General features: G+C 66.6%; 46 protein-coding genes (2 of these 46 cut by a window edge). 21 read left to right on the top strand and 25 right to left on the bottom strand.

Annotation, left to right across the window (positions count from 1 at the left end; genetic code table 11):
• Positions 1 to 857, top strand: partial view of a TerC family protein gene (locus QM841_RS21040; protein WP_280780791.1) — the 3' portion only. 334 nt of this gene lie to the left of the window's left edge; 857 of the gene's 1,191 nt are visible here — the last part of the coding sequence; the start codon falls outside the window, past its left edge; the stop codon is at positions 855 to 857.
• A gap of 80 nt (positions 858 to 937) precedes the next feature.
• Here QM841_RS21040 and QM841_RS21035 read toward each other — a convergent pair whose 3' ends face one another.
• Complete coding sequence (locus tag QM841_RS21035; RefSeq protein WP_011597573.1) at positions 938 to 1,381, bottom strand: SPW repeat protein; 444 nt, start codon at positions 1,379 to 1,381, stop codon at positions 938 to 940.
• Between the two features lie 167 nt (positions 1,382 to 1,548).
• Between QM841_RS21035 and QM841_RS21030 the strand changes: the two genes are divergently transcribed.
• Together QM841_RS21030 and QM841_RS21025 are read left to right on the top strand one after the other, a co-directional pair.
• Complete coding sequence (locus tag QM841_RS21030) at positions 1,549 to 1,707, top strand: hypothetical protein (RefSeq protein ID WP_280780789.1); 159 nt, start codon at positions 1,549 to 1,551, stop codon at positions 1,705 to 1,707.
• Positions 1,708 to 1,755: 48 nt separating this feature from the next.
• Positions 1,756 to 2,070 (top strand): hypothetical protein, encoded by a 315-nt coding sequence (locus QM841_RS21025; RefSeq protein ID WP_283333434.1) that lies wholly within the window; start codon positions 1,756 to 1,758, stop codon positions 2,068 to 2,070.
• A 5-nt stretch (positions 2,071 to 2,075) separates the two neighbouring features.
• On the opposite strand, the gene QM841_RS21020 is transcribed toward QM841_RS21025, so the two are convergent.
• Positions 2,076 to 12,860, bottom strand: a complete 10,785-nt coding sequence (locus tag QM841_RS21020; protein ID WP_283333433.1) for a non-ribosomal peptide synthetase — start codon at positions 12,858 to 12,860, stop codon at positions 2,076 to 2,078.
• A 414-nt stretch (positions 12,861 to 13,274) separates the two neighbouring features.
• Here QM841_RS21020 and QM841_RS21015 point away from each other — a divergent pair, with 414 nt between their 5' ends.
• Positions 13,275 to 15,107: a DUF4012 domain-containing protein gene (locus tag QM841_RS21015; RefSeq protein ID WP_283333432.1), complete on the top strand. Its 1,833-nt coding sequence runs from the start codon at positions 13,275 to 13,277 to the stop codon at positions 15,105 to 15,107.
• A gap of 6 nt (positions 15,108 to 15,113) precedes the next feature.
• Here QM841_RS21015 and QM841_RS21010 read toward each other — a convergent pair whose 3' ends face one another.
• The 8 genes from QM841_RS21010 to QM841_RS20975 all read right to left on the bottom strand — a co-directional run bounded on the left by QM841_RS21010 (position 15,114) and on the right by QM841_RS20975 (position 24,653).
• Positions 15,114 to 16,379 carry a lipopolysaccharide biosynthesis protein gene (locus tag QM841_RS21010; RefSeq protein ID WP_283333431.1) on the bottom strand — a complete coding sequence of 422 codons (1,266 nt, stop codon included), beginning with the start codon at positions 16,377 to 16,379 and terminating at the stop codon, positions 15,114 to 15,116.
• Between the two features lies 1 nt (position 16,380).
• The gene (locus QM841_RS21005; protein ID WP_283333430.1) at positions 16,381 to 17,538 is read right to left on the bottom strand and encodes a polysaccharide pyruvyl transferase family protein; all 1,158 of its coding nucleotides are present in this window, start codon (positions 17,536 to 17,538) and stop codon (positions 16,381 to 16,383) included.
• 72 nt (positions 17,539 to 17,610) lie between these two features.
• Positions 17,611 to 18,705 (bottom strand): DUF1972 domain-containing protein, encoded by a 1,095-nt coding sequence (locus tag QM841_RS21000; RefSeq protein WP_283333429.1) that lies wholly within the window; start codon positions 18,703 to 18,705, stop codon positions 17,611 to 17,613.
• Complete coding sequence (locus QM841_RS20995; RefSeq protein ID WP_283333428.1) at positions 18,702 to 20,105, bottom strand: O-antigen ligase family protein; 1,404 nt, start codon at positions 20,103 to 20,105, stop codon at positions 18,702 to 18,704. The genes QM841_RS21000 and QM841_RS20995 overlap by 4 nt, the downstream gene beginning before the upstream one ends.
• On the bottom strand, positions 20,102 to 21,115 hold the full coding sequence (locus QM841_RS20990) for a glycosyltransferase family 2 protein (RefSeq protein WP_283333427.1): 1,014 nt from the start codon (positions 21,113 to 21,115) through the stop codon (positions 20,102 to 20,104). Before QM841_RS20990 ends, QM841_RS20995 begins: the two co-directional genes overlap by 4 nt.
• On the bottom strand, positions 21,112 to 22,197 hold the full coding sequence (locus tag QM841_RS20985) for a glycosyltransferase family 4 protein (protein ID WP_283333426.1): 1,086 nt from the start codon (positions 22,195 to 22,197) through the stop codon (positions 21,112 to 21,114). Before QM841_RS20985 ends, QM841_RS20990 begins: the two co-directional genes overlap by 4 nt.
• A 37-nt stretch (positions 22,198 to 22,234) precedes the next feature.
• Positions 22,235 to 23,749: a sugar transferase gene (locus QM841_RS20980; protein ID WP_283333425.1), complete on the bottom strand. Its 1,515-nt coding sequence runs from the start codon at positions 23,747 to 23,749 to the stop codon at positions 22,235 to 22,237.
• Between the two features lie 532 nt (positions 23,750 to 24,281).
• The gene (locus QM841_RS20975; protein WP_283333424.1) at positions 24,282 to 24,653 is read right to left on the bottom strand and encodes a hypothetical protein; all 372 of its coding nucleotides are present in this window, start codon (positions 24,651 to 24,653) and stop codon (positions 24,282 to 24,284) included.
• Positions 24,654 to 24,842: 189 nt separating this feature from the next.
• On the opposite strand from QM841_RS20975, the gene QM841_RS20970 reads away from it, so the two are divergent.
• Complete coding sequence (locus tag QM841_RS20970) at positions 24,843 to 25,589, top strand: alpha/beta hydrolase family protein (protein WP_283333423.1); 747 nt, start codon at positions 24,843 to 24,845, stop codon at positions 25,587 to 25,589.
• A 24-nt stretch (positions 25,590 to 25,613) separates the two neighbouring features.
• Here QM841_RS20970 and QM841_RS20965 read toward each other — a convergent pair whose 3' ends face one another.
• Together QM841_RS20965 and QM841_RS20960 are read right to left on the bottom strand one after the other, a co-directional pair.
• Positions 25,614 to 26,093 (bottom strand): chromosome condensation regulator RCC1, encoded by a 480-nt coding sequence (locus tag QM841_RS20965; RefSeq protein ID WP_283333422.1) that lies wholly within the window; start codon positions 26,091 to 26,093, stop codon positions 25,614 to 25,616.
• Positions 26,094 to 26,203: 110 nt separating this feature from the next.
• Complete coding sequence (locus tag QM841_RS20960; protein ID WP_283333519.1) at positions 26,204 to 26,734, bottom strand: ester cyclase; 531 nt, start codon at positions 26,732 to 26,734, stop codon at positions 26,204 to 26,206.
• A 151-nt stretch (positions 26,735 to 26,885) separates the two neighbouring features.
• On the opposite strand from QM841_RS20960, the gene QM841_RS20955 reads away from it, so the two are divergent.
• From QM841_RS20955 to QM841_RS20945, 3 genes are all read left to right on the top strand, one after another.
• Positions 26,886 to 27,611, top strand: coding sequence for an HAD family hydrolase (locus QM841_RS20955; protein ID WP_105414169.1), 726 nt, complete (start codon positions 26,886 to 26,888; stop codon positions 27,609 to 27,611).
• 2 nt (positions 27,612 to 27,613) lie between these two features.
• A complete protein-coding gene (locus QM841_RS20950) occupies positions 27,614 to 29,953 on the top strand; it encodes a glycoside hydrolase family 65 protein (RefSeq protein ID WP_283333421.1) in 2,340 nt (779 codons plus the stop codon).
• 90 nt (positions 29,954 to 30,043) lie between these two features.
• Positions 30,044 to 30,877 (top strand): sulfurtransferase, encoded by an 834-nt coding sequence (locus tag QM841_RS20945; RefSeq protein ID WP_283333518.1) that lies wholly within the window; start codon positions 30,044 to 30,046, stop codon positions 30,875 to 30,877.
• A gap of 7 nt (positions 30,878 to 30,884) precedes the next feature.
• On the opposite strand, the gene QM841_RS20940 is transcribed toward QM841_RS20945, so the two are convergent.
• Together QM841_RS20940 and QM841_RS20935 are read right to left on the bottom strand one after the other, a co-directional pair.
• Positions 30,885 to 31,898 (bottom strand): cation diffusion facilitator family transporter, encoded by a 1,014-nt coding sequence (locus tag QM841_RS20940; RefSeq protein WP_283333420.1) that lies wholly within the window; start codon positions 31,896 to 31,898, stop codon positions 30,885 to 30,887.
• Positions 31,895 to 32,302 carry an ArsR/SmtB family transcription factor gene (locus tag QM841_RS20935; RefSeq protein ID WP_283333419.1) on the bottom strand — a complete coding sequence of 136 codons (408 nt, stop codon included), beginning with the start codon at positions 32,300 to 32,302 and terminating at the stop codon, positions 31,895 to 31,897. The genes QM841_RS20940 and QM841_RS20935 overlap by 4 nt, the downstream gene beginning before the upstream one ends.
• Before the next feature lie 117 nt (positions 32,303 to 32,419).
• Here QM841_RS20935 and QM841_RS20930 point away from each other — a divergent pair, with 117 nt between their 5' ends.
• Genes QM841_RS20930 through QM841_RS20920 form a run of 3 tightly spaced genes read left to right on the top strand, consistent with a single transcriptional unit; the run spans position 32,420 to position 35,330 of the window.
• The gene (locus QM841_RS20930) at positions 32,420 to 32,929 is read left to right on the top strand and encodes a MarR family winged helix-turn-helix transcriptional regulator (protein WP_016883656.1); all 510 of its coding nucleotides are present in this window, start codon (positions 32,420 to 32,422) and stop codon (positions 32,927 to 32,929) included.
• Positions 32,926 to 34,869: an MDR family MFS transporter gene (locus tag QM841_RS20925; protein WP_283333418.1), complete on the top strand. Its 1,944-nt coding sequence runs from the start codon at positions 32,926 to 32,928 to the stop codon at positions 34,867 to 34,869. Before QM841_RS20930 ends, QM841_RS20925 begins: the two co-directional genes overlap by 4 nt.
• A gap of 5 nt (positions 34,870 to 34,874) precedes the next feature.
• Positions 34,875 to 35,330, top strand: coding sequence for a GtrA family protein (locus QM841_RS20920; protein WP_005238131.1), 456 nt, complete (start codon positions 34,875 to 34,877; stop codon positions 35,328 to 35,330).
• 32 nt (positions 35,331 to 35,362) lie between these two features.
• Here the strand turns inward: QM841_RS20920 and QM841_RS20915 are convergent, their stop codons facing one another.
• Positions 35,363 to 36,775 carry an alkaline phosphatase PhoX gene (locus QM841_RS20915; RefSeq protein ID WP_283333417.1) on the bottom strand — a complete coding sequence of 471 codons (1,413 nt, stop codon included), beginning with the start codon at positions 36,773 to 36,775 and terminating at the stop codon, positions 35,363 to 35,365.
• A gap of 192 nt (positions 36,776 to 36,967) precedes the next feature.
• On the opposite strand from QM841_RS20915, the gene QM841_RS20910 reads away from it, so the two are divergent.
• The 3 genes from QM841_RS20910 (at position 36,968) to QM841_RS20900 (ending at position 38,827) form a co-directional block, all read left to right on the top strand.
• Positions 36,968 to 37,285 (top strand): ArsR/SmtB family transcription factor, encoded by a 318-nt coding sequence (locus QM841_RS20910; RefSeq protein ID WP_005573288.1) that lies wholly within the window; start codon positions 36,968 to 36,970, stop codon positions 37,283 to 37,285.
• Positions 37,282 to 37,782 (top strand): SRPBCC family protein, encoded by a 501-nt coding sequence (locus QM841_RS20905; RefSeq protein ID WP_283333416.1) that lies wholly within the window; start codon positions 37,282 to 37,284, stop codon positions 37,780 to 37,782. The genes QM841_RS20910 and QM841_RS20905 overlap by 4 nt, the downstream gene beginning before the upstream one ends.
• A gap of 61 nt (positions 37,783 to 37,843) precedes the next feature.
• On the top strand, positions 37,844 to 38,827 hold the full coding sequence (locus tag QM841_RS20900; protein WP_280780763.1) for a sigma-70 family RNA polymerase sigma factor: 984 nt from the start codon (positions 37,844 to 37,846) through the stop codon (positions 38,825 to 38,827).
• 3 nt (positions 38,828 to 38,830) lie between these two features.
• Here the strand turns inward: QM841_RS20900 and QM841_RS20895 are convergent, their stop codons facing one another.
• Positions 38,831 to 39,235 (bottom strand): VOC family protein, encoded by a 405-nt coding sequence (locus QM841_RS20895; RefSeq protein WP_283333415.1) that lies wholly within the window; start codon positions 39,233 to 39,235, stop codon positions 38,831 to 38,833.
• A gap of 96 nt (positions 39,236 to 39,331) precedes the next feature.
• Positions 39,332 to 40,003 (bottom strand): type 1 glutamine amidotransferase, encoded by a 672-nt coding sequence (locus tag QM841_RS20890; RefSeq protein WP_283333414.1) that lies wholly within the window; start codon positions 40,001 to 40,003, stop codon positions 39,332 to 39,334.
• A 334-nt stretch (positions 40,004 to 40,337) separates the two neighbouring features.
• Here QM841_RS20890 and QM841_RS20885 point away from each other — a divergent pair, with 334 nt between their 5' ends.
• Positions 40,338 to 41,729: a WS/DGAT/MGAT family O-acyltransferase gene (locus QM841_RS20885; protein WP_283333413.1), complete on the top strand. Its 1,392-nt coding sequence runs from the start codon at positions 40,338 to 40,340 to the stop codon at positions 41,727 to 41,729.
• A 2-nt stretch (positions 41,730 to 41,731) separates the two neighbouring features.
• On the opposite strand, the gene QM841_RS20880 is transcribed toward QM841_RS20885, so the two are convergent.
• Entirely contained in the window at positions 41,732 to 42,028 is a 297-nt protein-coding gene (locus QM841_RS20880) for an Rdx family protein (protein WP_283333412.1), read from the bottom strand.
• Positions 42,029 to 42,166: 138 nt separating this feature from the next.
• Here QM841_RS20880 and QM841_RS20875 point away from each other — a divergent pair, with 138 nt between their 5' ends.
• Positions 42,167 to 42,292 (top strand): hypothetical protein, encoded by a 126-nt coding sequence (locus tag QM841_RS20875; protein WP_005257351.1) that lies wholly within the window; start codon positions 42,167 to 42,169, stop codon positions 42,290 to 42,292.
• Between the two features lie 39 nt (positions 42,293 to 42,331).
• On the opposite strand, the gene QM841_RS20870 is transcribed toward QM841_RS20875, so the two are convergent.
• Positions 42,332 to 43,105, bottom strand: coding sequence for a serine aminopeptidase domain-containing protein (locus tag QM841_RS20870; protein ID WP_283333411.1), 774 nt, complete (start codon positions 43,103 to 43,105; stop codon positions 42,332 to 42,334).
• A 137-nt stretch (positions 43,106 to 43,242) separates the two neighbouring features.
• On the opposite strand from QM841_RS20870, the gene QM841_RS20865 reads away from it, so the two are divergent.
• Genes QM841_RS20865 through QM841_RS20845 form a run of 5 tightly spaced genes read left to right on the top strand, consistent with a single transcriptional unit; the run spans position 43,243 to position 49,367 of the window.
• Positions 43,243 to 44,220 carry an ABC transporter permease gene (locus QM841_RS20865; RefSeq protein WP_011597545.1) on the top strand — a complete coding sequence of 326 codons (978 nt, stop codon included), beginning with the start codon at positions 43,243 to 43,245 and terminating at the stop codon, positions 44,218 to 44,220.
• A complete protein-coding gene (locus QM841_RS20860) occupies positions 44,217 to 45,143 on the top strand; it encodes an ABC transporter permease (protein WP_283333410.1) in 927 nt (308 codons plus the stop codon). Before QM841_RS20865 ends, QM841_RS20860 begins: the two co-directional genes overlap by 4 nt.
• Positions 45,140 to 46,996: a dipeptide ABC transporter ATP-binding protein gene (locus tag QM841_RS20855; protein ID WP_283333409.1), complete on the top strand. Its 1,857-nt coding sequence runs from the start codon at positions 45,140 to 45,142 to the stop codon at positions 46,994 to 46,996. The genes QM841_RS20860 and QM841_RS20855 overlap by 4 nt, the downstream gene beginning before the upstream one ends.
• A 30-nt stretch (positions 46,997 to 47,026) precedes the next feature.
• The gene (locus QM841_RS20850) at positions 47,027 to 48,712 is read left to right on the top strand and encodes an ABC transporter family substrate-binding protein (protein WP_283333408.1); all 1,686 of its coding nucleotides are present in this window, start codon (positions 47,027 to 47,029) and stop codon (positions 48,710 to 48,712) included.
• 49 nt (positions 48,713 to 48,761) lie between these two features.
• Positions 48,762 to 49,367 carry a hypothetical protein gene (locus tag QM841_RS20845; RefSeq protein WP_283333517.1) on the top strand — a complete coding sequence of 202 codons (606 nt, stop codon included), beginning with the start codon at positions 48,762 to 48,764 and terminating at the stop codon, positions 49,365 to 49,367.
• A 4-nt stretch (positions 49,368 to 49,371) separates the two neighbouring features.
• Here the strand turns inward: QM841_RS20845 and QM841_RS20840 are convergent, their stop codons facing one another.
• The 6 genes from QM841_RS20840 to QM841_RS20815 form a co-directional block, all read right to left on the bottom strand.
• A complete protein-coding gene (locus QM841_RS20840) occupies positions 49,372 to 49,740 on the bottom strand; it encodes a hypothetical protein (protein WP_283333407.1) in 369 nt (122 codons plus the stop codon).
• 249 nt (positions 49,741 to 49,989) lie between these two features.
• Positions 49,990 to 50,973 carry a TIGR00341 family protein gene (locus tag QM841_RS20835; RefSeq protein ID WP_283333406.1) on the bottom strand — a complete coding sequence of 328 codons (984 nt, stop codon included), beginning with the start codon at positions 50,971 to 50,973 and terminating at the stop codon, positions 49,990 to 49,992.
• Entirely contained in the window at positions 50,967 to 51,422 is a 456-nt protein-coding gene (locus QM841_RS20830) for a DUF6069 family protein (protein WP_283333405.1), read from the bottom strand. Before QM841_RS20830 ends, QM841_RS20835 begins: the two co-directional genes overlap by 7 nt.
• 119 nt (positions 51,423 to 51,541) lie before the next feature.
• Positions 51,542 to 52,816 (bottom strand): zinc metalloprotease, encoded by a 1,275-nt coding sequence (locus QM841_RS20825; RefSeq protein WP_283333404.1) that lies wholly within the window; start codon positions 52,814 to 52,816, stop codon positions 51,542 to 51,544.
• 22 nt (positions 52,817 to 52,838) lie between these two features.
• Entirely contained in the window at positions 52,839 to 54,779 is a 1,941-nt protein-coding gene (locus tag QM841_RS20820; RefSeq protein WP_283333403.1) for a DNA/RNA non-specific endonuclease, read from the bottom strand.
• Positions 54,780 to 54,862: 83 nt separating this feature from the next.
• Positions 54,863 to 57,671, bottom strand: the 3' portion of a protein-coding gene (locus QM841_RS20815) for a CHAT domain-containing protein (RefSeq protein ID WP_283333402.1). Its footprint extends 149 nt past the window's final position; only the last 2,809 of its 2,958 coding nucleotides appear in the window; the start codon falls outside the window, past its right edge — the gene reads right to left on this strand; its stop codon occupies positions 54,863 to 54,865.

Below are 57,671 nucleotides of genomic sequence, written 5' to 3'. Positions count from 1 at the left end.
TTTTCGCCCGGACCGCGTTCATCTTCCTCGGCGCCGCGCTGATCAATTCGTTCGCGTGGGTGTTCTACTTCTTCGGCCTGATCCTGCTGATCACCGCCGGCAACATGCTGCGACCCGAGACCGAGGATTCGCACTCGGCCGACAACTTCATCATCCGGATCGCGAAGAAGTTCATGCACACCACCGAGCACTACGACGGCGACAAACTCTTCACCGTCGAGAACGGCAAGCGGGCGATGACGCCGATGCTGCTGGTGATGGTTGCCATCGGCGGCACCGACATCCTGTTCGCGCTCGACTCCATTCCCGCGATCTTCGGCCTCACCCAGAATGTCTTCGTCGTCTTCACGGCCACCGTGTTCTCGCTGATGGGTCTGCGGCAGCTGTACTTCCTGCTCGACGGTCTCCTCGACCGCCTGATCTACCTGTCGTACGGACTGTCCGCGATCCTCGCGTTCATCGGGGTCAAGCTGATCCTGCACGCGCTGCACGAGAACAACCTGCCGTTCGTCAACGACGGCGAACCGGTGAACGTCTTCGAGATCAGCACCTTCGCGTCGCTGGCCGTCATCATCGGCATCCTCGTCATCACCGTGATCGCGTCGCTCACCAGCAAGAAGGGCAGGGCGCAGTCCGCGATCGCCGGTGCCCGGCGGCACGCGATCAACTACCTCGACCTCGACTACACCGCCGACCTGGCAGAGCGCGAACGCATGTATGACAAGTTGCTCAATGAGGAGGAACAGCTCAAGAAGCTCGACCCGAAGTTCAAGAAGATGGTCCGCGAAGAAACCGCACTCATGGACCTCATCAAACGCTCCCACCAGGAGCACGACGCGTTCCTCAAACAAAGTTAGGTGAACTCACAGAAGCGCCCACCGAGTCGGCGGGCGCTTTTGTGACTCGTGCCCCATCCCCATGAAGGCACGCGCCGCGACTACCTCCTCCTCATCCGCATTCCGCCGTCCGCCATGCCCATGGCAGTGATACCGAGGCCCAGCAGACAGACGACGATGCCGCAGATCACGTTCGACCAGATCATTCCCGCCGTGGTGGTTACTCCGACGACCAGCCACGGGCTGACGATCATCCACAGACCCAGCAGCGGCGCGACGAACGCCATGCCGTGCGTGCGTGAGTAGGCCGACGTGAAACCGACGGCGAGCAGTGCAACCGCAACACCCGACAACAGGTTGCACATCGCCAGGCCCGACTGGCTCGCGAACCCGACAATCCACGGCGACGCCGCCATGTAGAGGCCCGCCATGAACATCAGGCCCTCGGTGACCTGCGTCATCGGCTGTTCCGAGACTCGGTCGTAGCGAGCCCGCAACTCGGCGATATCAGGGTGTCTCTCGATCGACATACCTGGTGTCGTCATCACCCACCTCCTTGAAAAGAGAACCAATCCCTACCGAAGGGGGTGCCCCGAACTTGGCAGGGCAAACCAGCGATAACCAGGTAATTTTTGCGAGTTTGTGCTACCGACCAGTCCCCACGGACCGCGGCGCCCTTGGGCAAGCGTCCAGGGGCGGGCATACTCGAATTGTGTGGTGGATTGCCTGGGTCGCGTTGGTGTGGATAGCGCTGTCGGTGCCGCTCGCGATCCTCATCGGGAAAGCGATACGGCAGAAAGACCTGCACGAACTGCCCGCCAAAGAGGACGCGACGAGTAAGAACGACCCTCCCGACCGAACGGTCGCATGACCGCGCCCCACCGGGTGCGTTCCCGCTGCAGCTTGGAAGAATGACGGGATGGCGCTGCCCTTCTATCCACTCGTGTTCATGAACCTGTTGTTTGCGGCGACCACCCTGTGCCTTGCACGACCCTCCCGCGCGGCCGCCGCAGCCACCGTCGCTGCCGCCGTGCTGTGGATATTCGGCAACGGCCCGCTCGAGGGTCAAGTGCTGTGGGAGTTCGACGCCACGCACGGCCTCACGGTGTCCGATCTGCTGTCCGTTGCGGCCGTCGCCATCGCCGTCTGGACGTTCTCGACCACCGGGGACCGACCACCGTCGGCTCGACGGACCGGGCGACGCCGCCGAACGCCGTTCCGGACCCGGTACTGACCGGCTCAGCCGCTCAGGGCCGACCCGACCACCCTCAACACCCCAGGTGACGTCATGTGCCAATGCGCACTGTCGACGAGGCGGTTCCGGACAGCGCCCGTCACGTAGGGCTCCCAACTCGCTGCCGCCGCGGATCCCGTCGGATCGTCCCGGCCGGCAGTGAAGAACGCGACGTCACCTCGAAAGACGCCCGGGGTGTGGCGCTCGAGCAGCGCGCAGTTGTGCGCGGCGCTCTCGATCAGCCTGTGGAGTTGGTCGCGGCTGAGAACGGCCGTGGGGCCGCCCGTCGCCGCCAGTAGGTCCACCGCCGAGTCGGGTGTCATGTCCGCAACGGCCGCAGGCACGTCCGCCTCGACGCCGATTCCCGCCAGCAGGTCGCCCGCGCTCAACGGCATCTCCGTGTCCCTCGGGTCCGGCTGCTGCGCGTAACTGTCGAGCATCACGACCGTCGCCACCTCGTCACCCGCAGCCTGGAGTTGCACCGCGACTGCATGCGCGAGGACTCCGCCGAGCGACCAACCCAGGAGTTCATAGGGCCCGCGGGGTTGGATCTTGCGGATCTCCTCCACATACCTCGCCGCGAGATCGTCGATCGACGCCGGCAAAGAGTCCTCACCTGTGATCGCCGGCGACTGAAGGCCGTAGATCGGCCGTTCGGGATCGATCCTGGACGTCAGACCCGTGTAGCACCAGGCGAGACCCACAATCGGGTGGATGCAGAACAGCGGCCGCCCCTCCCCTGCCGACCGGATGGGGAAGAGCACATCGAGCGCCCCATCACGGTGCCGATCGGCCGAACTCAACCGTGCCGCTATCGAACTCGGGGTCGGATCCGTCATCACAGTCTGCAGCGGAACCGCAACACCGGTGGACGCCTCGAGCGCACTCACCACGCGGACCGCCAGCAGAGAGTTACCGCCCAGCTCGAAGAAATTGTCGTCCGCGCCGACCGTCTCGATACCCAGCAGCTCCGCGAAGGCGGTGGCCACCGCGACCTCGGTGTCCGTGACCGGGGCGCGGAACGCCCGGGGTTCGAACCGCGGCTTCGGAAGCGCACGCCTGTCGAGCTTCCCTGCCGACGCCAGGGGCAGCTCGTCCAGAACCATGATCTGCGACGGAACCATGTACGCGGGTAGCCGTTCTCGGGCAGACGCCACCAATGCGTCGGTATCGATCCGCCGGCCCTGTTCGGCCACGACGTAACCGACGAGGTGGTCACCGCCGCGCTCGTCCGAGACCAGCGCCACCGCGGCCTGGGACACCCCCGCCGCCGCCTCCAGCACCGACTCGGTCTCCCGGAGTTCGATTCGCAGGCCACGCAACTTGACCTGGAGGTCCGTTCGGCCCAGGTACACCAGCTGACCAGTTCGGATCCACTTCACGAGATCGCCCGTGCGGTAGAGGCGTTCCCCTCCCCGGCCGAAGGGGTCGGCTACGAATCGTTCCGCGGTGAGCTCGCTGCGTCCCACATAGCCGCGGGCCAGTTGGTCGCCGCCGAGATAGAGCTCGCCGGCCACACCCACCGGAACCGGATTCAGCCGTGCGTCCAGCACGTACGCCCGGGTGTTCCACACCGGCGCACCGATCGGCACTCGCGCATCCACGGATTCGCCCAGCCTGAAGGTTGTCGTGGTGATCGCCGCCTCGGTGGGACCATACGTATTGTGGAATGCGCCCGGACGGAGAGCGATCACGTCCTCCGCGAGCTCGGACGACACCTCCTCGCCGCCCACATGGAGGTGCCGTAGCGAGGACAGGACCTCCCCCTCACCGATCGCGAGGAACGCGGCCAGGACCGACGGCACGAAATGCATCATCGTGATCCGGTGCTCGCGGATGACCGCCGCCAGATAACCGAGGTCGCGATGCCCGCCGGGCCGCGTCACCACCAGTTGGGCACCCACGATCAGGGGCAGGAAGATCTCCCACACCGAGACATCGAACGTGTACGGAGCCTTGAGCACTCCGCGGTCGTCGGCGGTGACCGCGTACTCCTCGGCGAGCCAGCGCAACTGATTCACGATTGCCGCGTGGCTGACGGCCACGCCCTTGGGGCGTCCCGTCGATCCCGACGTGAAGAGAACGTAGGCGGTGTTCTGCGGCCGCAGCGGACGCACCCGGTCGGCATCGCAGATCGGGTGCGAACCGAACCCGGACAGATCGACGGTGTCGATGTCGACGCGTGCGATACCGGCAGGCAAGGACACGCGCGTCCACGACGTGGTCAACACCAGATCCGTTGCTGCGGAGCTCAGCACGTCCTCGATACGCTCCGCCGGGTGGTCCGGGTCGAGAGGCACGTAGCCACCGCCGGCCCGGAGGACGGCGCACATTCCGACGATCATGTCCGGCGAGCGCTCGAATGCAAGCGCCACGAGGGAGTCGGGGCCCACTCCACGCTCGACGAGCAGCCTCGCCAGGCGGTTGACGCGTAAGCCCAGCTCGCCGTAGGTCAACGCATCACCCTCGAAAACCACGGCAACAGCACCTGGGACGCGGGCCACCTGGGCATCGAGAAGATCGACCAGCGTCGCTGCACGCAACTCCACGTCCGTCGAATTCCACGTGTCCAGCATCCAGGCCGTCTCGTCGTCCGTCAGCAGGGACAGCTCGCAGACCCGACCTCCCGATTGCGTTGCGAAAGCCTCCGCGACGCGCACCAAACCGCTGGCGAACCGATCCGCCGTCTCAGCGTCGAACAACTCGGTGGAGTACGTGAGCGTCCCGGAGACACCGGCCGGGTCACCGTTCGCGTCGTAGCTGTCCGAGAGCGAGAAGTCGAGATCGAACTTGGTGACCTGCGCATCGATATCGAGCGGCGCGATGGTCAGTCCCGGCAGTTCCAGCGCCGCCGCGGCCTGGTTCTGAAATGCGAGCATGACCTGGAACAGCGACGAATACGATTGCGAACGAGCCGGATTCAGAATCTCGACCAGCCGCTCGAACGGCACCTCCGCGTGGGCCAGCGCCCCGAGATCGGTCTCGCGCGCCTCGTCCAGAACGTCGAGGAGGGAGGCGCCGGGATCCACCTCGGTACGCAGTACCAGCGTGTTGACGAACATGCCGACCACGTCGTCGAGCACCCGTTCACCACGGCCCGCGACCGGAGTGCCGATCACGATGTCCGAGGTTCCCGTCAGGCGCGCCAGCAACACCGCCAGAGCGGCGTGCACCACCATGAACAGGGTCGTATTGTGTTGTTGTGCAATATCACCGAGACGTCGATGCGTGTCGGCACCGATGGTCACGGGGACGACGGCACCCCGGTTGGTGCGCGTCGCGGGCCGGGGGCGGTCGGTCGGTAGCTCGAGGAACTCGGGAATTCCCGCGAGTCTGCGCGTCCAGTAGTCGATCTGCGTCGCCGCCAGCGATTCCGGGTCGCCTTCGTCGCCCAGCACCTCCCGCTGCCACAAAGCGAAATCGACGTACTGAACCTCGAGCGGTGTCCACCCGGGACGTTCGCCCCGCGACCGCGCCAGGTACGCAGCCGCCACATCCCGCGCCAGCGGCGCCATGGAGAAGCCGTCCGCGCTGATGTGGTGCACCACCACGACCAGGATCAGTTCGTTGTCGCTCACCCGCAGCAGTCGCCCACGGATCGGAACCGTTGCCGAGACGTCGAATCCTCGTGCGACGACCGAGAGTACGTGGGCGTCGACAGCGTCATCGGCGACGATTGTCGGGGACAGATCCAACTCCACAGTTTCTGCGGGCATCACGATCTGCACCGGCTCGCCCTCGTGTTCCGGGAACACCGTCCGGAGAGATTCGTGCCGTTCCAGCACGTCGTGCACCGCCTGCTGCAGTGCGGGCACGTTCAGCGCTCCGGTCAACCGCACGGCCAAGGGCATGTTGTAGGCCGGGGATGCCGGGTCGAAGCGGCTCAGGAACCACATCCGCTGCTGCGCCGGCGACAAGGGAATGCGTTCCGGTCGAGGCTGCCTCGACAGGACCGGGCGGTTACCCGTACCCAGCACCGAAGACACCTGCTCGGCAAGCGCTTCCACCGTCGACGCCTCGAACAGCATCCGGACCGGCACGTGCGCATTCAGCGCCTCACCCAATCGGGCGGCCGCCTGCGTCGCGATCAGCGAGTTGCCGCCCAGTGCGAAGAATTCGTCGTCGAGCCCGACCTGTTCCACCGCGAGCACCTCGGCGAAGACGGCGACAACGGCCTCCTGCACCGGCGACACGGGTGCCCGGAAGACCCTCGACTCGAGTACCGGCGCCGGCAACGCCTTCACATCGATCTTGCCCGAGGGGTTGAGAGGAAATGCGTCGAGCACCACGACTGCGGCAGGCACCAGGTACGACGGCAACACGTCTTCGAGCCTCTTGCGCAACAACTCGACGTCGAAGGACCCGCGGGGCACGACATACGACACCAACGCGTCGGCACCGGCCGCGTTGGGCCGGGCCACCGTGATCGCACCGTCGACATCGGCGACCCGGGTGATCACCGCGTCGACCTCCCCCGGTTCGATGCGGACGCCACGAATCTTCACCTGCCGGTCCACTCGCGCGATGAACTGCAGATTGTCGTCGGCGCGGCGATGCACCAGGTCGCCGGTCCGGTACATGCGAGTACCACCCGCGCCCGCAACGAATCGCACCGCGGTCCGCCCAGGATCACCGACGTAGCCGCGCGCCAGTCCGGAACCGGACAGATACAGCTCGCCGATCGCACCGACGGGAACCGGGCGCAAGCGGTCGTCGAGCACCCGACCGGTGGTGCCGGTAATCGGTCCACCGATGGTCACATGGCGCTCGACCGCGGCGAGGGTGGCGACAACGGTCGACTCCGTCGGCCCGTACGCATTGAGCATCCGCCGGCCGTCGCTCCATGCCGCGGCAAGATCGGGATGCAGAGCCTCTCCGCCGACCGCAACGACGTCGATGTGCTCGAGCCCGTCCGTGCTCAGAGACGCCAGCACTGCCGGCGTCGACAGATAATGGCTCACCCGGTGTTCCACGAGCACTCGGTGCAGATCCGGTCCCGCATATACCTCGGCGGGGGCGACCACCAGGCAGGCACCCGAACCGAACGCGAGCAGCGCCTCGAGGAGCGCGGCGTCGAAGGTGGGGTTGTAGGCGTGGAGCACCCGCGAGTCCGACGTGACCCGGTACCGACGCACCGCTTCCTCGGTCAGCGAGGACACACCGCGGTGGGGCACCATCACCCCCTTGGGCGTACCGGTGGAGCCCGACGTGTAGATGACGTACGCCACCTCGTCCGGATGCACCGGAACATGCACCGGAGCCACATCTTCCAGATATTCGCCCGCGGTGACCGGCAGCCACGCGATCCGCGAACCGCCCACCGACATCTCCCCGACGCCGACACACACGTCGGCCTCGGTCAGCACCCTCTCCAGACGCTCCGCCGGATGTGTCGGATCCACCGGGAGGAAGGCAGCACCGGTCTTGGTGATGGCCCACAAGGCAATCATGAAATCCACCGACCGCGGCAGGGCGAGCGCGATCACGCGGCCCGGCCCCGCACCCGCGTCGATCAGGACCCGCGCCAACGAATCGGATCGCGCGTCGAGCTCACGGTAGGTGAGGGTCACGGCACCGTCGGAGAGCGCCGGCGCAGTCGGGAAGTTGCGGGCAGTGCCGGTCAGAATCTCGGAAAGGGTTCTCGGTTCGGAAGGTTCGCCGCCGTCGAGGACTGCGCCGGCGGCGAGGCCGATGCTGCCCACGTCGATCTCGGGGCGGTCGGTGACGACGGCCAGCACGTCCACGAACAACTCGGCCAGCGATCGAACGGTCGCGGCGTCGAACAGCGACGGCGTGTAGGTGACGACACCGCCCACTCCGACCGGGTCGTGATCCGACCAGCGCTCCGAGTACGTGAAGGCCAGATCGAACGGCGTCGGAGTTGTGTGGTTCTCCGACGTCGGCGCGAGCGCCAGCGACACCTGCGGTCGCTCGCCACCGAGCAGGTCGGCCAGGGCCTCGATCGGCACGTCCGCGTCCTGGAAAGCCGCAACATCGAAGCTGCGGACCTGCTCGAGGACCTCGAGGAACGACATGTCCGGGGTGACGCTGGCCCGCAGCGCCACCATGTGGGCGCGATCTCGTGTCAGCCCCGCATTGCCGCCGATGACGATGTCGCGGTGAACACCGATGCGTGCGAGCAGGATTGCGAGAGTCGCCCGCAACACCGTGAACAGCGTCACGCTCTGCTCGCGCGCCAACCGCAGGGCTGCCTCGTGGCGATCGGAGCCGATCGCGAACTCGTGCACGCAGTCCGACGGGGAGATGGCTCCCCCGACTACCCGGTCGGTCGGCACCGGCGACGACGACCCGACGCCGCGCAACGCCCGCTGCCACCGGGCGAGGCTGCTGTCTCCGGATGTCCCCGGCAGCCGCTCCAGTCGCCCGTCGAGATACCGCCCTCGGTCCCCGGTTCGGTACATCCGTACTCCCCCGGCTCCCTCCGTACCCACGGGCACGAACGGGTCGGCCACGAACCGTTCAGCAGTACCCCCGGGCCGACGGTGGAATCCTCGGGCAACCCGCTGCCCTCCCACATACAGTTCCCCGACCGTGCCGGGCGGGACGGGCCGCAACGCCCGGTCCAGCACGTAGATGCGGGACCCGGCATCCAGTTCGGCGGGTTGCGCAGGCTCGCGGTCCCGTCGATCGTGCCCCACCGTCCCGCCATCGACGAGTGGATCCCAGATGTCCGCCACCACGGCGTCGCAGTCGTTGCCCGACCATGCCAGCACATTCGCGTGGGTCACCGCGACCGGTTCCGAGCCCACGGGGCAGAGCACATAGGCCACGCGGTCGGGGTGTATCGGTTCCGACTCCGACGCGGTGACGTCGCGGTCGTCATCGTTGTTCAGCTCGACCTCGTCGAGCAGCACTGTCGGATACCCGCCGTGCGGGATCGCTCCGGCATCGGCACGACCGATGAGCAGCAGTGTCGGCACCACGTCGGCCAGCGTGTACCGGATGCGTTCGGTGGGATGGTCCGGACTCAGGGGCAGGCAGGTTGCGCCCGCCCGCAGCACGGCGATGTGCGCAACGACCTTGTCGATCCAGTTCGACAGTCCGACAGCGACAATGCTCGAATCTCCGATTCCGGACGCTCTGAGTGTCCGCGCCAGCCGGTCGGAGCGACGGTCGATCTCGGCATAGGAGAGCACCTCCCCACCGCAGCTGACGGCTGCGGCGTCCGGGCGGTCGGCAACTCGTTGCAGAAAGACCTCGGGCAACGACACGTCCCGGTGCGTTGAATCCCCCGTTCCGCCGATGGCTTCGGCCCGCTCGTTCGGCGTCAGCAGGTCGATCGAGCTCAGCGCAACGCCGGGGTTGTCGGCGACCACCACGAAGAGCCGGTGCAGCCGCCGCGTCCATTGCTCCACGGTCTGTTGCTCGAAACGAGATGCTGCGTAACGCAATACCCCCTCGATCCGGTCGCCGTGGCCGTCGACCCGACCGCGCAGCGATACCACCAGATCCAGGCCGTCGAACTCCCGCACCGGCTCCGCTTCCACCGACAGCATCACCTGGAAGAGCGGGTGACGATCCGGCGAAAGCTCGTGCCCGACAGCATCGACCACCTGCGCGAACGGGACCGCACCGTGCGCGCGTGCGGCCTGCTCGGCGCGGTGGGTTTCGACCAGGAACTCCTCGAACGTCAGACGTGGATCCAGTCTGCTTCGCAGCACCAGAGGCTCGGAATCGTGACCGTCCCGTCCGTCGGCGCAGTCCGGCAGGACCGCTCCGATGGCGAGGTCGTCCTCACCGCTCACGACGGACGACAACACGGCCACGGCCGCGTGCACGACCGTGAAGAGCGAGACCTCGTGCCGGGCCGCCAGGTGGTGCACATCCCGGCACAGGGCGGGATCCACGGCGAACGGAACCACACCGGGGAGAGCCCCGGAGTTCACCGAGACTTCGTGGTCCACCGGCAACGGCAGGGAACTCGGCAGACCCCTGAGCTGCCGTGTCCAGTAGCGCAATTCGCGTTCATACGGCGCGGGAATCGGCAACGCGGATCGATCGACCTTGCCGCTGGGGGTGAGCGGCACCGCATCGAGAACTGTGACCGTCGAGGGCACCATGTACGCCGGCAGCCGCTCCGCCACGCCGGCGAGAACGTCGTCCGGATCCAGGCCGGTGCCGTGAACGTAACCATCCACCACCAACTCACCGTTCCGGTCGTGTGCCACGGCGATGGCCGTGTCGACCCCCGGATGCCGACCGAGGATTGCGGTGATCTCGCCCAGTTCGACCCGGAATCCGTGGATCTTCACCTGATCGTCGGCCCGGTCCACGAATTCCAACTCGTGGTCCTTCGACCACCGGACGAGATCGCCCGTCCGGTACATGCGTCGCAGATCGGTCGCGAACGGATTGGCGACGAAACGAGTCGCGCTCGCACCCGGCCGCTCCAGGTATCCGCGGCCCACTCCCGGACCGGACAGGTACAACTCGCCCACCACTCCGGCCGGCACGGGCTGCAGGAAACGGTCCAACACCACTGCGGACACACCTTCGATCGGTCGCCCGATCGTGGTGCGGGAACCGGGGACGAGTGCGTCGGTGGCCGTGGCCCACACGGTCACTTCCGTCGGACCGTACAGGTTCAGCACGGTGCGCCCCACACCCCACCGCGCCACCAGTTCCGGCGGGCAGACCTCGCCCGCGACGGCGAGTACCTCGAGATCGGTCAATCCAGCCGGATCCATCTGCGCTGGGACGGCCGGTGTGGTGGTCCAGTGGGTGATCCGCTCCCGCTGCAGCAGCTCGGCGAGCGCTTTCCCTCCGCGCACCGGCGGCGGCGCGATCACCAGCGTCGCGCCCGCCGTGACCGCGACCAGCAACTCGTGAATCGAGGCGTCGTACGAGGGCGACGCGCACATCAGCACTCGCGAGCGGGAATCTGCTGCGTAGAGACGACGCAATGCGGCGGCGTGATTCGCAAGTCCCCGATGGGGCATGGTGATACCGCGAGGCGCCCCGACCGAGCCGGACGTGTAGATGACATACGCCGCGTTGTCCAGCCTGATCGGGTGTGCCAGTTCAGCATCGGCGACAGGTGCGCCGTTCCCCGGCGCATCGGCCACATCCACCCACTCGACACCGGGAGGCACCACCTCCGGTTCCGTTGCGACAGCGATGGTGACGCCTGATTCGTCGATCATGTGCGCGATGCGTTCGGCCGGATAGTCCGGGTCCACCGGAACGAACGCCGCACCGCAACGCGCGACGGCCCACACCGCGACCACCTGTTCGATCGAACGGGGCAGCATCAACGCAACGCGGTTGCCGACGCCCACACCCTGCGCGAGCAGTCTGCGCGCGAGCCGATTCGATCGCTCGTGCAGAGCGCGGTAGGTCATCTCGACATCGCCACAGCGAACGGCAACCGTGTCGGAATCCACTGTCAGGTCGAACATGTCCGGAAGGGTGAGCGACGACACCGAGGGAGGGCCGGTGAGAGGCACGAGCGCCTCGAGTTCGTCGTCGGTGAGCAAAGGCAGGCTGCCGACCGCCGCCTCGGCATCCGCGCCGACGAATCCGCCCAGATACTCCAGAAATCTCTCGTGGTGTCCCGCAAGTTCGTCTCGTTCGTACACCGCCGGGTTGCCCTCGAAGTCCACGCGCACGTTCTGGCCGGCGGCACCCGGATAGATCGCCACCGCAAGGTCGTCGACCGGGCCGGCGGTGAGAACGTTCAATTCACCGAGTACCTCACCCCACCACGTCTCGGTGTGGAACATCATGATGTTGACCATCGGCCCGAAGCCGCGGCCGACGCGGGAGGTCGACCGCATGTCGTGGAGGATGTCTTCGTACCGGAAACGTTGATGTCGCAGCGCACCGGTCAGTTCCAGCTGGACACGGCGCACCAGGTCGTGGGTAGTCCCGTGCGCATCCACCGCGATCCGGAGCGGAACGATGTTGGCCACACTGCCGCCCGAACGGCGCGCGCCCGCGGTGGTGCGAGCAGACACCGGGAGACTCAGCACGACATCCGAATTGCCCGTCATCCGCGCGAGAAATGCGGCGAACGCCGCGACCACGATCGGTACCTCGAACGAATTCCACTCTCGAGCGAGTGCTTCCAGCTCGTCGACGACGCCGGGATCCATCACCTTGCTGGCGAGCAACGACACAGCCGACGGGGCGCTCTCCCGGTCGGTCAAACGGGAGGGCTCGGGCAGGTTCGCCGTTCGTTCGGCCCAATACTCTCGGTCGATCTCGAAACGGCGGGACCGCGGGTACGCGTCCTCGGCCTCGTACAGTTCGCGAAGCGGCAGGGCCTTCGACGCAGGAGCTTCCGTGCGCTCGACCGCGTGCGTGTAGAGCTCGGCGACCCGGTTCATCAGCACCATGGCGCCGTAGCCGTCGAGGATCAGGTGGTGCGCGAAGGTGGTGAGGAAGTAGTGGTCACGGCCGACGTGCAGCAGTGTCGCCGAAATCAGCCGGTCCCGGTACACCGACATGGGGCGGCGTCGCCGCTCGTCCATCCATCGGTGCGCGTCCGCCACGGGATCTTCACGGGACCGCAGGTCGACGTAGGCGAGTTCGTCGTCGATCGTCTCGTCCGCCAACTGGTACGGCTCACCCACGTAGTCGACGATCCGAACCCCGGGAGACTCGATGTCGAACGAGCCCTGCTCGGACGCCCACTTCAACGCTCCGACGTCCACAGGCCCACGCAGCTCGACGTACTGCGCGACGAGAATGGGGACGTTCGGTTCCAACTGCTGCGCGAACCACAGTCCCTTTTGGGCATGCGAGAGCGGGAATGCACGTGAATCCACGTCACCTGCAGTCTTGCGCGGGAACCCCGAGCCCACTATCTGTCCCCCGATCTACAACTTTGACGAACAGCCCGAAAGCGGGCCGTATACGTATGGGTGTTGCAGAGGAAATCGTTACGGTGACCCTACTCGCAGTCCCAGCTCGTGCGCAGCGCTCGTGCGGCGGGTACCCGTGCCACCACCGAACAGGAACATGACGACGCTTACCCTTACTCTTTGACAACCGGAACAGACACGGACACTGGAGGATACGACAGGTTGGCGCAAGTCCACGAACTTCGCAGAAAACGGGAGTGCGGCAGCGGAAACCCTCATCATGACACGACCGGCAGTAGTCCTGCGCATTCCTCCCGCGACTGGCAGTTCAGCTACGCGACCAGAAACCTTATCCTCGATAGCTAGGAGCAGACCTGAATGGACGCGAAGTCGCCCAACAACTCCCACAGCGACGGTTCGATACCAGCTGAGGCGCCGACGGCGCCGCGCCGATGGACCGTACGCCGGCGCGTACTGACCGGTGTGGGCGTTGCCGCCGTCGCCGTCGTCGCATGGTTCGGCTTCTCGGCCTGGCAGGTTCAGCACAACCTCACCGGCGCGCGGGACAACGCGCAGCTCGCGAAGGATTCACTGCTCGACGGCGACACGGAGGGCGCCCAGCGAGCGGCGGCCGAAGCCCGGGAACGGGCGGAGGGTGCACAAGACAACCTGCACTCGGTCCCGTGGAGTTCCCTGGCAGCCGTGCCCGGCGTCGGAGCCCCGTTCGAATCGGCGCAGCAGATGTCCGACGTCGTGGTCGGGCTCACTCGCGACGTTCTCACACCCGCGGTCGACGTCGGCGTCGCGTTGTCACCCCGGGATCTGATCGGCGAGGGCGGCAGCGTGCAACTCCAGCCGCTGCGCGATGCGGCCCCGGCGCTGCAGGAGACGTCGATTGCAGCGCGGAACCTGGCAACTCAGGCACAGGGCATTCGAGGCGCGGGATACGTCGGCCTGGTGGACGATGCGCGGACCGAGTTACAGAATCAGACCGACGACGTGGCAAAACTTTTGGAAAACACGACGATCGGCGCCAAAGTACTTCCGGCCATGCTGGGTCTCGACGGACCGCGGAGCTACTTCCTCGCGTTTCAGACCAACGCGGAGGCACGCGCCACCGGCGGACTCGTCGGCGGTTACAGCGTCATCCGCGCCAGCGACGGAAAGCTGGGCATCGAAAAGCTCGGCAAGAACACCGAAGTGTCCTACGACAAGCGACCTCTCGATCTCGGCCCCGACTACAAGAGCATGTACGGCAACTACAATCCCTCGGTCGACATCCGAAACAGCAACCTGAGCTCCCACTTCCCGTACGCCGGCCGGATCTGGCAGTCGATGTGGGCGCAGGAGTCGGGTGAGCAGGTGGACGGAGCAATCGCAACGGATCCTGTGGCACTGAGCTACGTCCTGGCCGCCGTCGGCCCGGTCACCCTGCCCGATGGGGAGGTTGTCGATGCCGGAAACGTCGTGGAACTGACCGAATCCACCGCGTACACCCGATTCATCACCGACGAGGCCAATTACCACGCCGACAACGCCGACCGCAAGGAATACCTGCAGACCATCGCCGGGAAAGTCGTCGAGAAGATGACCGGCAAGATCGAATCACCCCAGCGACTTCTCGACGCGGTCGGGAGGGCCGCCGGGGAGCGACGCATCGCCGTGTGGAGTGCGCATCCGGAAGAGCAGGCGATTCTCGCCGACACCACGCTGGGATACACAGTGCCCCAGGATCCCGCCCCGTACGCAGGCGTCGTGATCAACAACAACGGCGGCAACAAGCTGGACTACTACCTCGAACGCGAGATCGACTACACCGCCGGCGACTGCACAGGTGACACACGTGCGACCGCCGTTACCGTACGGCTGACCAACAACACCCCGGACACCAAGTTTCCGCGCATCGTCGCAGGCACTTTCAAGGACAAGCCGCTGCCATACGGCACCAACCTCGCCATGGTGTCGCTACTGTCCACCAACGGCGCGACCCTGACGAAGGCGAGCATCGACGGCAAGCAGTCGTTCGCCATCCAGGGAAAGGAGCTGGGTCACCCGATCTTCACGGTCCCCGTCACCATCCCGAAGGGCGCGACCGTCGAGTTGCGATACGAACTGAACGAGCCCACTGCACCGGGTGCGGCGCGAGTGCCGGTCCAGCCGCTCATCGATGATCCGAAAGTGACCGTCAGCGTGCCGAACTGTGGAGGGTGAACGGGATCATCCCCGTTCGGAACTGTGAGAGGCGGGCAGGGCGGATTCATCTGCGGCCCCCTCTGACGAGGGTCTGCTACGCGCACCGAAAAGGCTTCGTTGCCGCACCAGGAGAGACAGCGTGTAGTAGACGCAGGACGCCAGGACAGCGACGATGGCCATCGTCGTCACCGTCCTGGCGTTCCCCAGAAGTATGACGGCCACGACCTCCAGGAACACTGCGACAAGGCCGATTACGCTCATCAGATGTGCCCGCCCGAGTGACACGGCGGCCTGAACGTTCACGGTCGCCGAGGAGAAGAAAACGACCCCGAAGGTGAGTATTGCCGCCAGAGGAACCGATTCGGCATAGTCTCCCCCGAACAGCAAGGGCACCACCCAGACGGCGGCACCGCTCCACACCACGCCGAAGCACAGTGCCCCCGACAAGACCGACAGGGGAACCCGAACAGAGTTCGTCAAGAGTTCGTCGCGCCGCTTCCCACCGCTGATTCGCAAGCCGACAGAGTGAACCAGGGGAAACGCTACGAAGGCATAGCTGAACGCGACCACGTAGACGCCGGTGGCATGCCCGCCGAGGAACAGTGAGCACAGAAGCTGGTCGACCCGGATGAGCAGCACATCCGAGACCTGTCCGGGGAGGGACTTCAGCGCGTACGTCCAATCGATTCTTCGGTCCTGGCGACGAGGTCCCCTGCCGTACCGAAAAATGGCCGCGAACTGAGCGAGCTGACTCACGATATAGACGATGCAGACGGTGACGATGTCGATCCGGCCGAGAACTGCCAGGCTGCAGATACCGAGTCCGGACATGCCCGCACCGACGATCTGATACCTGGCGATGATGTTCGTAATGCCCTCGCTCACAGCCAGGGAGAGGATCGTCATTCGCACTGCGCCGAAATACGACAGCGCGAGCAGGACGAAGATCGCACCCACTTCGCCGGGAGAGAGGCCACTGAACCAGATGTAGACCGCCACAGCACTCATGACCACCGTCACGACGAAGATCACCGGGTTGGATCGCGCGGCCGCCGCCCTCGCGGTCGCCACGTCGGATCCCTCCGCGACAAGTCTTCTCGCAGCGGCCGGTGTTCCGATCGACGCAAACACCGGGATGACCGCAACGAGAATCAGGGCAACACCGAGGTAGCCGCGGTCGGTGGGCCCGAGAGCGCGCGCCAGAATGGGGCCGGTCACCAACTGAACGAGCAGTGGCGAGTACTGGCCGGCCACCAGCACGGCGAGTCGTCTGTCGGCAAGCACCTTCACCTCAACCGACCTCGAGCAGCGCGCTGAGCATCCTGTCCGTCGAAGCCGCGCTGGCATTACCGAGTCGTCTGCCCACATCGACCAACTCGCGAGAGTCGAAGCGCTCGGTCGTATCGACGCCCTCCACGATCGCCGATGCGGAAACTTCGCGCACTGCCGAATCGGGAGCCCACGTCGCCAAGTATTCGGACAACTTGGGGATACGGTCCAGACCGACCACGGCCGTTCCATAGGCGATCGCCGTGATACTTCCATGCAGGCTCGTGCCCACGTAGCACTCCGCCGACGCGATCTCCGCTGCCACGTCACGAACATTCGCCGGTTTGACCAGTCGCACCCGGTTCGTCGTCCTCGACAACTGCCGGTACAGGCGCCGCAGGGCGGTGAGATCCGAATGACCCCCTGCCAGCCCGATCGCCAGCAGGCTGATCTCGTATCGCTCCGACAGGGCGCGGAGTTGCGTGACGACCTCGTCCTCGTGACCCCGCAGCCAATGTCGCGAACATTGGAAGACCAGCGTCCGCGATCGCTTCTGCGTCGCGGGGAAGAGCCTGTCGATGACGGCGGCCGAGTCGGGCGCCAGATCCGCGTCGATTCCGTGAGAGCGCAGGATGTCGACGCTGGAATTGTCCCGCACGCTGAGGTATTTGCTGGCGCGGAGCGAACCGAGAACCCGGCTCCGATCATCGCCGGACAGGGTATCGACGCTCGTCGCACCGACGGCGTTGTACACCACGGGCATCTGCCGGCTCGTCGCTGCGTCCGGGACCAACGGCAGGTCCCATATTCCTCCCGCGAGGGTGCGGCAGACCCTCGACAGGTGCCTACGCGGAACGGACCGATGGAGAGCGGCCACCGCGAGGTCGAATCCGCTGGGGATCGAGTGCCGGGTCAGGTCGTACCAGGTCGCGCTCAGGACCTCCCCGCCGGCGACGATGCACCCCGTCGGGGGTTGCTCCGTGAAGCGTCTGCGCAGATCCCTCGCGCTGCCGGAGCGAGCGGTACCCCACCCGTCCCCCTGCGCGCCCCACAGCGCATAGTGCGACAGCGTGCCGCCACTCAACTCCGCCCAGCGGCTGTCCAGCACCAACGGGAACAGGAGGTCACCGTAATTGAATCGGTCGAATGCGCCGACACTGACCACGTTCGGTGGTGTCACTGTTCTCTCCGCAGCTTCATGGACACGTGGCGACGTCTGCTCGTGCGTCACTGCCGCACGCGGGCATTCGCATCACAGTGCACCGTACAACACCTTGGAATAGCTCTGGCATACCTGATCCCACGTGTAGTGGGTCCGCTGACGCCGTTCGGCAGCGACACTCAGTTCATCCATCAACGCATGATCCGACAGCACTCGATCCATCTCATACGCGATCTCGCGGGAATCCGGCTCGACGAAGGTCGCGGAATCCTGCAGAACTTCACGGTTGTACACCGTGTCCCGCGCGACGATCGGTGATCCACACGCCATCGCCTGAACCAAGGCCGGATTGGTCCCACCGACGCTGTGCCCGTGGAAGTAGGCACCGGCGTGCTGCCACAGGGCGAAGAGCTTGTCGTCGTCGCTGACATGACCCAACCAGTGGATTCGTTCGCTGGTCGCGGCCAAACTCTCGGCCCTGAGATCGAAGTCACCGCCGTAGCCGGAGGAACCGACGATCACGACGTCCCAACGTTCGCTCAACTCTCTCGCCGCATCGAAGAACTCACCCACCGTGTTCTCCGGCACGAAGCGTGCCACCATCAACGCATAGGAACGGTGCGGGAATCCCTCGACCGGATCCAGATCGTCGGGCAAGGTTCCGCCGTACGGGATGAATTCCCCCGTGCGGCCGAACCCGTCGCGCCACCGCCTCTCGATTTCGTGGGAGTCGTAGACGAGTTGGTCGCCGAATCGGGCAGTGAGTCGGGCGCCGGTCCGGAAGGCGGCTTTCGCTGCTTTCCCCCACTTCTCACGCTCCCACTCGATTCCGTCGACGTTCACCACCGTCGGAATTCCTCGCGCTTTCAGAAGCGGCAGCCAGTACCCGTTCGCCACGTTCATCACCAAGGCGACGTCGGGACGACGCCGGGATGCGTCGAGGCATGACGTGAGGCCGTAGGACAGGGTGCTCAGCGATTTGGACTCGACACCCCTCGTCGTCGCGCACTCGACGCGGAAGTCCCTGAACGGGTCATCGGGCTCGGTGCTCCCCGCGCGCCCGTACACGGTGACGTCCCAGCCTTCGTCGGCCAAGTACGGCGCCAACCTCCGCACCAGGGTCTCGAACCCTCCGTAGTAGCTGGGATAACCCCGGGTTCCGATGATTGCGACCGAGTTGCTCATATTCTCTCGATTCCTGTCGTCTCGAGTGCGGACGGGTGTTCTTCGACCACGTTCTGTGCTGCTTCCCTTCCCGTTTCGCCTTCGTCCCGAGACGATGGACGAAGCAGCGACGCCAGAATGATCCACACGACGCTGAACCAGAACATGCTCGTGAGAGTCGCGGCCGCGATGAACGTCGCGGCGATGGCAGCGGCGATCGGCCGCCGGCGCCACGGCACGTGACGCCACACCACCGCACCGAATGCACTCAGAATCGCCAGGCCGACAATTCCCGCGTCGTACAAGATCTGGACCGGAAGCATGATGATGTGCCCTGACACGCCGGGCGACCCGGGTTGTTCATGGCGAAGGCCGAAGGTATTGGTGCCGTTACCGAACCAGAGGTGAACACCCTGGATGTCCTCCGCGGCTTCTCGTGCGACCGCCATGCGGAATCCAACCGTTCCACCGCTGAAGTCGATGTCCCCCAGCTTGTCCTGGGCGGGGCGCGATGTGTCGGTGCGCACCTCGGGCGCGGTCTCGTGACGGCTCGGCGAAGGCCGTTCCGTGCCGATGTCCGGAAGGACGGTCGCGGCTCCATAGGCGACCAGAACGCCGACGACGACGGCAACGGGGCCGAAGGTGAATGCTCGCAGAGGAGTGGGGTTCCGGCGGCGCCGCACAAGTTCGTAGCCAACGTAGACGGCCAATCCCATCACCATGCAGAACACCGCTGTGCGGGTCTGGGATGCGATCAATCCCAAGGGGACCGTCACCGCCGCCGCGATCATCCAACGCCGGTCGGTGCCCTTCCGGGCAACCAGCAACAGGGTCCAGAACACGAGGATCGCGGCGTAGATGTTCGCTTCCGTGGCAGACAGCCGGGTGACGTAGACGTCGTAGAGCGAATCGAGATTGGTTCCCCAAGACACACCACCCCCGGTTCGGTTGGCGATGAGATACATCGCGAAACCGGCGAAAGCCCAGGGAACGACGAATCGGATCCCGATGTTCTCGGCCCACACCGCTCGGGCACCGAGCGACATCAGACCCGCCAGCAACAGCAGATCGATGGTGAGCCAGCCCAGAATCGCCACACTCTTGCCCAGACTGGGCGAAAACAGAACGGTCGACACCGCATTCCAGGCGATGAATGCGAGAAACGTCAGCACGACGGGATGCCGCAGTGTACGAAGAAGATCGAGTCGGGAACCGGGGTTGACGATCAACCAGCCCACGAACGCCACGGGCGCCACCTGCTCCCAGCGCACGGTGAAACCCGCAACATCGAACGAGTAGCGACCGAGAAACGATGCGGCGACAACCGCGCACACCAGCAGAAAGGTGACCACGTCGTTGCGGCTGCGAGGTGCACTGAAAAGGTCCGGTGCCGACACCTTCTGATCCGGCCCGCTCGTCACAGTGAACTCCTGCTCTCGCTCTCGGATGTCATCCGAGCGGACGAGACCGCCAGAAGGTCCTGGGCGAACACACGAAACTTCACCGATTCGGCGCCCCAGTCGTTCTCCTGGTCGGACTCCGAGCCCGCGCGCAGTTTGTAGGCGGCGGAACGCGCGAACAGACCTCCCGCGACTGCCCATTTCCAACCGATGTTCTGCAATCGCGTGCGAGACAGGCGCAGCTTGTACAGGTCGTACATGTTAACTACCCAGGCCGAGTTGGGCACCCGCGACACCGTGGGCGTCGTCGAACTCTCGCCGATCAAATGAACCCCCGTTACCGAGGGCACCGTGACGACCCGCTCACCAGATTCCTTGACCCGCAAGCAGAACTCGATATCTTCCGCGTACATGAACCACCGACGGCTCAGTCCGCCCAATCGCATCCAGGTCTCACGTCGCACCAGCATGCACGCACCGGACACCCAGTCGACGTCCCTCGGATCCACCGACGAGTGCCGTTTGAGGAGATACAGCCCTTCGACGAGCGGCGAATACCCTGCCAGTCGTGAAAGGCCGGAATAGTGGCACAGCACGCGCCACAGATCCGGTTGCCTGCCACACTCTCTGATAGCGAGCCGTTCCCCCGGTTTGTCGAGCAGCGGCGCGACTATGCCGATACTGCCGTCCGCATCGAGGGTCCGACCCAGCGCGAACACACTCTCCGCGTCGACAACGGCATCGGGGTTCAGCAGAAGCACGTGTTCGCCCCGCGCCTCCGACACTCCTCTGTTGACCCCGCCGGCGAATCCGAGGTTCTCTTCACTTCGGATCACCCGGGCGCTCGGACACACCTCGGATACCCTGGCGATCGTGTCGTCGATCGAATTGTTGTCGACGACAATGATGTCCAGCTCGGGACCGGACCCGAGCGCGGACAGGCACTGTTCGATGACGGCAGCGCTGTTGTACGTCACGATCACGACCGAGATCGTGCACCCGTCACCGCGCGCCTCTTCCGGTGCGCTCATGTCCATATCTCCTTGCCGATCTCGTCACGGAATCGGCGCACGCCGAACTGTGCCTCGAATCTCCGCCGCGCCTGGTTCGCGCGTTCCGTCGCGTCTTCGATCGAAAACTCCTCGAGCGCCTGCCGCCACGCCGCCACATCACCTGTGGGTACGAGACGCCCCACGTCGTCACCGATGATCTCGGGCAGACCGCCACTGTCACTGGCCAGCACAGCACGTCCCGCCGCCATCGCCTCGATGGCTATGGTCGGCAACGGATCCGGCTTGATGCTCGGCACCAACACCAGATGTGCCGCATCGAGGTACTTGCGAACATTGTCGGTCTGACCGACTATCGACACGCTGTCGGGGCGTTCGAGTCGCCTTACGCGATCAACCACGTCGACAGACGCGCCGTTCAGGGGCGGCGCCCCCAGGACGATCAGTTCGATGTCCGACCGTTCGAGACCGTCCCACGCGTCGAGGAGAACATCGTGCCCCTTCCACGAGTTCCACCTGCTCGCCACCAAGCACACAAGCCGCTCGTCGACGACGAACGGTGTCGGTTCCGGCAGCTCGAAACCGTTGTAGACCACTACCGATCGGCGGTCGAACTTTTCGGGCAGCGGAAGGCGGACGGCGTTGCTCACGCACACGATCCGTTGCGCGAACGACATGAACGGAGTCACGAAGAGCGCTGTCTTGCGATCCAGGAATTCGTGGAGATGCAGCACAGTTGCCGCACCGATGAGCCGCGCCAACGGCAGCATCAGAACCAGTGCCGACGTGTTGACGTACATCTTCGACGGCCGCGCACGCACCACGGCGCCCGCTGTGCGAAGGAAGCGGCCGACCAGTCCGGGGAGCGCTCCGAGGCGGAGATACGAACGCCGGATCACGGGAAGTGGCATCCTGCGCACCGTATGCCCCAACTCGGCCAACGCAGTCGACAGCTCGTTCCCGGGATAGTCGACGTCGGTCGGAAGCCACACCTCCACGTCCCAATCACTCGGAACTTCGGTCAGAGCTTCCAAGAAGACCCGGTCGGCCCCGTACATCTCGTCGGAGGGATGCACTGCGATGAGCTTCTTCGGACGTCTCACGGTGCGGCCTTGCCGGGCGCGAACCTGACCCGCACCATCAGTACGCGCCGTCACTCGCCACCACAGCCTTCAGGGTCTTGGCGATGATCAGCATGTCCCCGACCATCGACCAGTTCTCGACGTAGGACAGATCCAGACGCACCGAGTCCTCCCACGACAGGTCCGAGCGTCCGCTCACCTGCCACAGGCCGGTGACACCGGGCTTCACCAGGAGTCGGCGATGCACCTCGCTCGCGTAGGACTCGACCTCGACCCGCAGGGGAGGTCTCGGTCCCACCACACTCATTTCGCGTCGCAGCACGTTGATGAACTGTGGCAACTCGTCGATGCTGAACTTGCGCATGACGCGGCCGACACGGGTGACACGCGGATCCTCTCGCAGTTTGAACAGAACTCCGGCACCGTCGTTGCGTCCGCTCAGGGTCGCGCTGTGCTTGTCGGCGTCGTCCACCATCGACCGAAACTTCAGCATCGGGAACGGTCTGCCATCCATGCCCATTCGTTCCGATTTGTAGAACACCGGCCCTCGACTCGTCAGCTTGACCGCCACCGCCGCGACAACCATCACGGGACTCGCCAGCACGAGCGCAACAATGGCAAAGATCAGATCGAACGACGTCTTCCCGAATCGCTTCGCGCCGTGATAGCGCGGCTTCTCCACGTGGATCAGAGGCAGACCCGCGACAGGTCGCATCTCGAGGCGCGGCCCGGAGACGTCCATCATTCCCGGAGCGACCACCATGTCGACGTCCAACTGCTCGAGGTCCCACACCATTTCACGAAGCCCGTGATGGCCGAGATGCTCGGTCGCCGTGACCGCGACGGTGTCGGCACCGGATCGCTCGATCGCATCGACGACGTCGTGCTCGTCGCCGAGGACCGGAATCGACCGTCCGTCCACGGTGATCGTGTCGTCGGACGACCGGTAATGAGCTGGGATACATACCCCGACCACGGTGTACCCGTCCGCTGTTCCACGGTCGAAGGTCCTGGCGAGGTTGCGCACGGAGTGTTCGCCTCCGACGACCAACACTGATGTCTGGCACAGCCCGCGCGCACGCTTGCGAGCGAGGACGCGGCGCCACATCCAACGGGTCAGCAGAAGACCGAGTAGACCCGTGGGGAATGCGATCGCCAGGTACAGCCGTGCCAATTCCAACTGCAGGAGGAGCGCTGCGATCGCGATGAGCCCGAACAGTCGTAGCGTCGCGGTGGCGATGCGTCGATACTCCTCCGGGCCACTCCCGACCACTCGTGGGGATCGCACGTGAAAGACGGCGAGCATGGCGAGCCACGACGCCACGAGAGCGACGGAAATCAGACCGTAGCTCACATTGCTCAGAGTGCGTGAGTCGACAAGAGACCCGGGGCCTCCGAAGCGCACCCATTGAGCCAGAGCCACCGCTGCCACCACGACGAGGGTGTCGGTGAGGAGAATTCGCCTGATGTACACGGCCAGCCAGTGTCGGCGTGCGACCCCTCGTTGCGCTGAAACCGACGCAACGCTGTGAACAGCTGAAGATCTCTCCACAGTCGAGTTGAACGTCGCCATGCATCCCCTCCACTGTCGAACCGACCGTCGGCAGAGTGTGATGGTCGAGTCGGCCGTTTCACGACAGCGGATCTCCGGACGCGGACAGTGCCGTCGTCACCAACGAGCAAAAACCAGAAGTGCCCCGAGCACCGCCATGTAGATAGACGACTTCGAACATTCACAACGAGTGTGGACGCTATCAGCGCGATTCCGTCCTGTCTCATCCGCACCGGCGACATGAGACCGTGCGGTCTGCACTAAATACGGACTGAGCAGCGGTTATTCGCTCCTACAATTGGTTCGGGGACAGTCTTTTTCGGCAAACTGACCACAGGTGTTCGGGCAGAAGGATTTTCACGCAGTCAAGTCCGCATCAAGGCGTCTTCGCGCACTCGGAGTCCTGCCAACACTCGAATTGCATACCCAAAGTTGGCGATTGCGAGACGTATGCGATCCCGTCACCGAATCGAAGACAATTTTCACGAGCCAGCACCGAAATTCGGTGACTGACTCGAGAATTCGAACGGTCCGGCATCGACGCTCTCCCGTGTCACGCCCCGCCACGGTGGGGCGCGGCCGACGCACCGACCTGTGGCCGACCCATTCGCGCCCGAACGCGGGCGGTCACCTGCCAGATCAAGGTCGTGTCATGGACGCTGATGCACGGCACGCCGAGCGCACGAGCGTGCTGAACGGCAGCCGATTCCTTCGGCGAACAACGGCCGTCCAGGATGTCCTCGGTGACGATGACGCAGAGCACGTCACCCTCGAGTTCGCGGATAGGTTCCATTCCGTGGAGCGCCACCCATTGCCGGACCATCGCCCACTGCGATACATCGTTGTAGCGGGTGGGATTGCCGACGAACAACACGCGGCGAGACCGCCGGGCTCGGGCGACCTCGATACTGGAGATGGGTGACATGCCGAAGGCTCCTGTCCACGTGAACGGCTGATCCCGGTACGGGACAACTCTCTCCCGGCGCGGCGCGGACGTCTGTCCCCCGATCAGGCGGTGCATCGGATGAATCTCGACTCCCCCGGTCAGGGGACCCCCCGCACGTGAGTGGCACAGTGTGCTCGGGTGCGCATCGGCACTCACCTGGGAGGTTGCATGATCACTGTTCTGTGCTGCCGCGGCATCGGTGAGGATCGGGGCGTCAACATGCTCACCAACACGACACAATTGCTGGATCCCGTGCGGTTCGTCGTCAAGCAGGTTCCGTGGGAGGCGAGCTACGGACCGGTGCCCGACCCGGGTGGTTCAGCGTTCGACAAGGCGCTGTCCGAAGGACGCACACTCCTGTTGCGGATGATCGCGGAGGACCCGAATCCCGTTGTTCTGCTCGGCTACTCGGGCGGCGCCGCGCTCGCCGGCAACGTGGCGGCCGAGGTGGGACGGGGCCAGCACCCCGCCCTGGATGTGCGTGGGGTCGGACTGATCGCCGATCCCCTCCGGCCGGCGTCTCCGGACCTGCCGGGGTGGGGCATCGCCGGGCAACGCCCGATCACGGGGATGCCCGTGTGGCAGATCGCCGACCCACTGGACGCCATCTGCTGCTGCCCGGGCAACTCGCCGCTGCGCACGTTCGCAGACCAGTCGGCGGCCTTCTCACTCGCCGACCCGGTGGCATGGGTGACGGACCTCCTCGACCGGCTCCGTACCCGCCGGTGGCAGGCGGTGATTCTGAACTGGTGGCGCCCGTGGACGGTGTGGCAGCAATACGCCGAGGCCATCGACGACGTGAACGGCTACCTGTTCCGGGGCGACCACACCAGTTACCGGGTGCGGCTCGCCCCGGGCACCGACCGGACCTACTGCGCGCTGCTCGCGGATCGCGTCAACGAACTGACCGAGTGAGTGTGCCCGCGCAGGCGGAGTGCATCAGGGATTCTCCGGTGTCTGTTCCTCGTTTCCCGGCGGATCCTCGCCCTCGGCCTCGGGATCTTCTCCCTCGACCGGCGGCTCGGTCTCCTCGACCGGCGGCTCCTCCTCGGCCACCGGCGGTTCCTCTTCGACCACGGGTGGCTGCTCGGATGCGGGTGGCTGCTCGACCGCCGGCGGAACCACTGCAGGCGGCGGTACCACCGGCGGCGGTTGCTGCTGGCCTGCGACCGGAGCCTGCCCACCCCCGCCGGAACCGCCCTGCCCGGTCCCCGACGAACCGCCGCCGCCTCCGTTCGACTCGGGCGCGACAGCCGGCGGTGCGAGCTCCGACGTCGGCGGAGTGGTCGTGGCGGCGGCGGGTGTCGCCTTTGTTGTCGAGCCGGACGTTTCGGATGTCGGCGTCGGTTCGCCGTCGGACCCGCAGGCCGACAGCGTCAGGAGCGCACAACTTGCCGCGATAACCACCGAGCGTTTCAAGGACCGTCTCCTTCGTTCGAGTATCTATCGATCGAACGGAACATACGGTCCGTTTGGTACGTTTTGGCGTTTTTGCGAGGAATCGTCACCCTTTCGACACGAACGGCGGCTCAGCTCTGCGCGTTTCTGCGCGCCGCACGCTTGGCCCAGGCATTGCGGACCATCGACAGCGGCGTCGGCGGCACCCAGCCCAGCTGGACCGCCTGACCGAGGTCGTCCCGGGTGGCCCAGTGCTCGATGACGCGGCCGTCTTCGACGCGCAACCAGTGCGACTGGTTGACCGCCAACGATCGCCCCGTGGGCGCGAACACCTGATCGATCGATCCCTGCTCGTCGTAGACGACGAAGGGTCCGACGTGCCTGCCCTTCATGATCGTGTAGACGACGGCGAGGTCGCCCTCGACGACGACATACTCGACGTCGAACCGCAGCTCGGCGAACGCCGAGCGCAGCCAGACGGCGGTAGCGTAGAACGCGTCGGGTCCACGCCCTCGCGTCCGCGGGGGTTCCGTCGCGCTCTCCCGGTTGAATGCGTCCGAGTGGACGACGGAATCGAAATCGGCGCGGCTTCCGTTCGCCATGATCTCCATCGCGCGAACGGCGAGGGATCTCACTTGCTCCGACGGGGCCGGTTCCTCCATGTTCACGGTGCACTCCGCAACAGTCGGTGGGAACTCTCAGTATTCGACCGCCCTCGACTGGAAGTCAACGACCTGATGCAGGTCCGTTCGGTACAGGATTTGCGCGCGCCTCAGCGAAACCGCCGTCGACGGCGGTACCGTCGGGGAGGTGATGGGACTGCCTGATGCGATCTCGGCCTGCTTGTTCGATCTCGATGGTGTGCTCACGGCAACGGCGGTGCTGCACCGGAAGGCGTGGAAACGCACGTTCGACGAGTTCCTGAAGCATCGCGAGGGCGCCAACTTCCGGCCGTTCACCGACCAGGACTACTACGACTACGTCGACGGACGTCCCCGCGCCGACGGGGTCCGGACCTTTCTCACGTCCCGCAGCATCACGTTGCCGGAGGGATCGCCGGACGATCCACCCGGCGCCGAGACCGTGAACGGTGTCGGGAACAGCAAGAATCGGCTGCTGCTGAAAGTCATCGAGGAAGAGGGCGTCAGCCCCTACCCCGGTTCGGTCCGCTACATCAGCGCGGCGTACGACGCCGGCCTGAAGATCGCCGTGGTCACGTCGTCCGCGAACGGCAAGGCCGTCCTCGACGCGGCCGATCTCAGCCGCTACGTGCACGTCCGCATCGACGGGGTGGTGATCAGCGAGCAGGGTCTGCGCGGGAAACCCGCGCCGGATTCGTTTCTCGCGGCCGCCCGCGCCCTCAACGTGCATCCCGATCAGGCGGCCGTGTTCGAGGACGCCCTGTCCGGAGTGGAAGCGGGACGGGCAGGCGAATTCGGCTACGTCGTCGGGGTGAATCGCAACGATCAGGCCGAGGCGTTACGCGAACACGGCGCCGACGTGGTGGTGAACGACCTGGCCGAACTCCTGGAAAGGTGAGCATGGACGACAAGGGCTACGAGATCTCGCCGTGGCAGCTGCGCTGGCGCGGACTGGATCTGGAGGCACTGCACGCCACCGAATCCACCTTCGCACTGTCCAACGGACACATCGGGATTCGTGGCACGTTCGAGGAGGGTGAACCGCGCGGTCTCCCCGGCACCTACCTCAACGGGTTCTACGAGCAACGTCCCCTGCCATACGCGGAGGCGGGTTACGGCTACCCCGAAGACGGGCAGACCGTCGTGAACGTGACCGACGGCAGCATCATCCGCCTGCTCGTGGAGGACGAGCCCATGGACATGCGGTACGGGAGTGCACCGGCGCACGAGCGCGTCCTCGACTTCCGCTCGGGCACGCTGCGCCGCACCACCGAGTGGACGTCGCCGACCGGACGCCGCGTGCGTATCCATTCGGAACGACTCGTCTCGTTCACCTCGCGTGCGGTCGCCGCCATCCATTACGAGGTCGAGCCGCTCGACGGGGACATCGAACTCGTCCTGCAGTCGGATCTGCTCGCCAACGAACACATCCCCGCCCGCACGGACGACCCGAGAGTCGCTGCCGCCCTGGACACTCCATTGGTCTCCGATTTCGCTGCCGCCCACGACTTCAGGGCGGTACTCGCCCACCACACGCGTGCGTCGGGACTGCGCATGGCCGCGGGGATGGACCACGAGGTCGACTACCCCGCCAACGGGCGGTGCAGCATCGAGACCGAAGAGGATCTGGCCCGGCTCACCGTGGCCGTCGACATCCCCCAGGGTGAGCGCCTGAAGGTGACGAAATATCTGGCGTACGGATGGTCGGCACGGCGGTCGACTCCGGCCCTGCGCGGCCAGGTGGAGGGGGCTCTCGCCGGAGCACTCGAAACCGGCTGGGACACCCTGCTGAAACGCCAGCGCGAGTACCTCGACGCCTTCTGGGAGACGGCGGACGTCGAGATCGACGGCGACGCGGAACTGCAGCAGGCGGTGCGGTTCGCGCTGTTCCACGTGCTGCAGGCCGGTGCCCGCGGTGAATCGCGGGCGATCCCGGCGAAAGGCCTGACCGGGCCCGGGTACGACGGTCATGCGTTCTGGGACACCGAGTCATTCGTCCTCCCCCTGCTCACGTACACGGTGCCGGACTCGGCCCGCGACGCACTGCGCTGGCGGCACTCCACGCTCGACAAGGCGAAGAACCGCGCCGTACAGCTGGGGCAGGCAGGCGCCGTGTTCCCGTGGCGCTCGATCAACGGCGAAGAATGCTCCGGCTACTGGCCCGCGGGAACCGCGGCCTTCCACGTGGGTGCCGATGTCGCCGCGGCCACGTCCCGGTATCTGGCCGCGACCGGGGACGAGGAGTTCGAAGCCGAATGCGGCGTCGAACTGCTCGTGGAGACCGCCCGGCTGTGGACGTCGCTCGGCCACCACAATGCGCAGGGCGAGTTCCGAATCGACGGCGTCACCGGGCCGGACGAGTACACCGCCGTCGCCGACAACAACGTGTTCACCAACCTCATGGCGCAGAAGAATCTGCACGACGCGGCGGCCGCCTGCGAGCGACGCCCCGGCCTGGCGCGCGAGCTCGGTGTGGACGACGAGGAAGCAGCGCTCTGGCGAGACGCCGCCGAGCACATGCGCATTCCGTTCGACGACGCTCTCGGCGTCCACCAGCAATCCGACGCCTTCACGCACCACGCCGAGTGGGACTTCGAAGGCACACCACCCGAGCACTATCCGCTGCTGCTCCACTACCCGTACTTCGATCTCTACCGCAAGCAGGTGGTGAAGCAGGCCGACCTGGTGCTGGCGATGTATCTTCGCGGCGATGCCTTCACGGACGAACAGAAGATCGCCAATTTCGCCTACTACGAGGCCCTGACGGTTCGGGATTCGTCCCTGTCGGCGTGTGTGCAGTCCGTGATGGCCGCCGAGGTCGGGCAACTTCAACTCGCCTACGACTACCTCGCCGAGGCCGCCCTGACGGACCTCCACGACCTCCATGCCAACGTGGAGAACGGATTGCACATCGCCTCACTCGCCGGAACGTGGATGGCGTGCGTCGCGGGATTCGGTGGAATGCGCGATCACGGCGGCAACATTTCGTTCGCACCGCGGATCCCACCGCAGCTGGTCAATCTGTCGTTCCGGATGACGGTGCGGGGCAGCCAGATCCACGTGGACGTCCGCGCCAAGACCGCGACCTACCGGCTGCTGTCCGGCGAACCTGTTCAGCTCGCCCATCACGGTAGCCCGTTCACTCTCGACTCCTTTCCGGTGACGCGGCCGATCCCGGAACTGCCAATTGCCACGCCTGTGCGGCAACCGTACGGGCGGGCACCCGTGCGTCGGGGCTGACATGACACCCGGCCAGCCCGAACACCGCGGCCGCGAGCAGCAGCGCGGCACACCGAACCTGCGTTGTGCGACAGTGGTGCGATGAGCACTGTGGTGACGATCGACGAGTTGGCGGAATCGCTGAACAGCGCCGCTCCGCCGGTCCTTCTCGACGTGCGGTGGGCGCTCGGCGACACCGAAGGCAGGCAGCATTACCTCGACGCGCACATTCCCGGTGCCGTGTTCGTCGACCTGGAGACCGAACTGGCCGCCCCTGGATCCCCGGAACTGGGCAGGCATCCCCTGCCGACGGTGACGGACCTCCAGGACGCCGCGCGCCGGTGGGGTGTCCGGGCCGGCAGCCCTGTCGTGGTCTACGACGCCACCGGGAACCTTGCCGCCGCGCGGGGGTGGTGGGTGCTGCGCTGGGCCGGAGTTGCCGACGTGACGATGCTCGACGGTGGTCTCGGCGCGTGGACGTCGGCGGGCCATCCCGTCCGATCCGGCGACGAGCACCCACCACTGCCCGGTGACGTCGTTCTCACTGCGGGCCACCTGCCGACGCTGACCGCGGACGAGGCCGCCGAATTCGCCGACCACGGCCACCTTCTCGATGCGCGTGCCGCCGAGCGGTATTCGGGCGCGACCGAACCCATCGATCCCCGCGCCGGGCACATTCCCGGTGCCCGCAGCGCCCCGACGTCCGAGAATCTCGGGCCCGACGGACGGTTCGCGCCTGCCGAGGTGCTGCGCGAACGATTCGCCGCGGTCGGCGTCGAGCCCGGACGTCCCGTCGGCGTGTACTGCGGATCGGGTGTGACGGCGGCCCACCAGGTTGCGGCGCTGGCGCTCGCCGGCATCGACGCCGCCCTGTATCCGGGGTCCTGGTCGCAGTGGTCGTCCGATCCCGGGCGGCCGGTCGCCACCGGCCCCGACCGGCGATGAAAGCGAGTCACGCCGTCTGACCGACCGCCTCCGCGTCGTGCGCCGGATAGGCGTGGATGAGGGCGGTACTCAGCTTCGGAACCGCGTGGGTGAGTGTGTGTTCGGCGGTGTGCGCCACGCGGTGCGCGTCGCGCAGGCTGGTCGAGGGATCGACGTCGAGTTCGGCGTCGGCATGCAGGTGGTGTCCGATCCACCGCATCTTGACGCTGCGCACCCCGACCACCCCCGGTTCGGCGGCGAGGGCCCGTTCGGCGGTGTCGACGAGTTCCGGGTCGACGCCGTCCATCAGCCGCCGGAACACGTCGCGTGCCGCGGTCCGCAGCACCAGCAGGATCGCGGCCGTGATGACCAGGCCCACCACCGGGTCGGCGAGAGGAAGCCCGACCGCGACGCCGCCGGCGCCCAATACCACGGCGAGGGAAGTGAATCCGTCGGTCCGTGCGTGCAGCCCGTCGGCGACGAGCGCGGCGGAGCCGATCCGCCTGCCGACCCGGATGCGGTACAGCGCCACCCACTCGTTGCCGGCGAATCCGATGACACCGGCGAGGGCAACCCACCCGAGGTGGTCGATGGGCACCGGATCGAGGAGGCGGCGGGTCGCCTCGACACCCGCGACGACCGCGGACAACGCGATCATCACCACGACGAACAACCCGGCGAGGTCTTCGGCCCGGCCGTAGCCGTAGGTGAAGCGCCGGGTGGCCGCCCGCCGTCCGAGGGCGAACGCGATCCACAGCGGAATCGCTGTCAGCGCGTCGGAGAAGTTGTGCACGGTGTCGGCGGCGAGCGCGACAGAACCGGACAGTGCGACCACGATCACCTGAGCGAGGGCGGTGGCGCCCAGCACCATCAGGCTGATCTTGACCGCCCGGATCCCGATCTCGCTCGCCTCGAGCGCGTCGTCGACGCTGTCCGCGGAGTCGTGGCTGTGCGGGGCGAAGATCTCGCGGATCGCCCCGCGGACGCCACCCGAATCTCCGTGGCCGTGGCCGTGCCCATGGGAATGTCCGTGGCCGTTCACGAGCCGCCTCCCTCCGCGGCGAGGTCTGCCTCCTCGTGGATCACCTGCAGATCGCCGGTGGCGCGGTGATGTCCCGGGATGCCGGGGCCCGCGTGCTCGGCATTGAACACGGCGTCGGTAACCAACTGCTGCACGTGCTCGTTGGCGACGCTGTAGTAGATGGACGTTCCCTCCCTCCGCGTGCGCACCAGCCGCGCCATCCGGAGCTTCGCGAGATGTTGCGAGACGGACGGTGCCGGCTTCCCCACCCGTTCGGCCAGCTCGTTCACCGACAGCTCGCCTCCCACCAGTTGCCAGAGCACCTGCACCCGGGTGGCGTCGGCGAGCATGCGGAAGACCTCGACCACCAGCCCGACCTGGTCTTCGTCGAGTCGGCGCCGACAAGCGCGCTTATCTGCATTCATACGCAGATAATAGGTCACTTTGTTTTGTGATGCATCAGACACCGAATCGACTTACTTGCTTGCGCTAACGATGTATATAGTTGCTTGCATCAAGTAAGTCGTCCTTCAGGGGTTGCCATGTCCGTCTCGTCAGTCCCTACCGTGCCGTCCGTATCTCTCGGCACCACCGAAGCGCTCATCGACGAGGTCTTCCTCTTCGGCCGCGTGCTTCGCGACGCCCTGGTGTCGGAAGGCGACGGTCACATCCCGCGCGCGTTGACGGGGGTCCTCCTCGTCCTCGCGGCTCGGGGGGAATGCCGGCAGAACGAACTCGCCACCGAACTGTGTGTCAGCCAGTCCTCACTCAGTCGCCAGATCACCGATCTGGTGGACGTCGGCTACGTCACCCGCCACTCGGATCCCGCCGACGGACGCGCATTCCGAATACGCGTGTCGCCGGAGGGAATGGCGTACGTCAAGCACGTGAGAACACAGCGAGCGGCACGAATGCAGAAGTTGATGACCGGCTGGAACGAAACCGAGGCAGCGATTGCCCTCGAATCCATCCGGCACCTGAAGGAAACACTCTTCGATCCAGAACACCGGATCGTTACGAGCTCGAACCCGATTGGAACACAAAGCGTATGACCGAAACACAGACTCGGCCGCCGGTTGAAGAAACGACGGCCATGACGCACCGCCAAATCCTCGAAGCCCTCACGGGCCTGCTCGCCGCGCTGTTCACCGCGCTGCTGAGCAGCACGATCGTCGCCACCGCTCTCCCCACGATCATCGGTGACCTGAAGGGCACGCAGACCGCGTACGCCTGGGTCATCACCAGCGCGCTGCTCGCCAACGCCGCCTCGACACCCATCTGGGGCAAGCTCGCCGACCTGTTCAACAAGAAGGTCCTCGTCCAGAGCGCGATCGTCATCTTCGTCATCGGTTCGGTGATCGCCGGCTTCGCGCACAACGTGCCGATCCTGCTCGCCGCACGCGTCATCCAGGGCATCGGCATGGGTGGCCTGACGGCTCTCGTCGTCGCCATCATCGGCACCATCGTCGCTCCCCGTGAGCGCGGCCGCTACTCCGGCTACATGGGTGCCGTCATGGCCGTGTCGATGTCGGGTGGCCCGATCCTCGGCGGCGTCATCGTCGACAGCCCCCTCGGCTGGCGCTGGTGCTTCTTCGTGTGCGTGCCGCTCGCCGTCATCGCACTGTTCCTGCTGCAGCGCACCCTGCACCTCGCGACCGAGAAGAAGGACGACGTCTCCATCGACTGGCTCGGCGCCCTGCTGCTGACCGCCGGTGTGTCCATCCTGCTGATCTGGGTCTCGTTCGCCGGCAAGGCCGGCTATTACGAGTGGTTCTCCCGTGAAACGGTCATGTACGTCGGATCGGGTGTGCTCCTGCTGGCCGCGACGATCCTTGTCGAAGCCAAGGCCAAGTCGCCGATCATCCCGCTCAAGATCGTCACGGAGAAGACCACCGGACTCGCCATCATCGCGTCCGTCGCCGTCGGTGTCGGAATGTTCGGTTCCACCACGTTCCTCGGCCAGTACTTCCAGACCTCGCGTGGCTACACCCCCACGATGGCCGGAGTGCTCACGATCCCGATGGTCGCCGGCATGCTCCTCGGCACGGTCGGATCCGGACAGCTCATCACCCGCTTCGGCAAGTGGAAGCCGTTCGTCGTCGGCGGCGCCGTCCTCATGATCGTCGGCTTCGGATTGCTCGGCACCATCGATCACGAGACCAGCCTGACCCTCGTCGGCGCGTACATCGCGATCATCGGTCTCGGCATGGGCATGCTGATGCAGAACCTGGTCCTCGCGGTGCAGAACACCGTCAGCGTCCAGAACATCGGTGCGGCATCCAGCTCGGTTGCCTTCTTCCGGACCTTCGGTGGCGCGATCGGCGTCTCGGTTCTCGGTTCGGTGCTGGCCACCCGCGTCGCCGACCTGTCGGCCGAAGGTTTCGCGAAACTCGGCATCCCCGCCGGGTCGAGCAGCGGCGGCGGAAGCCTGGACCTGACGTCCATGCCCGCCCCCGTGCAGGGTGTCATCCGCGCCGCATACGGAGACGCGACCGGCCGGATCTTCCTGATCGCCGCCGTCGTCGCCGTCATCACCCTGATCGCCGTCATCCTGCTGCCCAACCGCCCGCTGCGTCGCACCATCGACCTGTCGAGCGAGCAGGAGCCCGTCCAGGAACCCGAGTACGCCCCCGTTCCGGAGTACGCACTCGAGCCCGACACGGCGCCGATCCAGTCGTCCGAGGTCCGCGGCGGCAGGCACGAGGCCCCCGCCGATCAGCGGCAGCCCTTCGCGGGGTTGAGCGCCGACGCCCGGGACCGTCTCCTGTCCATGCTTCTGCCCCAGCCGGAGCAGACGCTGGAAGCGATCGACGAAGCGGAGAAGATCCGCGACGAGGTCAACCGCCTGCGCAACGATCTCAACGCCAAGCTCGTCGAATTCGACGCGGTCTGGGATCGCCTGCGCGAGCTGGGACTGAGCGAGGAGCAAGTGGCCGGCGTCCTCGGCGGCGGCCACGTGACGGACACCGGCAACGGTGCCCTCATCCGCTGAATGAGATGATCGTTCAGTTCCACGACGCCGTCGGCCCGCCCACGTATCCCCCTCTACGTGGGCGGGCCGGCGGCGTGTTCGCTCAATTGACCCGGTTCACGCTGGTGGGCACGTCGAGCAATGTGCTCTACGCTCTCGCGTTCTTCACCCTCGACATGTACGGGTCGTTCGTCGCCAACCTCGTCGGCGTGGTGACCAGTTCGATGCTGGCCAACGAACTCCACCGGCGGCTCACCTTCCGTGCCGTGGACCGCGTCCGCTGGTTCGTCGCACAGTGGGAAGGCGGAACCCTCGCGCTGATCGGCCTGGCCGTCAGCTCACTCGCGCTCGCCCTCCTGCACATGCTCTTCCCCGGCGCCGACGGTCCGGCGCAGGTCGCGCTCGTCATCGCCGTCAGCGCCGTCGTCGGCGGGCTGCGGTTTCTCGCACTCCGCGGGTGGGTTTATGCCTCCGGCCCGTGAGTACTTATTAACCGCCCGTGGTTAACAAGTACTCACGGCAGGGGACGGTGCCACGGACCCGTGATCGCCAGTGTCAGCCCCGGCGACTGGATGTTCGCGAACAGGATCTTCCCGTCCGCACTGAATGCCGGACCGCAGAATTCGCTGTCGTTCAACTCGTTCCGCGCCATCGCGAACGGCTCACCCTCCGCCGTGACGCCCACGAGGTGGCTGATCCCTTCGCCGTCCTCGGCGAGGATCACGCCGCCGTACGGCGAGACGGTGATGTTGTCGGGCCCGTCGTAGTTTCCGGTGTCGACCGCGGGATCGGGATTGACACCGAACAGGGTCTTCAGCGTGACGGTCTGCTTCGCCGGGTCGTAGAACCACACCTGGCCGTCGTGCTCGGCGACGCTGCCGTCGCTGGTCCGTGCGTAGCTCGCGACGAAGTAGGCACCGCCGTCGCCCCACCACTGTCCCTCCAGCTTGCGACTGCGGGTGACGACGTCGTTCCCGAACTGCTCACGCACCGGCGTGCTCGTCGCGTCACGGTCCGGCACACCTACCCACTGCACGGCGTACACGGTTCCCGGCTCGGTGGCCTGCGACAGGTCGGGGACGTGCGTTCCGCCCTGGAAGCACGCCATCGCCTGGAGAGCACCCGCGGCGTCGCCGCCCGGAGACTGCGCGAGTTCGCGCAGCGCGTTCGGCCCGCCCCGGAAACCCTGCGGCGGCGTCCACCGGTAGTACAGGCCGTTCGGCCCGGACGCGTCCTCCGTGAGATAGATGGTGCTCGACGCCGGATCCACCGCCACGGCCTCGTGCGCATACCGGCCGAGGAACTTCAGCGGCACAGGACTTTTGCCCCTGTTCGCGTCCTGACTCGCCGGGTCCACCTCGAAGACGTAGCCGTGGTCGAGCAGGAACCCGTCCTCCCCCGCGCGAGCCTCCGTCTCCTCGCAGGTCAACCACGTCCCCCACGGGGTGATGCCGCCCGCGCAGTTGTTCACGGTGCCCGCGACGCTGACGTACTGGCCCTGCCGTGCGCCATCGGCGCCGACCGCGGTCGTGGTCGTACCGCCGCGCGCGCCCGCGTCGTACGTCAATCCGTCGAGGGCGGGCACACCGAACGGTTCGTCGCTGCCGATCTCGTGATTGGTGACGAGTGTGGAACCGCCGGGTCGCGCGAACACCCCGATGGCGTCGGGATCGCTCGGCACCGGTACGCCACCGTCCAACTGCGTCTCACCCGACCGGGAGACGACGGTGTACGAAAAACCCACCGGGAGCGAGAGAATGCGGTTCGGGTCGGGCACGAGCGGTCCGTAGCCGATCGCCTGTCCCGGCGCCGCGGACGCGAACGCCGGCCGGACGAGGGCGTCGACGCTTCCGGCGAGTGCCACACCGAGGCCGGTGAGCGCGGTGCGACCGAGGAACCCGCGGCGGTTGAGTGGTGCAGTGGACACTGTCTGAAACCTCCATGGTGACGAACCGGGACCCTCGGACGGTAGGGACCGGACTGCCCTGGTTCGTGGACGCACCGTGGCGGGCGCGTGAACCGGGCGAGAACTTCCCCTGTGAGTACTTGTTAACCGCCGGCGGTTAATAAGTACTCACAGGCGTTGACATGTGACCAAATGGTCACCTATTCTCGATTCATGGACGACGATCACGTCTTCAAGGCGCTGGCCGATTCCACCCGCCGCCTGATACTCGACCGATTGTTCGCCCAGGATGGTCAGACGCTCACCGAACTCGAGTCGCAGGTCGAGATGACGCGATTCGGGGTCATGAAGCATCTGCGTGTGCTCGAAGACGCGGGGCTCGTCGTCACGCGCCGCTCCGGCCGGGAAAAACTTCACTACCTCAATCCTGTGCCGATACAGCTGATCCACAACCGGTGGATCGACAAATACACCGAGCGTCACACCAGTGCGCTCGCTCAGCTGAAAGCCGAACTGGAGGAAGAGAAATGACTACCGCCGACGCATTCCAGATCTACGCCGTCTACATCAAGGCGACGCCGGAGGCCATCTGGGACGCCATCACCAAACCCGAGTGGTCGCAGCAGTACGGTTACGGCGGTCTGGTCGACTACGACCTCCGCGCGGGCGGTGCGTTCCGATCGCGCGCGGACGACGCGATGAAGGAATACCCGGGCGTGCCCGACGTGATCGTCGACGGCGAGGTGATCGAGTCCGATCCGCCGAAAAAGCTGGTGCAGACGTGGCGGATGCTGATGGACGCCGACAACGTGGAGGGATTCACCACGCTCACCTACGAGATCGTGCAGTCGAGCCGCCCCGGTGTCGCGAAACTGACTGTCACACACGACCTCACCAACGCACCCGACCTGGCCGAGATGGTCGCGGGCAGGCGCGAGTCCGAGGGCGCGGGCGGCGGTTGGAACGAGGTGCTGAGCGGAATGAAGACCCTGCTCGAGACGGGGCAGCCGATGGTGAACTGGGGCTGACCCGCGGGTCGGCGGGCGCGAGGGCCCGACATCTGTCGGACGGCCGCAGTAAGCTCCAACCATGACGGCTGCGCAGTCGCTCGACGGGGATTTCCTCGCACTCGCCGACCCTTATCGGCGCGAGTTGCTCGCCCATTGTTATCGCATGATGGGCTCACTTCACGATGCCGAAGACCAGATGCAGGAGACCTTCATCCGGGCTTGGCGGGGGTACGACGGCTACCAGCAGCAGGCGTCGCTGCGGACGTGGCTGTACAAGATCGCCACCAATACGTGCCTGACGGCCCTGCAGAGCAAATCCAAGCGTCCGCTGCCGAGCGGGCTGGGGGCTCCCGACTCCGACCCGACCGCCGACCTCGTCGAGCGACACGAGGTCCCGTGGCTCGAACCGCTCCCCAACCGCCTCATCGACGACGACGCGAACGATCCCGCCACCGTGGTGACGTCGCGCGAGTCGGTGCGGCTGGCGTTCATCGCCGCCCTTCAGCACCTTCCTGCACGTCAGCGCGCGGTCCTCGTCCTCCGCGACGTGTTGCAGTGGAAGGCGTCGGAGGTCGCGACGGCTCTCGGTACCACCACGACGGCGGTGAACAGCCTGCTGCAGCGTGCACGTGCGCAGCTCGAACTGGCCACGCCGACGGCCGACACTCTCGTGGAACCAGAGTCCCCCGAGGAGCGCGACCTCCTCGACCGCTACGTCGCCGCGTTCGAGGACTATGACATCGACGCGATCGTCGAACTGTTCACCAAGGACGCCGTCTGGGAGATGCCTCCGTTCGACGGCTGGTATCGCGGGGGCGCCTCGATCGGCACCCTGATCAGCGGAAACTGTCCGGCCAAGGCTGCGGGCGACATGCGTCTGGTGTCCACGGCGGCCAACGGACAGCCGGCCCTCGGCCTGTACATGCGCGGGGAGGACGGCGTCCACCGCCCGTTCCAGCTCCACGTCCTGGATGTGACGGCCGACGGGGTCTCCCATGTCGTCTGCTTCTTCGACGTCGATCTGTTCGAGAAGTTCGGACTACCGGAGACCCCGCCCGCCTGACCCCTACGCCGGCACGGCGGCCGGATCCATCCACATGACCTCCCAGACGTGACCGTCCAGGTCGCGGAACGCGCGTCCGTACATGAAGCCCTCGTCCTGGAGCTTGCCCCATGACGTTCCGCCGGTGGCGAGGGCCTTGTCGACGAGGCTGTCGACTTCCTCGCGGCTGTCGGCCGAGATACACATGAGGGCCTCGACGGACTTGGACGTGTCGCAGATGCCGCCCTCGATGAAGTCCGTGAACCGGGACTCGACGAGGAGCATCACGGACGTGTGCTCGTTGATCACCATGGCGGTGCAGGAGTCGTCGCTGAACGTGGCGTTGAACTCGAAGCCGAGTCCGCCGAAGAACGTCTTGGTCGCGTCGAGGTTCTTGATCGGCAGGTTCACGAAGAGCATCCGGGACATGTGATTCTCCTTCTCGGGTTCCGCCCAGTGCGGAAGGTCATCGATACAGACCGCAGCGGTGCGCAAAACTCATCGGCGTCCGCTCGCCCGATCCTCTCAGCTCTCGGCGAGGTCGAGGAACGAGCCGATCATGATCCGCCCGGCCGCTTCCACGTCGTCCAAGTGTTCCCCCGACGGGGCGGTGTCCGGCGGCATGTGAGCCTGCATCACCGGTAGCTGCCCGCGGGTCAGTTCGACGTGGAACTGCAACCCGTACGCGCGGCGGCCGATCGCGAAGGCCTGATTCTCGTAGAGGTGACTGCTCGCCAGCAGGACCGCACCGTCGGGGAGGTCGAAGGTGTCGCCGTGCCAGTGGACGACGGGCACCTCGGCGCCGACCGAACCGAACACGGGGTCGCGCGTCCCGTCGTCGGACACGGTGACCGTCCCGGCACCGTTCTCCGGGGTCGGCCCCCGGCGGATCGCGCTGCCGAACGAGGCGGCGAGAAGCTGCGCGCCGAGGCAGATTCCCAGCATCGGAAGTCCGGCGTCCACAATTTCTTTGATGAAGTTTCGCTCTCGCGGAAGTTGCGGGTGGGTAACGTCATCGCGTGCGCCCATCGGACCGCCCATCACCACGAGGCCGCCGATGTCGTGAACGGCGGGCAGTTCGGACGCTCGGTACATGGGGTACTCGGTGTAGCGAATTCCCCGCTCCGCCAGCAAAGTACCGACGAGTGCCGGCCCTTCGAACGGCACGTGCTTTACAACCGCCCAGTGCTTGTTCATGCCACAATTCTTACCGAGTAGGGACTTTCGGCCCTATGCAGGCCGGGATTCGCGAATTCCGCACTGAGTGCACAAAATTCGGATGTTCACACAGAGTTCATGTTCGGTGTACTCCACTCGAATGACACCATCCAAACTGGACGCTTGTCTAGTGGCATGGCTCACGCGAAACCTGTAGAAATACGACGTCACGCTTTCGTGACCCGTCCCATATCAATTAGTTATCCGGTGGTGGTCCCTGACAAACGGAACGTCACCATCTCCCGTTACCTCAGACCACAGACGAGCCCTCCCGCGATCCGGGAAGTCGTCTACGGGATGGAAAGGGCCCTAGATGCCGCTCCCCATGTCCCCTCTCGACTCGATGTTCCTTCTCGGCGAGTCCCGTGAGCACCCGATGCATGTCGGCGGCGTAGAGATCTTCCAGCTCCCGGAAGGCGCCGACACCTACGACATGCGCGCGATGCTCGACCGCGCGCTCGCCGACGGCGACGGAATCGTCACCCCCCGGCTCGCCAAGCGAGCCCACCGGTCCTTCTCGACGCTCGGTCAGTGGAGCTGGGAGACCGTCGACGACATCGACCTCGGTCACCACATCCGGCACGACGCGCTGCCCGCCCCCGGGGGCGAGGCCGAGCTGATGGCACTCTGCTCGCGGCTGCACGGATCGCTGCTCGACCGCAGCCGCCCGCTGTGGGAGATGCACCTGATCGAGGGACTGAGCGACGGACGGTTCGCCGTCTACACCAAGATCCACCACGCGGTCGCCGACGGCGTCACCGCGATGAAGATGCTGCGCAGCGCGCTCAGCGAGAACTCCGAGGACCGGGACGTGCCGGCCCCGTGGCAGCCGCGGGGACCGCGGCCGCAGCGGACGCCGTCGAAGGCGTTCAGCCTGTCGGGTCTGGCCGGTTCCACGTTCCGCGCGGCCCGCGACACCGTCGGTGAGGTCGCCGGGCTCGTGCCCGCGCTCGCCGGCACCGTGTCCCGCGCCTTCCGCGACCAGGGCGGCCCGCTCGCCCTGTCCGCACCCAAGACCCCGTTCAACGTGCCGATCACCGGTGCCCGCCAGTTCGCGGCGCAGTCGTGGCCGCTCGAACGTCTCCGGCTCGTCGCCAAGCTGTCCGACACCACCATCAACGACGTCGTGCTCGCGATGTCCTCCGGGGCGCTCCGCAGTTACCTCGAGGATCAGAACGCGCTGCCCGCCGAGCCGCTGATCGCGATGGTGCCGGTGTCGCTGAAGAGTCAGCGCGAGGCGTCGAACGGCAACAACATCGGGGTGCTCATGTGCAACCTCGGCACCCACCTCCCCGATCCGGCGGATCGCCTCGACACCATCCGGACGTCCATGCGCGAGGGCAAGGAGGCGTACGAGACGATGAGTGCGACGCAGATCCTCGCGATGAGCGCTCTCGGCGCGGCACCGATCGGCGCGAGCATGCTGTTCGGGCACAACTCGCGGGTGCGCCCGCCGTTCAACCTCATCATCTCCAACGTTCCGGGCCCCAGCTCGCCGCTGTACTGGAACGGGGCGCGACTCGACGCGATCTACCCGCTGTCGGTGCCCGTCGACGGCCAGGGCCTGAACATCACCTGCACCAGCAACGACGACATCATCTCGTTCGGGGTCACCGGCTGCCGCAGCGCGGTGCCCGACCTGAAGTCGATCCCCGCCCGGCTGGGGCACGAACTGCGCGCCCTCGAGCGCGCGGTCGGAATCTGACCCTAGGGACTCTTACGGTCGCTGTGCCCGAGGTGGCGGTCTGGTACCACCCGGTCCCGGACCAGTTGCTTGAGCACGGTGATGTCGGGGAAGCCGCCCTGCTCCTTGCGGTCCCAGATCAGTTCGTCGTCGACGGTGATGCGGAAGATCCCGCCGGTGCCGGGGACGAGCGCGACCTCGCCGAGTTCCTGCCCGAACGTGCCGAGTAGTTCCTGCGCCATCCACGCTGCGCGTAACAGCCACTGGCACTGGGTGCAGTAAGTGATCGCGACCCGGCCGTCCGTGCTGCTCGTCGTCATCGTGCCAGGTTAGCCGAAGGTGCTCCCCCGCTTGCGGTTCGAGTTGCGCGGAGGACACCTGTTCGTCATGCGGACGTCAGCATCGTGAGGCAGACTGTCGATCGCCATGCTGTGCCACCTCGACGAAAGGAAGCCGCCATGTCCACCGCGCTCGAAGAATCGCGTCGCCACGCCATCGAGCTGACCAACGAGAAGATCCAGGCCGTCAAGGACTTCTTCACCAACATCTTCCGCCTGGACACCACGCACCGCACCGAGGCCTGAACACGGGGGGAGGTCTTCGCCGAGAAGGCCTCCCCGTGTTCACCGGATCCTCTCGAAGAACTGCACGACCTCCGCGGTGCGGAAGTGGTCTTCCGAGACGTGCGGTCCGCTCACCTCGACGAACTCGACGGCGTCCGAGCCGCGGCGGAGCATCTCGACCCACGGTCCCGTGACGCCGGCGATGTTCGCCACCTCGTCCTCCCGCGACGCGTACACCCGAATCGGCACTCCGACATAGTCTCCCGGCTCGTGCCGGACGGCGTCCCAGCGCTCGGTCTTCGGTTCGAGGTCGTGCCCGTCCGCGGACAACCGAAAGGCGTCCCGCACGGTGTCGCGTCCGTGTTCGCCCCGTTCCCACACTGCGCGCAGCGACAGCGACGGAGCGATGAACACGGCTCCGTCCCACGCGACCTCGCGTAGGCGTACGGCGTTGGCGGCGGCGTTGCCGCCCATCGATTCGCCGATGAGGAACCGAACTGTCACCGGCCACCGATGCGACACCCACTCGTCCAGTGCGACCACCGCGTCCTGCGCCGGCCGGTTTCCCCACTGGTCGCCGTGCAGGTACGGGCTGGCGACCAGGTAGCCGGCGTCCAGCAAGCCGTCCCGCAGGCCGGCGCGGTCGTCGATCGACCTCTCGTCCCCCGTCCGCCCGTGCAGGTAGTACGCGACCGCGGACGGCGTCACCCCGCGCGGCACCGCGACCACCGCACGATCGCCGGAGCGCGGGACGGTCACCGCGTGCTCCTCGTACGTCGTGAGGTGTGCCGTGCGCCGCGTCAGCGGTTCGGCGGACCCGGCACGAAGTATCACCCCGCCACGCTAACAAGCGGGGACGCGACGTGCCTGGCGGCGATCTCCGACCCGGCGCCGGTTTCGCCGAGACGAGCTGACGTCCGACGCCACGCTCCTATAATTTCAAGCCTGAGCCCTAGTTGCGAGGGGGACGGATGGCCGGCTTCCTGCTACGACGAGCGCTCAACTACGTGGTGCTGTTGCTGCTGGCGTCGTTCCTGACGTTCAGTCTCGCCTCGCTCACGTTCCGTCCGCTCGACAGCCTGGAGCAGCGCAATCCGCGGCCACCGCAATCGGTGATCGACGCGAAGGCCGCCGAACTGCATCTGGACGATCCGATCCCGGTGCGGTACGCGAACTGGCTGGGCGGCGTGGTCCACGGCGACTTCGGCACCACCATCACGGGTCAGCCGGTGTCGGACGAGCTGGGTCGCCGGATCCTGGTGAGCATGCGGTTGCTGATCCTCGGTTCCGTGATCGGAGCGGTGCTGGGTGTTCTGATCGGCGCCGCCGGTGCGATCCGGCAGTACAAGTTCAGTGACTATTTCAGCACCGTCGTGTCGCTGCTGATTCTCAGTGCGCCGGTGTTCCTCGTCGCGACCCTGCTGAAATACGGTGCTCTCCAGATCAACTCGGCCACCGGCAACCAGATCTTCCTGTACACCGGAGAATCCTCGGCCAGCACGATCACCGGGTTCTGGCCGCAGTTCGTCGACCGCGTGCAGCATCTCGTGCTGCCGACCATCGCGCTGGCGTTGGGCAGCATCGCCGGTTACAGCCGGTACCAGCGCAACGCGATGCTCGACGTTCTGGGGAGTGACTTCATCCGGACCGCCAGGGCGAAGGGACTGACCCGGCGGGCGGCACTGCTCAAGCACGGGCTCCGGACGGCACTGATCCCGATGGCGACGCTGTTCGCCTACGGATTCGGGGCGCTGGTCGTCGGCGCCACGTTCACCGAGACGATCTTCGGCTGGCACGGCATCGGCGAGTGGATCGTGATCGGCATCGACAATCAGGACACCAACATCGTCGTGGCGATCACGTCGTTCACCGGGCTGATCGTGCTGTTGTCGGGGCTGCTCTCGGACGTGGTGTACGCGGCGCTCGACCCGAGGGTGCGTGTCGGGTGACCGAGATCCAGATCGCGTCCACCGATGCGGCGGTGTCGGCCGTCGGTCGCCGGACCCTGCTGTGGCGGCGGTTTCTCCGGAACAAGCCCGCCATCGCCGGGGTGTGCGTCCTGGTGTTGCTGTTCGTGGGCAGTTTCGTCGGACCGCACCTGCTCCCCTACGACTATCAGCAACTCGACTACACCGCGCTGCTGCAGCCGCCCAGCGCCGAACATCCGTTCGGCACCAACCAGATCGGCCAGGACGTTCTCGCCCAGACGTTGCGCGGGCTGCAGAAGTCGCTGATCATCGGGATCTGCGTCGCGATCTTCTCCACCGCCATCGCGGCGCTCGTCGGTGCGCTGGCGGGGTATGTCGGCGGCTGGCCGGATCGGGTGATCATGTGGCTGGTCGACCTGCTGCTCGTCGTTCCCAGCTTCATCATCATCGCCGTGTTCACTCCGCGGCTGAAGTCCTCGAGCTCGATCGCCCTGCTGATCCTGCTGCTGGCGGTGTTCGGCTGGATGATCACCGCCCGGATGGTCCGGGGAATGACGCTGAGCCTGCGCGAGCGGGAGTTCGTCCAGGCGGCCCGGTACATGGGCGCCCCCACCCACAAGATCATCACCAGCCACATCGTCCCCAACATCGCGTCGATTCTGATCATCGACGCGACCCTGAACGTCGGTGCCGCGATCCTCGCCGAGACCGGGCTCAGTTTCCTCGGGTTCGGTGTCCAGAAGCCGGACATCTCTCTCGGGTCGCTGATCGCCGACGGCACCGAATCCGCGCTCACCTACCCGTGGCTGTTCCTGTTCGCGGGCGGACTGCTGGTGATCACCGTGCTGTCGGCGAACCTGGTGGGCGACGGTCTGCGCGACGCGGTCGACCCCAGCTCGACGCGGGCCCGGTCCCGCAAGCGGAAGAAGAAGGCGACGCGGTGAGCGGGCGGCCGCTGCTCGAGATCGAGGACCTGCGGGTCAGCTTTCCCAGCGAGGAGGGCCGCATCGAGGCGGTCCGCGGTGTCGGCTACAGCGTCTCCGACGGCGAGGTGCTCGCCATCGTGGGTGAGTCGGGTTCGGGCAAGTCGGTGGCGTCGCTCGCCGTGATGGGTCTGCTGCCCGAGCACGCGCGCGTCACCGGCTCCATCCGGTTGCAGGGCCGCGAGCTGCTGGGCATGGGCGACAAGGAGCTGTCGGCGCTGCGCGGGAAGACGGTCAGCATGGTGTTCCAGGACCCGCTGTCCGCGTTGACGCCGGTGTACCGGGTCGGTGACCAGATCGCCGAGGCGCTGCTCGTCCACGGTAGGGCGAGCAGCAAGAAGGATGCCGCACAGCGTGCTGTCGAGCTCCTCGACCTGGTTGGGATACCCGATCCGGCGGTGCGCGCCAAGGCCTTTCCCCACGAGTTCTCCGGCGGCATGCGACAGCGCGTCGTGATCGCCATCGCCATCGCCAACGACCCCGCGCTGATCATCTGCGACGAACCGACCACCGCCCTCGACGTGACCGTGCAGGCGCAGATCCTGAACCTGCTGCGCAAGGCCCGCGACCTCACCGGCGCCGGCGTCGTGATGATCACCCACGACATGGGCATCGCCGCGACGCTGGCCGACCGCGTGGTGGTGATGTACGCGGGCCGGGTGGTGGAGTCGGCGCCGGTGCGCGAACTGTTCGCCGAACCCCGGATGCCCTACACCGCAGGGCTACTCGTGTCGGTACCCCGGATGGATGCGCCGATCCGGAGCCGCCTGGTCTCGATCGCCGGTGCCCCGCCCGCGCTCCATTCGCTGCCACCGGGCTGCACGTTCGCGCCGCGCTGCCCGCTCGCGGTCGACGCCTGCCTGCTCGCCGAGCCGGAACTCGTCTCGACCGGACCCGGTCATCGGGCTGCGTGCATCCGCGTCGACGAGGCGGGCACCCGGGACCTGTTCACGGCGTATCGGCGGGACCAGCCGGCACCCGCCCCCACCGCGGAGACGCCACCCGAACAGCGGGTGGTGCTGCAGGTGACCGATCTCGTGAAGACGTATCCGATCACCAGCGGTCTGGTGTTCCGCCGCAAGCGGGGCGAGATCCGGGCGGTCGACGGCATCAGCTTCGACATCCGCGCGGGCCGCACGCTGGCGCTGGTGGGTGAATCCGGCTCGGGCAAATCGACCACGTTGACGCAGATTCTCGACCTGGCCGCGCCGGAAGCCGGTTCGATCGCGGTGCTGGGCGCCGACGTCGCGGCGCTGAGCCCACCCGAGAAGCGTGCGATCCGGCGCAAGATGGCGGTCGTCTTCCAGGATCCGACGGCGTCACTGGACCCCCGACTGCCGGTGTTCGACGTTCTCGCCGAGCCACTCCGGCTGGACGGTCGCAGGCGTGAGGAGGTCGGCCGCCGGGTACCGGAGTTGCTCGAGCTCGTCGGGTTGCGCCGCGAGCACGCCGATCGCTATCCGGCCGATTTCTCGGGCGGCCAGAAGCAGCGGATCAGCATCGCCCGGGCGCTCGCCCTCGACCCGGAACTGCTGATCCTGGACGAGCCGGTGTCGTCGCTCGACGTCTCGATCCAGGCCGGGGTGCTCAACCTCCTGCGCGATCTTCAGGAGCAGCGGGGCATGTCGTACCTGTTCGTCTCCCACGACCTGTCGGTGGTCCGCAATATCGCGCACGACGTCGCGGTGATGTACCGGGGCAGGATCGTCGAGTCGGGGGACGCGCAGACGATTTTCGAGGATCCGCAGCACGAGTACACCCGGGCGCTCCTCGAGGCAATTCCCGTTCCGGATCCGACGTTTTTGGCACACTAGCCTCAGCGAACTTCGAGGAAGGGCACCCCCATGAGGATTCGTTCGGCGCGCACCCGCCTCGTGGTATCGGTCCTGGCCGTCGGCCTGTTTCTCGGTGGCTGCGGGGGTTCGGACACCGGTGATGTCGAGGCCGGATCCGGGTCGATCGGCACCACCAACGACATCAACCCGCACGACCCCAGCGAGCTGCGCGACGGCGGAAACCTGAGGTTGGCGTTGTCGGGTTTCCCCCCGAACTTCAACACGCTGTCCAACGACGGCAACGACACCGAGATCGGCGCCATGCTGAAGCCGATGATGCCCCGCGCGTTCAGCACCGACGCCTCGGGAGCGCTGTCGGTGAACCACGACTACTTCACCGACGTCGCGCTCACCGGCACCGATCCGCAGCAGGTCACGTACACGATCGACCCGATGGCGGTGTGGTCCGACGGCACCCCGATCACGTGGGCGGACATCCAGTCCCAGGCCGCGGCGCTCAGCGGTGAGAACAAGGACTTCCTGATCGCGAACACGTCCGGGTTCGAGCGGGTGGACAGGGTCGAGCGCGGCGTCGACGACCGTCAGGCGGTGATCACGTTCGCCGAGCCGTACGCCGAATGGAAGGGCCAGTTCGCGGGCAATTCGATGCTCTACCCGAAGTCGGTGACCGCGACCCCCGAGGCGTTCAACGAGAGTCTGCGCGACGGGGTCACGCTGACGTCGGGACCGTTCCGGATCGCGTCGATCGACAGGGCGCAGAACCGAATCACACTGGGCCGCAACCCCGCGTGGTGGGGCAACACTCCGAAACTCGACACCATCACCTACAGCGTTCTCGACGACGCCGCGCGCATTCCCGCTCTGCAGAACAACGAGATCGACGCGTCCGGACTGGGCACCATCGACGAGGTGAAGACCGCACAGGGTTCGGCAGGAATCGCGATCCGCCGGGCGCCGGGAAACCAGTTCTCGCACATCACGTTCAACGGCGCGGAGGGATCGATCCTCGCCGATCCGGAATTGCGGGTGGCGCTGTCCAAGGGCATCGACCGGCAGGGCATCGCGACCGCGATCCAGAACGGTCTGGTCGACGATCCCCAGCCGCTGAACAACCACGTCTACCTCAACGGTCAGGAGGGCTACCAGGACAACAGCGCAGCCGTCTCCTACGACCCCGAGGAGGCCGCGAGGCGGCTCGACGAACTCGGCTGGACACTCAACGGCGAGTTCCGGGAGAAGGACGGGCGCAGGCTCGAGATCCGCGACGTGATGTACCAGTCGACCACCTGGGTCCAGATCGCGCAGATCCTTCAGCAGAACCTCGCGCAGATCGGCGTCAAACTGAACATCGACACCCGCGGCGGCACCGGATTCTTCACCGATGTCATCCAGCCCGGCGACTTCGACATCGCCCAATTCTCCTGGGTGGGTGACCCGTTCCCGCTCAGCGGCCTGCCCCAGATCTACGCGTACAACCCCGACGACCTGCAGGGCAATTACGGCCGGATCGGTTCGCCCGAACTGAATGCGCTGATCGAGCGGACGATCTCGGAACTCGACCCGCAGAAGGCGATCGAACTGGCCAACGAGGTGGATACCGCGGTGTTCGAGGAGGGGTTCTCGCTGCCGCTGGTGCAGGCGCCGGGCAATGTCGCGGTGCGCGACAACCTGGCGAACTTCGGTGCCGCCGGCCTTGCGTCCTACGACTACACCACGATCGGCTTCCTGAATTAGCGGGTTCGTGGCCGTCCGCTATCCCGTTGCCGTCGGCGCGTGTGCGCTGGTGGTGTGCGGCGCGTTCGCCGTGGTCGCCGACGCCGATCAGCTCAGCGCACTGTTCGTGGTCGCGGCGACGGTGCTCGGTGTCACCGGCTACACGTGGTTCGCTGCTACCCGTTCGGGGTCGGAGCCGGGTCGCCCTGCCACGGTGTACCGGGTCCGCCAGCAGCATCGGCTGACCAGCAGGTCCTGGATCGAGGTTCGTGAGGAACGGGGTTCGTTGTGGATTCCGGTGTTCTTCGATCCCGTCCTGGTCACCCTGCCGACCCCGACAGCGGCGACGGTGCACGGCGTGGGGCGTCGCCGTGTCGTCGTCTGGGAAGGCCGTCGACTGCTTCCCTCCGGTCGAGCGCATCTCTCGGAGCCGGCCGGGCGGTTGATCGACAACCCGTCTCGTCCGGGTCCGGACGGTCCGGTGCGCGCGCGGGTGGCCGCTCGGCCGGTCCGCCGGCTCGTCCTCGACGCCCAGTTCGCGGTGGCGGCACCGTTCGTCGGGGCATTGTGGGTCTACGTCGCGGGCGGCGGGGTCCCGGCGTTCGCCGGCGCGACGTGTGTGGCGGCGGCCGTCGCGGTGTGGTTGGCGGCCGTCCGCGGCTCCGACCCCAGCTGAGGGGTCAGGACATGGTGACGCCCGCGCTGACGAAGCACGGCAGCAGTCCGGCGATCTCGCTCAGCACGGGACCGAATCCCACGGCGGCGGGTACCGGGTCGTTGACGAACGCGACACCCCGGAATCCGGTGGTGAGGTTCGTGAACTGCACGACGGCGCCGTTCCACTGCGCGAGCGGCGCGGCGGTGGTGTACCGGATCCGGTCGGGCGCGACCCGCTCCGCGTTGAACGTCAGCCACGCGCCGGGGGCGCACGTCGACATCGAGCCGGGAACAAAGGGCGCCGCGGAGACGGCCGAGGGCACTGCGAACGACAGTGCGCCTGCCACGGCGATCACTGCACCCAACCGGCCCACCACTTGTCGAGTAGACATCGGAATTCCTTTCGGGGCGCGCTAATCCGTCTCCCCGAGTACGGCGGAACCGCGTCACTGAGTGTGAATACCAGGTCAGAGAATTATATCTCCGCAGGTAGGTCCCACCGCTAGAGTGAACGACCCACTCGTGGGCCGAATGCCGTCGTGTAGCGCACGGCAGTGGGGAGCAACGAAACATGCTGCTGCCAAGAAATACTGACTTCGACCCGTACCGGTTCGACGCAGGCGAGGTCGGCGGACAACCGGTCACTCCGCCACGAGTCGAGCCCCGACGGTGTGCACCACCTGCACCTCGGGGTTCCACGGGACCAGCGCATCGACGGATTTCTCGAGCTCGTCGACCGGCGGGAGCGTCTCGGGACCGAGCACCGCGACGGTCGCGGTGCCGCCCTGCCAGGTGACGTCGGTGACTTCGGCGCCGGGAGTGCCGGCGAGCCAGTTCTCCGCTGCGGTGGAGATCTGCTGCGCCCACAGCGAGGACAGCGAGTTGACCACCATGGGGATCGCGACCGCGACCAGGACCAGCGCCAGGACGGTATACGCGCGCCGCCGGTGCGCGCCGGTGGCGCTCCCGACTTCCCGGGCGTATCCCGCGGCGACGAGCACGGCCGTCGCGGTGATGACCATCGCCACGACGTTGGACGCGAACAGCACGAACGCTCCCACAGCCAGGGAGGGAGCCCCCGATCCCAGGCACACCCCCACCACCGCGAGGGGAGGGACCAGGGAGATGGCGATGGCGACACCGGGAAGAACGTCACCGACGTCCTTCCTCGCGACGGCGACGGCACCGACCAGTCCGGTGGCCAGCGCGGCGGCCAGGTCCATCAGGGTCGGTGACGTACGGCCGGTTACTTGCGAATTGGTCAGCACACTCGACGGATTCGGTAATACCTGCGCGAATGCCATGCCCAGCACGACGACGAGGGCGATGCCGGCGAGGACGTAGAACAGGCTGTGCCCGATCAGGCGGCCGTTGCCGGTGGTGATGCCCAACCCCACCCCGAGAATGGGCGTCGACAACGGTGCGACGATCATCGCACCGATCACGGTGGCGGTGGAATCACCCACGACACCCGCCACCGCGATCACGGCCGACAGCGTCAACATCACCCAGAACGCGGAACGTTTGGCGTCCCGGTCGCCGACCGAGAGATCGAGGCGTTCGCCGAGCTCGGCCAGTGTGCGACGGTGCCTGTCGGGAATGACTCCCAGGCGCCCGGTCACCACGTTTCCGGCCGCGAGGTCCGCGCCGATCCCGCGACGCCGGAGAGCAGCGAGACGATCGCGATACCGACGGTGAAGTAGATCGCCGCGCTGCCGATCCGCGACGCGGCGGTCGCCTCGACAGTGAACGGCCACAGCGCTGCGACGAGGGTCGCGAGTACGCAGATCCAGCCGAAGAAGGTCGCCGCGCGCGGCGTCGAGACCATGAGCACGTGCAGGAGCGCGGTGGCGGTCAAGGCGGCGACGGCGGCGCCGACGGCGAGGATGCTCGCCTGGGAGATTCCCACGGTGGTCGCCGGGGTGATCACCGGGATGTCGAGCAGCCCGCGGACGATCAACAACCCGACGACCGCGGCCAGGGCTGCAACGAGCGCAGTGGCGGCACCTCCGGCCCACAGCCGTTTCGCGTCGACGGTGGGAGCGGCCGGTCTACCGGGCCGGATCTGGTTCATCGAAGGCTCCTTCCGAATGCCGGGCGGAGAGGGTTTCCAGCCACGGTAGGCCGTTCGGATTCTCGAGTTGTCATCCTCCGCGGGTGAAAGGAACGGGCAGAGCAGGTCTGGTCGCGGGGTTATCCGGAGGCGTCACCCACGTCCAATTCGAGACGGTCCTCCTCGAGCCGCACCACCCGGACGGTGCGCGAGTCGCCCGCCGCCGTGGTCACCTCCAGCCGTCCGTCGTCGGCGGGCACCCACGTCCCCTCTCGTGCCTCGTTGGCGTCTCCCCGGCCGATCGCCCAATCGACGAACGAGCCGTCCGGCCGAAATTCGATACCGCCGCGCCCCCTCGCGCGCGGGAAGTCGAATTCGGCGGGCCGGTACACGCGGAGGCCGTCGTGGTCCTCCTCGAAGGAATGCCGCCAGCGCCCCGCTGCGCTTCGGGCGACCAGCGCGGACGCGGCGGACTCCGTTCCCCCGGGCCGCCCCGTCCACAACTGCTTCCGGACGCCGTCCAGGCACGCTCCCATCCGCGTGCCCTGCCCCTTGGTGAACATGACCATCCCGGCGTCGTCCGTGTAGTCCATGTAATCCATGAACAGGTCGCCGTGGGGGCCGTTCCCGCAACTGATGTGCGGGAATCGCGGCATCCCGACGTTCTGCCCGCCCTGATTGGGGGTGTCGCCGACCTCGTCGGAGCCCCGGCACCCGGTGCCGTCGTCGCCCCAGATGTGGAAGAGATTGAAGTAGTGCCCGATCTCGTGGGTCGCGGTGCGCCCGAGGTTGAACGGGGCCCGTGCGGTGCCCGTCGTCCCGAACGCGGTGTAGGTGATCACGACTCCGTCGGTCGAGACCGGACCGCCGGGGAACTGCGCGTAGCCGAGCAGACCACCGCCGAGCGCACAGACCCAGATGTTCAGGTATCTCTGTGTCGGCCACGGATCGGCACCGCCGGTCTCCGCGGACTTGACGCCGTCATTCTGGTCGAACGCGTCGACTTCGGTTGCAGTTCGGGTCATTCCGTTCGTCGCCCGCCCGTCCGGATCCGTGTCGGCGAGATAGAACTCGATTCCCGCGTCGCCGACCAGATACTCGAACACGGACGGAACGGTGTCCACGTCGTCGTTGGTGGCCCGGAAATCCTTGTTGAGCACCGCGATCTGGCTCTCGATCTGCGCGTCGGAGATGTTCTGCGCCGCAGCCTTCCAGACGACGTGAACGACGACCGGAATCCGTGCGACGCCGCGGGCGGCGATCGACTGCAGCGATTCCAGGTCGATGGTCTGGTTCTCGATCTCCGATCGGGCGATGCGATACGACTCCGACTCGGTCAACAACCGGCGGTGCACGTCCATCGCCCCGCAGGTGCGCTGCGTGGGCAGATCGACCTCTGATTCGTTGGTGCTCATGGCGTCGGGCTCCCTTTCGGTTTCAGAGAATCAGGTCCTGGGGACGGATCAGTTCGCGGGGCAGGGCGCTCGCCTCGATCCGCTCGAGCGGATCGGCCGCGATGTAGGGATCGAGAACCAGACCGGTCAACTGGGCGATCCGCCGCACGGGCACCTGGAACGTGCGGTACGCGCCGTAGGAGAACGCCTCCTCCCCCTCGGCGAATTCGTCGAGCAGGGCGGCCTGGCTGAGCAGGTATCCGGTGACCGAGAGACCACCGTCCTGCTTCACCATGGCCACCGTCTTCCAGAACTGACGCGGCAGCGCCACCCCGTGGTATTCGGGGTCGTCGGGCGCGAGAACGGGTCCGGTGACGACACTGACGGCGAGATCGGCGTTGTCCGCGTTCTTCAGGACGTAATCCTCGAGGCCCAGCCACAGGGTCTGGCCCGCGTTGAAACTGTGATGTTGCGGAGTGCAATTCGTGAGGTGGAACGTGTCGTCGTTCGCCGCCTTCGCGAGATGTCCCCACGCCGGGTCGAGTCGGCGCACCAGGTGACCGCGGTCGAGCGGATTGTCGCGATACACGTCCTCCCCCGTCTGCTGATCGGCCGGAAGTCGCGGGTCGAGAATCCATCTGTCGCTGTCGCGCCGCGGGCTCTGCGACTGCGTTCCGTCGATGTTCACGGCAGTGAACAGCGCCAGCGCCCGCTCGCGATGCATCACGACGCTGAAGTGGTGGTACCTCAACTCCGGGGACGCGACCGACGGTGTCCCGGGCCGCGGAAGGGGTAGCGGCACACGCAGGAAGGTCGCGTCGTACCCGCCGCGCGTGCTGTAGTCCGGGTCGATCGAGATCGCCTCGGGCTCAGCGGGTCGCCGGGCGGAGGCCGGGGGGTCGACGGAGCCGAGACGCACCGTGATCTCGAGGGGAACCCGGACGGTCACTTCCCGTTCGCGTTCGACGGCCGGGGATTTCGTCGGTGCCGCCCGCTCGGCGCGGACCACGTCGTCGACGAGGTCACGCGACTGCGGGGCCAGGTTCTGCGCGCGCACGTACTCGAGGATGCGGCTGATGCGCACCCCCTCGTTGAGGACACCACCGAACTCGGTGTGCTGCGGCGCCCGCACGCTCGCGTGATGCAACGCGACCACCTCCCACTGATCGTTGAAGACCGGGGAACCCGAGGATCCGGGTTCCGTGTCTGCCGAGTAGTGCAGAAACCGCTCGGGAACGTCGACGATACGGTTCTCCCGCAAGGCGATCTGCTTCTTCTCGCCGCGGGGGTGCTGCACGATGGTCACGAATTCGCCGATGACGGCCTTGCCCTCCGCTTGGATCAGCGGGTTGAAACCGAATTGGGCGAGCGTTCCGGGTTCGGCGCCGACCGCGACGAGCGCGAAGTCGCGGTCCCGGTCGGCGAGGTAGAACCGCCCCGGGTCCAGCGGGAACATCTGCACGGGGCGCGGTTTCCCGTCGATGCCGTCCTGGTAGTCGAACTCGATCACGCTGCTGCGGGCCGTGTCCGCGTTCGGCAGCACGTGATGGTTGGTCAGCAGCAGCGTGGGTGAGACGAGGAAGCCCGTGCCGTAGCCCTGCAGGGTTCCCCGCGCGTCGCGGATGTTGACGCGCCCGATCGACCGGGCGGCGGCTGCGCCGGCATCGAGGTATCGGACGCCGACGAAATCGGCTGTGTTGATTATTTTCTCGAGTAACCGATCCGGGAGGGCGTCGGACTCCCAGTCCCCATTGCCGTAGTAGCGACCGAGCCGGTCCACGCGCTTCGCGATCCGTTCGGGAGTATCCGCGGCGGCGACGCCTCCGGGGCCGTTGAGTGCGTCCACGTGCTCGCCCCGCTGCGGTGCCCGTTCGCGGGCACGCAGTTCCGCCGCATCGCGTTGGCGCTGCCATTCCGCCTCGAACGTTGCCCCGGGAATCGCGCGCTGCGACTGTCCGTCTCCGATGTTGTCGACGATGGTCATGACTCGGTCCTCACGTAGGTCGGGCGGCTCGTCCTGTGATTGCGAGCCTGCTCGTCGCGGGCACGTCGGTCATGCGTAGTGGGCTACTCGTTTCTCGGTCCGACCACGGTGTCGGCGCGTTCGTACTGTTCGATGCCGTTCCGGACGACCCGTCGGATGCGGTCGCCGTCGGCCACGAGGTCGTCGAGGAGGGGTACCGCCAGTTCCGGCCGGATGGGGGTTTCCGCGAGGAGTTGCCCGAGTTCGAGTGCGTCCGACCCGAGCGCGCCGACGATGACCTTCCGCCGCGCGGAATCCAGCGCCGCCTCGACGTCGAGTTGCTTCGCGGTGTCGCCCCGCGCCGCCGAGATCGGTGTCGCCGTCTCGACCAGCAGCGCCCGGACCTCCTGCGCCGTCAGATCGCGGTCGGTCGCCCACACCAGCATCGCGGTAACCGCCACGTACAGCGCGGCGAACGTCGTGCCGTCCATCTCCGGTCGATCGACAAGCTGCTCGCACACTGTCCCGGTGATCGTCCGCGGCGCGTAGATGTCGGGTTTTCCCGCGTCGGGGAAGTACGGGGTTTCGTGGGTGAGTGTGCCGTCGTCCTCGACGGCTCCGACGGCGAACGCGTCCGCACTCCAGGCCGGATATGCCGGTTCGTCCGAGTGGTCGCCCGAGGCGACCACCAGCCTGCCGTCGCTCACCAGGTGCGCAATCACCGCATTCTGCGCATCCGTCGGCACCGCGTTGCCGTAGTCCAAGACCAGGATGTCCGCGTCGGCCAGCGCAGCCTCCTCCATCCACCGGCAGACGTCGCGCTCGGACGGGATACCGTCGCCGAAGGCCAGCTCCCCGGGAAGGAGTTCGGCCAGTGCCGATTCGCCCTCCCCCGTCTCTCCGGCTACTACCCGCCCCGGAACCCCGTGCTTGATGGCGCACTGCGTGACAGAGACGGCGATCTCCTCGCGTCGGCCCACCGTGAACGGACCCGCGACCGCCAACCGCAACGCGCGCCGCACCGGCGACGCTGCCGCCGCCTCCGCTTCGGGCACAGCGGTTTCGGCGCCGAAGAAGTCGGACCCGTTCGATACCTGGGGCTCCGCTTTCGGGGCGCCGACGCCGAGTTGCCGGACGAGGACCGGCAGGTCCCGCGGGTCGAACGTGCCGTTCCGGGCGGCGAGATCGGCCAACTGCTCCCACAGTTCCAGGTGCCGCACGTCGGTGTAGAGCCGGGACAGGTCCTTCTCCGGATAACGGGTCAGGGTCGGCAGATTGCGCCGGATCCATTGCCACACTTCGGGCCACGACAGGGCGTCGAGGCGGATCGTGCGCACCTCCGAGGGGCGGAGCGATCGCGTCAGTTCCACGAGGTCCGCGGTGGCCGCCACCGCGAGCCGCGCCTTGCTGCGCCGCTGCGTCAGCAGGACCAGCGCGTCGAGGAGGCCCGGGGCGCCGGGTGCGTCGCCGAGCAGCAGGTCACCATCGTCGATGACGATCGCGACCGGGACTTCGGTGAGGTCGCCGAGTAGTCGCTCCCACCAGTCGCCGGCGCTGAATCTGCCCGGCCGGGCGGTGCGCACCCCGACGTCGCGCATCAGCTCGTCGACGAGGCGGGCCAGTTCGCGGACCGGGTCAGGTTCCGCGAGCAGCCGGTTCGCGCTGATGTACAGATGTGCGATCTGCGGGTCGAGCTCGTCGAGCACCCGGTCCAGAAGCGAGGTCTTTCCCGTCGACGGCATTCCGACGACGTGCAGCAACCGCGCCGGCGTCTGCCCGGACAGCACGTCCACCCCCTCGCGCAGCTCCGCGAGGCGGGAGATGAAGCGAAGTTCGCCCTGATGGATACCGAGCCGCAACCCGACCCGCCGGGACGGTGGCTCCGGCCGCGCCCGCGCCTCCGGGTCGATGATCGCGCCGGGCTCGCTACCCCCGACGAACAGGCATGGCACCGCCCAGTCGAGCAGCGGGTCACCGCTGTTCTCGTCGCCGTTGATCGCGAGCCGCGCCAGCCGCAACGCCTCGGCGACAGGCTGGCCGGCGGTCAGTGCCTGGTAGAAGAAGCGCGTCAGCAGTCGCTCCGTCCGGAAGGGCAGCACCGCCTGCATCCCGATCACCATCGGGCATGCATCACGCACGCAGATGTCGGCGGACGACAGCGGACCGGGCCATGGGTCGTCGTCGGCGGCACCGGCCGGCGCGCGTGCCGTCTCACAGCCCGCGAACACGGCCAGCCGGAGGTCCGGGAGTTGCTGCAGCAGCAATGCGAATTCCTGACTGGGCAGCAGCCTCCCGCGGCCGTTACCCTGCTCCAGCTTGAGCCCGTCCGGATTGGCGTGGCCGAGGTAGTGGAAGAGGTGAAACCCGCGTCTCTGCATGCCCATTCGACTGCGGAGCCGTTCGACCGACGGACGGTCCTCGACCACCACACGGAGCAGACCCCGGTCCACCAGGGGCCGCAATTCCGACAGAAGGCTACGTTTCTCGGCATACAGGTCGAACGGGGCCTCGGAATCCTCGGGGCCCTCCCGCAAGGGGCTCGACATCACCAGCAGGAGGTTGAGCGGCGGCTCGATCGGCGTCTGACGCAACGGATAGGTGCGCGACCGTCCCGACCGCACCACGTGGACGTCGCGCGCCATGGCGAGGAACTGGTCGGGTCGTTGCGGATCCAGCAGCAACTCCCACGGCCAGGCGCACACTTCCTGCGGCGCGGCGAGGACGCGCAGGAGAAGCTGAGTTCCCGTGGTCCGGGCCAACCCCCGGCTCTGCTGCAGCAGCGTGACGATGTCCGGAACCCCGAACACCAGATCCGTCAACACCTTCCCGACGTCGAGCGCATGGGTTGCGGCGTCGGTGCGCGCGTGCCGGACGGTGTCGGTCAACCAGTCGGACGGTGTGTCGATCGTCTTC

This window comes from Rhodococcus sp. IEGM 1307 (assembly GCF_030056915.1).
GTDB classification, from domain to species: domain Bacteria; phylum Actinomycetota; class Actinomycetes; order Mycobacteriales; family Mycobacteriaceae; genus Rhodococcus_F; species Rhodococcus_F opacus_D.
The sequence above is the reverse complement of the archived record's forward strand: the minus strand, read 5'-3'. Positions and strand labels throughout refer to the sequence as shown.

Excerpts from the sequence above, each read along its gene's own strand:
- QM841_RS20895 (WP_283333415.1), bottom strand. The coding sequence starts at position 39,235 with ATGTCCCGGATGCTCTTCGTGAACCTGCCGATCAAGAACCTCGACGCG.
- QM841_RS20970 (WP_283333423.1), top strand. The coding sequence starts at position 24,843 with ATGATCACTGTTCTGTGCTGCCGCGGCATCGGTGAGGATCGGGGCGTC.
- QM841_RS20955 (WP_105414169.1), top strand. The coding sequence starts at position 26,886 with ATGGGACTGCCTGATGCGATCTCGGCCTGCTTGTTCGATCTCGATGGT.
- QM841_RS20930 (WP_016883656.1), top strand. The coding sequence starts at position 32,420 with ATGTCCGTCTCGTCAGTCCCTACCGTGCCGTCCGTATCTCTCGGCACC.
- QM841_RS21025 (WP_283333434.1), top strand. The coding sequence starts at position 1,756 with ATGGCGCTGCCCTTCTATCCACTCGTGTTCATGAACCTGTTGTTTGCG.
- QM841_RS20825 (WP_283333404.1), bottom strand. The coding sequence starts at position 52,816 with ATGAGCACCAACGAATCAGAGGTCGATCTGCCCACGCAGCGCACCTGC.
- QM841_RS20890 (WP_283333414.1), bottom strand. The coding sequence starts at position 40,003 with ATGAACAAGCACTGGGCGGTTGTAAAGCACGTGCCGTTCGAAGGGCCG.
- QM841_RS20925 (WP_283333418.1), top strand. The coding sequence starts at position 32,926 with ATGACCGAAACACAGACTCGGCCGCCGGTTGAAGAAACGACGGCCATG.
- QM841_RS20885 (WP_283333413.1), top strand. The coding sequence starts at position 40,338 with ATGCCGCTCCCCATGTCCCCTCTCGACTCGATGTTCCTTCTCGGCGAG.
- QM841_RS20935 (WP_283333419.1), bottom strand. The coding sequence starts at position 32,302 with ATGAATGCAGATAAGCGCGCTTGTCGGCGCCGACTCGACGAAGACCAG.
- QM841_RS20980 (WP_283333425.1), bottom strand. The coding sequence starts at position 23,749 with ATGGCGACGTTCAACTCGACTGTGGAGAGATCTTCAGCTGTTCACAGC.
- QM841_RS20920 (WP_005238131.1), top strand. The coding sequence starts at position 34,875 with ATGATCGTTCAGTTCCACGACGCCGTCGGCCCGCCCACGTATCCCCCT.
- QM841_RS20850 (WP_283333408.1), top strand. The coding sequence starts at position 47,027 with ATGAGGATTCGTTCGGCGCGCACCCGCCTCGTGGTATCGGTCCTGGCC.
- QM841_RS20975 (WP_283333424.1), bottom strand. The coding sequence starts at position 24,653 with ATGTCACCCATCTCCAGTATCGAGGTCGCCCGAGCCCGGCGGTCTCGC.
- QM841_RS20910 (WP_005573288.1), top strand. The coding sequence starts at position 36,968 with ATGGACGACGATCACGTCTTCAAGGCGCTGGCCGATTCCACCCGCCGC.
- QM841_RS20875 (WP_005257351.1), top strand. The coding sequence starts at position 42,167 with ATGTCCACCGCGCTCGAAGAATCGCGTCGCCACGCCATCGAGCTGACC.
- QM841_RS20865 (WP_011597545.1), top strand. The coding sequence starts at position 43,243 with ATGGCCGGCTTCCTGCTACGACGAGCGCTCAACTACGTGGTGCTGTTG.
- QM841_RS21000 (WP_283333429.1), bottom strand. The coding sequence starts at position 18,705 with ATGAGCAACTCGGTCGCAATCATCGGAACCCGGGGTTATCCCAGCTAC.
- QM841_RS20830 (WP_283333405.1), bottom strand. The coding sequence starts at position 51,422 with ATGAACCAGATCCGGCCCGGTAGACCGGCCGCTCCCACCGTCGACGCG.
- QM841_RS20880 (WP_283333412.1), bottom strand. The coding sequence starts at position 42,028 with ATGACGACGAGCAGCACGGACGGCCGGGTCGCGATCACTTACTGCACC.
- QM841_RS20905 (WP_283333416.1), top strand. The coding sequence starts at position 37,282 with ATGACTACCGCCGACGCATTCCAGATCTACGCCGTCTACATCAAGGCG.
- QM841_RS20900 (WP_280780763.1), top strand. The coding sequence starts at position 37,844 with ATGACGGCTGCGCAGTCGCTCGACGGGGATTTCCTCGCACTCGCCGAC.
- QM841_RS20990 (WP_283333427.1), bottom strand. The coding sequence starts at position 21,115 with ATGAGCGCACCGGAAGAGGCGCGCGGTGACGGGTGCACGATCTCGGTC.
- QM841_RS20820 (WP_283333403.1), bottom strand. The coding sequence starts at position 54,779 with ATGACCATCGTCGACAACATCGGAGACGGACAGTCGCAGCGCGCGATT.
- QM841_RS20840 (WP_283333407.1), bottom strand. The coding sequence starts at position 49,740 with ATGTCTACTCGACAAGTGGTGGGCCGGTTGGGTGCAGTGATCGCCGTG.
- QM841_RS20950 (WP_283333421.1), top strand. The coding sequence starts at position 27,614 with ATGGACGACAAGGGCTACGAGATCTCGCCGTGGCAGCTGCGCTGGCGC.
- QM841_RS21035 (WP_011597573.1), bottom strand. The coding sequence starts at position 1,381 with ATGACGACACCAGGTATGTCGATCGAGAGACACCCTGATATCGCCGAG.
- QM841_RS21015 (WP_283333432.1), top strand. The coding sequence starts at position 13,275 with ATGGACGCGAAGTCGCCCAACAACTCCCACAGCGACGGTTCGATACCA.
- QM841_RS20960 (WP_283333519.1), bottom strand. The coding sequence starts at position 26,734 with ATGGAGGAACCGGCCCCGTCGGAGCAAGTGAGATCCCTCGCCGTTCGC.